This is a genomic window from Clostridium sp. UBA5988 (assembly GCF_002435615.1).
GTDB lineage: Bacteria > Bacillota > Clostridia > Clostridiales > Clostridiaceae > Clostridium_J > Clostridium_J sulfidigenes.
In genome coordinates this window covers 1-50315 of sequence record NZ_DJBA01000044.1, presented here as the reverse complement: position 1 = coordinate 50315, position 50315 = coordinate 1, and the positions used below count along the sequence as shown (strand labels likewise).

The following is a 50315-nucleotide window of genomic DNA, read 5'->3' as shown; positions in this document are numbered from 1 at the left end:
ACTTCTTCTATTGTTAAACCTGTTTTCATAGAAATAGTTTCATCATCTAAAATATCTAATAAGTTTTTAGCTATCTCTATAGCTTTATTTTTTTCGCCTTTTTCGATGCCTCTTTCCTCTACCTTAGGATCATAAAAACTTTTTACCATAACTCTAACCTCCTCATCTATATTTTCATATTTTCCATACATATCTAAAAAATAAGAATTAATATTCTCTATTATTATTGTCATTTCATTATAATCTTCTATGTTTATTTTATCATGATTATAAGCTTTATCTATATATTTTAATGTTTCTCTTATAATTTCTCTCAGCCTGCCGGCTCAGCATAAATGCTGACTATACAAAAAGAAGAATATCAACATATTCTTCTTCCATTGGGGTATGGCCCCCTAACATATTTAACTATTTAAAGTTTTCCCTAGGAAACTATATATTCTAAGTCTAATTCTCTTAGCCCAAAACTCACTGTAATTCCTCCAACTTAGAACATAATTTTTTAATAATAGGATAATAGGATTTACGAATAAGCTCCACTGCCTCTTCAGCCACTTCTTCATTATAAGTATGCGCCATTAAGCTTCTCTTTTCCAATGCATCAATCCATATATGTCCATCTTCAATCAACTGAATTTGAAAAGCAGTTTTTACCACGGGGTCTGACCCCGTGGAATATTTATACTGTAAATTTATTGATAATACCTTGTAGTTCATCTATAATATTTACTAATCCTTCACTGCCATTGGCTATTTCTTCGATACTTGCTGATTGTTCTTCTATAGCTGCTGAAGCTTCCTCAGTTCCTGCTGCATTTTCTTCTGCTATAGCAGATAGATTTTGCATTAAGTCTACAAGCTTTTCTTTATTTTCATTCATTTTTTCTGATGATTCATTAAGCTTATCTATAACATTATTAGTTATTTCTATAGAATTTGCTATCCCTTTAAACTTTTCTTCTGTTTTTTCTACACTTTCAGATTGGGAATCTACTATGTTTTTCACAAGTTCCATTCTACTTACTGCATTTTCAGATTTTAATTTTAGCTCTTCAATTACAGTTTTAATTTCTCCTGTAAAATTATTAGATTCTTCAGCAAGTTTTCTTATTTCTTCTGCTACTACGGCAAAACCTCTTCCATGCTCACCTGCTCTTGCTGCTTCAATTGCTGCATTCAAAGCAAGTAGATTTGTTTGTTCCGATATAGATTGAATCATTGTACTTGCCTTTTCAATCTTTTCTGCACTTTCGTTATTACTAATTATAATTTCATATACCTCTTCAGAAGCATTATTACTTTCTCCCGTTTTTAATACTAAATCTTTTAATATAATAAACCCTTCTTCTTTTTCCTTTTCTATATCCTTTGCCGCGTTATTTAATTCCTCTGTATATTCTTTATTCTCTTCTAGTAAACTACCCATTTCTTCTACACTTAAAGCCGCTTCTCCTGTATCTTGAGCTTGGCTACTTGCTCCACTAGCTATATTTTCTATAGTTCTTGATATCTCTTCAGAAGCTATGGCTGATTGCTCCGCTGTTGCTGTTAGTTCCTGGGAAGTTGCCACTACCTTTTCTGCACCCTCTGAAGTTTTTATAACAAAGTCTCTTACATTGTCCTCCATAACCTTAAGAGAATTTGCCATAACACCTATTTCATCTTTTCTCTTTATATATTTTATTGCTTCTCCCTTTTCATCAAGTTTGAAGTCTAAGTTTGACTGTTTTTTTATAATTCCAGTTAAAGCGGTTATTGGCTTCGTAATTGATGACCCTAAGCCATAGCTTATAACAACAGATATAAGTAACCCAATAACAATTACTATAACTACCGATTTTATGGTAGATAATACCCCTTCATTATATATATCTAAAATTGATTCTACAGATTTACCAACATAATAAATACCTATGACTTCATTATTATCACCAAAAATAGGTGCATACTTTGTCATATACTTTTCGCCTAAAATATCAGCTTCTCCAAAGTATTCATTACCCTTTGAAATCTCTTCATAGGCTTTACCACTAGCATCCAATTTTGTTCCAATAATTCGTTCCCCTTTATCATCTCTAATTGTAGTCAAAACTCTCACATAATCCTCACCAGACTTAGCAAAGACAGTGGCAAGTATATCCATACCTTCTGTCAATTTGTCAATATACTCATGGTCACCATCAATTGGCTTACCATTAGAGTCTATAAGTTTCCCATCATCATTAAGACTTAATGTACCAAACTGTTCCTTAAGATAAATTTCAAGCATATTATAACCTGAACCTATTGCATCTTCAGATTGTTTGTTAATAATATTTTTAGTAACATTAAATGACTTAAAAAGTCCCATAAACATCATAGACATTGAAATAATTATAATAATAGTAAGAATAATGGTTGTTATTTCCCATTTTAAGCTTTTCATAAGTTTAATCTCCTCTGTCACAAAATTTTAGCAATATATAATTAAAATTAATAATATTATCGATATTTATTATAATAACTTTATGGTTTTTTATAAACTTTATGACATTTAAAAAGCATTAACAGCTATTCTTAGCCATTAATACTTTTTATGTTCTTATGTTTTGAGCTTTTTAAGTTCTTCCTAGAGTAAACCCTTGATATAGCTAGGTTTGAATCTCCCAGATGACCACTGTGCCTTTACAAAAATAATTCTGGTTCTTTTCTATGTATGAAATTAATCTCTAATTCTTCTTTATGTTTTAAATATCCCATGTCATCAAAATACTTAGCCTCTACAGGACATTTTTTAATACATGCACAACATTTAATGCAAATTCCATTAACTTTAGTCACATCTTCAAAGTCAATAGATCCCATGGGACAAACTGAAGCACAAAGTTTACAATCCATGCAATTATCCTTAGTTTTTGGTTTAACCTTTCTTATATCAACAGGTTTTCCCTCTTCATCCCTAGGCATATAATAATTTCTATAAGGCTTGTCTTCTTTTTCAAATAAAACTTGTCCATCTACTCCATTAGCAATTTTACTATATATTTTATCAGCAAAACTTTTAACTATGTCCATATCCTTTTCATCAGGTCTATTCTTAGCCAAGGTTTTAGAAAAAGAATGTTCACCTATAATAGCAGCCCCTGAAATAACCTTAAAACCATCTAAATCTAATATATCCCCTAGCTCTATCAAAGCATCATCATAATTTCTATTTCCATAAACCACCACTGCAACAGCCAAAGCACCATTACCTCTAATAGAATTTAAATACTTTAAAAGCACATTAGGCACTCGCCCTGCATAAACTGGAACTCCTACAATAACAATATCATCCTTTGAAAAAGATACAGATTTCTCCCTTATCTTTGGTAAGGTAAAATCAATACTATTTATGCTTGCCTTTAGGTTCATAGCTTCCGAAAGTCCTTCTTCTATACCAGATATTACTTTCTTAGTTGTATCTGTAGCACTAAAATATAATGTGTTTAGTTTATAATGCAAAATTATCACCTCTTATTGTTTCCAATGTTTCACAAGTGCCTGTCACCTTATTATATCACCACACATAACTTTTATGTTTTTAAAATATGATAATATGTAATCGCTATTTATTATTCTCTTGTCAATTTTTATTATCTATATTTACTGACAGCTTAATGTTTTTTAATTCTTTACTTTTCAGTTTTCTCCAAGTTCCTGTCACCCTAGTGAGTAGTGAGCAACCTTGAAAAGAAAGTAAAAAAATGTGGATTTATAGCTTAAAGACTCACTACAAATTCACATTTTAATAATTCAATATTAAAAGTTTAGTGTCAAAATAATATTCGATGTCTTATATACTCTATTATAAGTTCTATTTATACGTTTTCATATAAGAATTCAAATATAAAATACTTCAATAACTTATTTGTATTATGCCACGAACATTCCTTCATTAGGTCTATCTGAATCTGAACGATCATCTTTTTCTGCAGCATAAGTTGAAGATTTTGTAGAAGTTGCTGCTCCCGAAGCATATATGTTACATACTTCATCATCATATGGTTTCCAAGACCATTTCTCATCCTTATCTAACACATCATTTGATGGACCCTCTAAAAACTTTGTTGCAAATACTTTCATACTAAAATCATCCTCTCTTTTTAAATATTATTCTTTATCCAGTTAATAATTGCTCCTGAAATATTTAATCCTGAAAGTTCTTCAATCCATAACCATTGACCCATTGAATTCACTTCAAGAAAAAACCATTCTCCATTTTTAGAAACTATAAAGTCTAAAGCACCATATTCTATTTGTAACTTTTTCATAAATATATTTACCATTTCTTTTATTTTTTCTGGTGGTTCAATTATAGAATGCGGTGTATTCGCTATATCATATCGTCTCCAATCTATATTCGCAATTTTTGATTTTTGTGATTCTATCTTACATACCAAATGTTCTTCTCCAACAACGGTATATCTAACTTCATATAGCTTGTCTATATATTCTTGTAAAACTATAGGATTTTCATCATATTGTTTAAACTCCTCCAAATCATTACAATTGATCTTATTCACATATAGTCCTTTAAATCCTTCTTCTGTTTTATAGAATTCTTGTGACATCAGCTTTAAAACTACATTATTACTATGGTTTAAGCAAAAATCTTTGAGCCAATCACGATTATTAGATACTGTAGTGTCAGGAAGATTAAACCCTATTTCATTTGCTAATTGCATCTGTAAATATTTATTTTCAGCTTTATATGATTTTCTTAATGGATTTAGCCACTTAGCTTTACTTAAGCTTAGATATAATCCTAAAAGAGTTTTATTCCACTCATTTTTCCATATCTTGAAATCATTATTTTGTTCACTTTGCTCTTCTAAAGTTAATTCTACAAATGCTCTTCTACTCCATATACATTTAACATCTGTAGACTTAAATGTTCCATTTTCATTTTGTATATACCATATATTATTATTAAATGTTATAGTAGTAGATCTTAATGAATTAACATCTAAATCTAATCTAAAAAAATCTAAGTTTATTTTCTGTAATTTCTTTATAATTAAATTAGCATGTTCATCAAACTTATCTGTTAAAATTAATACCACAACTTATCCTCCTTCACTGTATCATCCTTGAGAATAATCTCTTTATTTTATAGTTAAACCTATCATAAAGTAATTATATAATATTACCATAAATACCTCAATAGTACACATAATCAATTTATATATATTTTTATATAAATATGTTTAATTTTATATTTTCATGCATTAATAAAAATTTTTAAATCAAAGAATGATAATGTTTTATTCTGCTTATCACTACATTATTCTTACACCCTAATAAGCATTAAGCATATAACAAAAGAGCCACAGGTAATAACCCTCCGACTATGAATAGTTCTTTTATAATTAATTATTTATAAAATTGAAGTTTGTACTTTCTTGAGTTAAAACATCATTTATAGATAAATTTATAACTAAACCAATAACTTTCATGTTTCTTATTATTTTACAAGTGTCTATCACTCCAGTGATAAAAAAAGCACCTATAGCTACCATTAAACTATAGATGCTCACTGTAAAATATTCTCACTCACATTTTTTAAACTTTTACTTTCATTATCTAATTCATTTACCTGTGAAGCTAAAATGTTTAGTTTATCATTTAGCTTTTTTAATTCTTCTGAACTCAAATTAATCTCTTTAGCCTCTTCCGCCATCACCTTCATATGTAGTAACTTCTCTTCAATAATATCCAACACCTTCTGCCTATACTGTACCCACCCAAGCTCCTTCTCTAACTTTTGCTTAAGTTCTTCCTTTTCATTCATATCTATACCCTAACATCCAAGCGATTACCTAAATTAGGTTCTACTGTAATACCCTTCATCATTTCTGTCATCTGAGTAGCAGTTTCTTTGCCAGTATCCATTGCCATCTTCATTACCGAAACACTAGCTGCTTCTTGTACTCTAGATTGATTCATTACCATTGATAATGCTGCTACATCCATAGTTACTCCTCCTTTTACCTTTACATTTTTTTGCAAGTGCCTGGCACCTTAGTGTCTTGGCACCTTAGTGTCTAGATTTAAGTGTATCATCTATCATCTACTATTAAATATATTGATACCGTATCCTTGATTTCCGTTGGAATAATGCTTAGTCCAATCTTAAGCGTAGCTAATGCAAGTTTAGAAATATTAAAGTTTTTATCAGCAAGAAAATAGTAAAATCTATTCAAACAACAATCCCAATGCTTTTTTATAAATTTCTCGTAGAGGAATTTAATTGAGCGAACCTCTTGAATAGAAAGCATTGCCATGATTATCATAGTGAAGTTTTTAAAACTTCTTTCATAAAATATATCTTTATATGAAGAAAGATAACTATTTAATGTTTTAATTATTGATTTACTGTTAATACTATTCATAGAACCAAACACACCCTTTCAGATTATTTGTATTGCTATGATTAGTTTGTTCAGGGTTAAATCGTTTGGTTCGTTGTATTTTTTTGTAATTTAAATTTGATTACTTATAAAGTGGTGTTATATAAATAATTTTAATATAATTTCGCTAATATCATTTGATAAATACGGATATTGCTCTTTCATTTCATTTAATCTTGAAAAAACATATTCTTCTTTATATATATATAAATTCAAATCAAAATCTCCTACCAATGCTTTTGCTGAATTATAACCAGCTGAACACTCTTTATGGCACAAATATATATCTTTAAGATTAAATTTATCATGTACATCTATTAACCACTCTACTTTTGCATCATTAACTGCAATTTCCTTTTCACAAATTTTGCAGATCATTTTACTGTTATATTTCATTTCCATATTTTCCTCCAATTAAATAAAATTTTATATTGCTTATTTTATTACTACTTTCCTTAGTACATTAGATACTGTTGACTGACTTATATTTAAATAATCTGCTATGTCATCTTGAATTAATCCTTTTTTCCTCAAGTCTATTATTAATAAATCTCTTTGCTGCGAAGTGTTAAATTCTGGGATTTCTATAAATTCAGTACTAACTATTCCACTTAAAGATATCGTTTTTATAAATACCTTTCCATCAATTGTCTTAACTCTTAAAATCTTTTCTCCTGTAGTTGATTTTATACCCATGTTGAAGCTTATTATATTCATTTGATTTAAATATGGAGCTTGTAATGTAAAATTTTGAATTATATCCGGCAACATAAAATACCTCCTAAATATTAAATTAATATTATAATAATATCACATTAATATTACAACATCAATATTATAATTATACTTGTCAATATTTTTATCCATAACAAAAGCACTCAATAACATAATTAAGTGCCTTTTGCTATAATTAAACTTTATTCTATTCAATTCCAAACTTAATCCTTATTCTTCTCTTTAATATCCATTACATACTAAAATTTATTATATAGCAGTACACAACACTCAATATGCCTGTATATAAAAATATATTCATTAAAAACCAAAGACACATTTTAATTTTATGAGTATTCAACAAAGCTACGTAGCTTCACTATCTAGTAATGATAGATCTTTTCTTCTATTATATTCAGTATCCTTAATATTATATTGACTTTTACCAGCTACTTTTCTAACTATATTCTTTCTTATTCCTTGCTTGCTCAATCATCTTGATATTTTCCTGTGCCATCTTCATCATGTCATTCATTTGATTTTGTCCTTTAATCATTGCCATTTTCATTATTGATAAATTAGCTTGTTTGAATTATTTTCATTTTGTTTAAACTCATTGATAGGGCTGCTATGTCTATAATGTTTACCTCCCTATTATTTATGCATTGTTTTACTAGTGCCTATCGCTCTAGCGAGGTAACTTTGCTAACGAACTTGCTCCTAATTTGCAAATATTCCTTTTACCTCTTTACCTTGAGATTGAAGTATTTTTACAAATACTTCATATAAACTATTATCATTGTATAACCCTAAGGGTCTATTAAATTTATATTTACTACTTAGATTTGTATTAATCAGAGAACTATTAGATATTTCTTTTGTTTTAATATTATAGGTAATATATATATACCCATGTTGTTCATCAAAATTCCAATAAAACTTATAAAAAATTTTATTTTCGTTTTCATCTAAACTTTCAAATTCATATCTAAATAAATCCCAATTCTTTATAATTTTTTCCCCAGTTTTAGCAGAACCATTTAAATATTTTCCCATTTTCAACACTCCTATCTTTTTTAACCCTACAAATATTTCTCCTTGTGAAATTTATTTTTAAATCTGTAATCACATTGAAAATAAATTAGTAACTTCGCTCCTGTTTCCCAGACTTACAACCGCAAGAACCATCCCATTAGTTATAGGTTAACTTCATAAAAAGGAGCCAGAGTTTTCACTCTGACTCCTTACTATTACTATTATAAGTTTATCAATTAAATGAAACTCGACTCCCTATCGGTAGCTGAGTAAGTTCGAATAACTAAATCAAAGATTTAGATTCTCAATTATCTTAATAATTGAAGAACTCCTTGTGGTTGTTGGTTAGCTTGAGCAAGCATTGCTTGAGCAGCTTGGCTAAGAATGTTGTTCTTTGAGAAGTTCATCATTTCTTTAGCCATGTCTACGTCTCTAATTCTTGATTCAGCTGATTGTAAGTTTTCTGATGAAGTTCCTAAGTTAGCTATTGTGTGCTCTAATCTGTTTTGGTAAGCACCCATTTTACTTCTTTCTTCTGAAACTTTAGTTATAGCAGAGTTAATCTTTGTGATAGCTTCTGATGCTTTCTTTTGGCTACTAACATCTATACCAACGGCTGCAACTGCCTCTTTAGTAACATTTCCATTTGTTGTTGCAGCTGCTTCTGATTTAACTTCGCCAATTTTAAATGTAGATGTTTTAGCATCAACTACGTTTTTAAATGTAATATTAGCATCTATTGTCTTTCCATCTTCAATAGAACCTAATTGAACCTTTGTATCAGAGTATTTAATTGAAACTGGTCCACCAATATTTGTTCCACCTGTAGATAATTGTAATGTTCCTTTTGCCGCTGTTGCTTTAAAGGAATATTGGTCTCCAACTGTAAAATCACTACTACCTGCTGGTGCACCTGCAGTTCCCAAAGTAAATGTCATACCATCTATATCAGCTACTCCTGCTGAAAGTGCTACAGTTTTCCATGAACTTCCACCATCTTTAGAATATTTTATTTCAGTTGCTTTAGCATCAGCATCAGTACTTACTTTACTAACTTGAACAGTGTAATTCGCATCTACATCACCTGTAAATTTATCATCATTAGTAACTACTAATGTTGTTGTGTTTGCTGCATCTGTCTTAACATCTTCTGAAACAGTACCTGCGCTAGATGCTGTAATTGAAGTTGTAATAGTATAATCTCCAGTATCTAATCCTCTTCCTGCATTTTGCACTCCATCAATTTTAGCATCACCTGTTACAAATGTGTTAGCTGATTTAGCATCACCAGCTACTCCTAGTGAATATGCATCCATAGCATTAATACTAAAGCTTACATCTTGGTTTGCATTTGCTCCTATTTGAAATTTGCTACTTAATCCACCAGCCATTAAGTTTTGAGTATTGAACTCAGTTGTATTAGATATTCTTGTTATTTCTTTAGCTAATTGGTCTGTTTCAGCTTGTATTTTAGCTCTATCATCAGATGTATTAGTATCAGTTGCTGATTGAACTGCTAATTCTCTCATTCTTTGAAGAATACTATGAGTTTCATTTAAAGCACCTTCACCTGTTTGAATCATTGATATAGCATCTTGTCCGTTTCTTGAAGCTTGGTCAAGACCTCTGATTTGACCTCTCATTTTTTCTGATATAGCAAGACCTGCTGCATCATCTCCAGCTCTGTTTATTCTAAGACCTGAAGAAAGTTTTTCCATAGCCTTTCCAGCAGTAGCTGTGTTCCCACTCATCATTCTATGAGCATTCATAGCATTCATATTGTGATTAATTATCATAATAGTTCCCTCCTTGATTTTTAAAGTGGACATCCTTTTCCACTGTTTTATTTATAGTTAAGCTCTTTGAGCCTACTAGCGGTTTTAGTTGTGAATTGAGAGTGGATAGTTGAGAGTTATCTCAGTTTCTCCTACTTCAAATTCTCTTTTGTTGTTTTTACTATTGACGCAAGTATTTTATTTAGTTCTTTACAATCACTTATTAGTGATTCAGATGCTTTTGCAACTAAGTAATTAGTTGCTTTTAGAAGTTCTAGCCAATAATCAGTTTCTCATAATTCTTTTAATGCTATATTCATCTTCATTAAAAAATCTCGTTTGCTAGATGCCTGCAAAGTTTCTTTAACATTTGCACCTACACTTGTACCAGACCTTAACACTTGTTTTGAAAGTGTATATTCATTTTGTTCCTTTGATAAGTACTTATACATATTGACTACCCTAACAGCAAACTTAAAGGTTTTATCATAAACTAAACTTTCTTTCAACTTCTCAACCTCCTTTTTAAATCTATTTAAAATTTTATACTTATTTATATAGATTTATTCAGTGGAGAATTGATAGTTAATAGTTTGTTGTTAATTGTTGATTTTTCTGAACGCAGAAAAGAAAAATTTCCTTAACTCTCCAATTTCAATTTTCAACTCTCAACTTTCGCCCTATATAGAGTTTTTGCTTAAGCCTTATACTAAAATACTCGGATTGATAATATATTACTTTATAGATAATTTTATATTTTCTTGAAATATTTTTAGTTACTATACTTTTCAATCCCTATAATTATTTTATCGAAGATTTCAAACTTTACTTTATACTTCTTTATTAATAAAATTAATATTTTTAAAGTTAACACCATAAGTTTTAGCTGCGTTACGATTATTTTTCAAATTAAAAATCTCTTCTTTAATTTTATTTTTCTCACCATTAAGTAATTTAGATGCCATTTCTTCCAAGGTCACTAAATTTAACTCTTTGAAAATCTCTGTAAATTCCTTTTTATCAAAATCCATGGCTTTCAACTTACTTAATAACTCTTCTCTTTTATTTAAAAGACTCTGACCCTTTACTTCATATTCTTCATCTTCCATGATCTTAATAAAGCCTTCAGTAATTTCTTTATATTCCAATAATAACTCTCTTAACTCCATAGTCTATGCCATTCCTAATTGTGACATTAGATAGCTTTGTTGAGAGTTTAATTTATTCATCATACTTTCTATGGTTGCCCATTTTGAGTATAACTGTTGCTCTCTTCTTGAAAAGTCTTTCTCCATATCTACCATTTTTCTTTCATACTTTTCTATGGATTTTGTTAGTTCATTATTGGCTACAGTTGCAGACCCTTCTATTCCAGCTTTTTTAATTAGTGATGAAACTACAGTTACTGTTTCATTATAAAGTGTAGTTTTTAATCTTTGGGCAATTCCCATTTTGCTATTTTTTTCTTGGTCAGTCATACCTTCTACTGAAGTGGGACTACTTATGAAAAGCTTCATTACTTCTTCTGAGTTATTTTCTAGGGCTTCTGTAAGTTTTGTTTCATCTATGGTATATGTTCCATTTTTAGTACCTTGATAATCTGAAACAGGTTTAATTCCAAGCTTTTCCAGATACCCATCTACACCTTCTACAAGTCCCTTCATATCACTTTTCATGGAATTTGCTATTCTTGATACATCAGAATCTTTATATAGTTGTCCTTTTTTCACTCTTTCTTCCCAAAGCTTTATTTCACTTTCAGACATTTCCTTCTTTTGTTCATCCGTTAATGGCATAAAGTTTCTATTTCTTTTTTCTGAAGTTAGAGTATTTAGCTTTTCCATAAGCTTATTATAATCATTTATAAAATTAACGACCTTCTCTTTTACTTCCGTAACATCACTCTTGCCGTTTACATCAATGGTGCTATCTTTTGGTATTTCCCCTGTAAATTTAAAAGTTATTCCGTCTAGAGTTACAGTATTAGAAGTACCAGTGTGTTTATACTCTCCACCTTTACCGTCTTTTATTGTTATGTCTGCATCTCTACCTTCTATAGTTGTTACAGTAGAAGTTGTCCCACCAATTGTAAAAGTACTATCCTTACCTAAAACTGTAGATTCAAAGATAAATCCACTTTTATTTCCAGCTTCTGTTCCTGCAAAATCACTATATCTAACTGCTACATTCATTCCAGCTGCTTTTAATTCTTTATTCAAATTTTCAGCCCTTGCTTTTGCTGTATCACCTTTAAGAGTAAATTCTTTTCCATTTATTAAAACCTTGTCATCTATAATCATATCTGAGGTAACTGTTGCCTTAGCCGCTGTGGCTATATTTCCTGTTACAGTATAATTTCCTGGCTTTGCATCACTACCACTAGTAACAGTTAACACATTTTCATTAGATGAAGTAAATTTTGCCGTTGACCAATTCTTACTTAAAAGCAAACTATCTGTTTTAGCCACATCAAAATACTTATTGTAAAGCTCCCTAGATTCTTTAATTACATCTCTGTAGAGTTGTTGCTTTATCTCAGTTATTTCCTTTTTCTGTTGTTGTTGTTGAATTCTAATTCTGTAGGGTTGCATGGTTTCCTTAACTAATTGATCCATATCAAGCCCTGTGGCTAGTCCTGTTATTCTCATATTTATTCCTCCTTATCTTTTTCCTTTTGAAACTTCATAAGCCCCCTGCCATGTGTTTCTTACTTCTTCTATAAGTGGCATAACTTCATCAAGAATTTTTACATCCTTTTTTAAATTTGCCTGGAAAAGTTTTTCTTTTATAAAATCATATATTTTATACATATTTACAGCCCATTCACCAGCATTTTGATCTAAAGTAATCATAAGTTCTGTAAATATATCCTGAGTCTTTACAAGATTTTCATGGCTTTTTTTAATGTCTTTATCTAATATAGCTTGTCTAGCCATTTTAGCAAATTTTACTGCTCCATCTAAAAGCATTAAAAGTAATTGCTCCTTAGAAGCATAATTCACACTATTATTTTTGTACGCGTTATATGCATTAGCACCTGCATTATACATTTTATCTCCTCCAGTTTAGGCCTTTTTGTCTACAAGTATCCCCACCATTTCACACATTTTAGCAACCATATCTAATATTTTTTTTGGTGGTACTTCAAGTAATACATCCTTGGTTTTATTATCTACTATCTTTATCATTATCTGGTTTAGTTTATCATGCACCTCATACTCTGCATGGATATCTTCATCTTCCATAAATTTATTAAGTTTATCAACAGCCTTATGAATCTCTTCTAATTTATATTTTTGATTTTTATCTATAGATTCCTGTGTCGTTGCATTATTTTCTGAAACATGTTGAACTTCTCTTGCTGGAGTTACACCTTCCATGGTTCTTCCAACATTAACTCTACTAACTTCCATATTAATTCCCCCAAATTATAATATTTTATAATAAATGTTTCGGTAAATTATATTAATTATCTTCCCTGATATATATATACTAAACCTCTCAACCCCTCACTATGACAACAACTAGTTAACTATTTAACTAGTTATATAGCTATATAGTTTTATATTTATATAGCTAACTATTTATATAGTCATATAGTTAAAAATATTTAACTATTTGGGGGTTATGTACAAAATTATTTTTTTATTTTAGGTAATAGCTCCATGTTTATTTTAGAAGCATTGATGTTTTCTTCTCCTACTTCTTTATAAAGTTCACTTCTTAATATTTTAACTTCCTTAGGTGCATTGATAGATACCTTAACAGAGTTATCGTCAATTTTAACTATAGTTATCTCTACATCGTCTCCAATTTTAATTCCTTCACCTGGTTTTCTTGTTACCACTAGCATACTATCACTCCTTTATTAAGGGATGTTTAATGCTATAGTTTTCCCTATCTAGAATCATTTGATACCCTAAGTTATTTTTTGAATTTATTATAATAGGAGCCTTTAGATTTGTAGTTATCTTCTTAACATCACTATTAAGAGTAACCGTATTTAAAATCAAAACATCCTCAGGAGCTTCTATCTTAAGAGAATTTATAACAGCCTCAGTTAACTTAACCTCATAATCCACTTTAAAATCAAAGGGAACTATAGTTACAAAGCCTATATTCTCATCCTCTGTAGACTTAAGTGTCTTAAAAGGCTCTGACCCTTCTATCTCCTCAAGAACAAAAGTCTTTAAGTTCTCAAACCCCGGCAGCCCATTATTAAAGGTAATAACTTTCTTATCTATTTTCTCTGTAGTCATCATAACACCTCTTATCTTTATTAGAGTTTCTTAATATAAATTTTGCTTCAAGCACTTATCATGTCACGGAAAAGAATTTTCATAGCTTATAAAAAGTCCAGAATTGATGGCTGAAGGACTTTGGAGCTAGTTTGTAGGGATGCTACATAGATAGTTCTTGCTACAGCCATCTCCATACTCTTTTCCATGAAATCTATATCTTCATTACCAGATAGTATTTCTGTAAGGTTTTCATTCTGTGCTGTATTTAGATCCTTAGCACTTTCCATCCTATTTTGCACAGTACCAACCTTAGCACTTATACTAAGCATATTTTCTATAACTTTATCAATTTGATCCAAGTTTTCTCCTACAACCTTTGACTTACCATTTACATCACTCAAATTATTTAGAAGATCATCAAAGAACTGTTGAACATCAACACCATTACCATCTTTATCCTTAAACCATAATACGTCTACCGCATTTACATTGTAATCCACTGTAACCCCAGAGGATATCTCTACTTTTAGAGATTGATTTATAGCTAGACTAATAGCTCCATCTTTTTCTGCAATACGTATAGAATTTTGTTCAGTTGTACTATCCTGCTTTACCTCTACCGGCCTTGAAGCTCCATCCTTACCACCAAAGATATACTTTCCATCAAAGCTAGTGTTTAAAATTTGTCCAAACTCTGCTACTCTCTCATTTATCTCTTCTTTAATAGCAGTTAGTTCTGAGGTACCATAGGCAGCATTTCCAGCGGATACCATAAGTTCTCTTATTCTCTGAAGACATTTAGTACCATTGCTTAGAGCTGTGTCTGTGGTATCCATCCAGTTTATAGTATCTTTAATATTAGTGTTATATTGTTTATTAGCATTTATTTCTGAATACATCTGCATGGACCTTGCTACTTTAAAAGGGTCATCGGAAGGTTTTGAAAACTCCTTACCAGTATTTAATTGCTTCTGTATTTTATTTAAGCTATTTAAGTTAGTATTCATATCACCTAAAAAGCCACTAACCATTACACCATGAGTTATTCTCATTTTATCACCTCAACTTCTTATCTTTTTATCTAACTAGACCAATTACTACATCAAGGAGTTGATCTACCGTTGTTATTACCTTTGCATTAGCTTGGAAGGCATGTTGGAATTGTACAAGATTTATTGCTTCCTCATCTAGGGATACTCCTGAAGTTGAAAGTCTTCTTTCAAGAAGTCCCTTTAATAAAGTATTTTGATTTTTAACAATTCTTGTAGCTTCCTCAGACTGAACTCCCAGCTTATTTATAGTATTTTTAAAGAAGCCCTCTACCTTAACTCCTCCATCTATAGTTTTAAACTTTGGTACTTCTCCAGCAGTAGTTTCAAAATGTTCCTTTACAAAATCCACATATTTATAGTCATCAGCACCCTTTTTCCCACTTTGAATACTATCTATATTAAGGCCAAAGTCTCTTAGGCTAGCCAATGCTAGTGCTCTATCTCCATCCGTAGAACCTGAACCCTTACTTGCTCCAGCCTGAATTAGCATAACATTTTTTAGGATATCCGAATTCATCCCTATATTTCCTGCTGTAATACCATCATAATCAAAAGGGTTATTTCCTGAATTAACAAAGAAAGGCTGCTTATCCTTATCTTCAATCCCCTCTGTATGAATAGCATTTACTGCAAATGCTAAAGTTTTTGCTAAGGTATTAGCTTGTTCTATGTAACTTTCAGCATCTTCATGAATTGATTGAAGTCCACCTATCCTTCCTGAGGATGGATTAAATATTGAATTTTCGCCTAACTTTCCACCTACATTAGGATCAATATCATTTCCATTTTCATCCACAACATTACCATTTTCATCAGTTACAAGAACTCTTCCATTTTTTAAGTCTTCATATTGCTTCTCAGAAAGGGTAACTCCTTTTAAAGTAACCTTATTCTTATCTGAAGTGGTATCTCCATTTTTATAATATTCTATATCACAAGTTATATTTCCACCAGTAGGTCCAGTAACATTATCTATCTTATTTACATATGCAAACTTATTTATCCCATCTGAATCTTTATTTCTTATTAAACTTAAGTCTAAATTATCTTCTGGTTTACAAGTAATTCCATTAAGTATTTGATTTCTAGTATCGATACCAAATTTTGTACTTAGCTCATCTAAAAGTAAATCTCTGCTATCTAATAAGTCATTAGGATTGTTCCCTGCAATAGTAACAGTTATTATTTCTTTATTTATAGAATTTAACTGATCAAGGGTTGTATTTATCTCAAAAAGGTTACTTTGTATTTCTTTAGCTGCATTATCCTTAGTATCATTTAACTTCTTATAGGTATGATTTAGTTCATCTGCTAAAGCTTTTGCCTTTTGAGCTACTACTGTTCTAGCATCGGATTTTTCTGGATTCTTAGAAAGAGTTTGCCAGGCATCAAAAAACTCTGACATAAGCTCTGATATTCCTGTATCAGAAGGTTCATTAAAGATACCTTCAATTTCTGATAAGTAGTCTTGTCTAACACCATAATTACCAAGAAGTGAGCTTTCTTTTCTTATTTGATAGTCAAGAAACTGATTTCTTGTTCTTTCAATAGAGCTAACTGTTACACCTGTACCAATTTGACCTGCTCCCCCTGCTATGGTTTGGGGTCTTGCTGTTTGAAGTACAATATGTTGTCTTGAGAACCCTTCTGTATTGGCATTTGAAATATTATGGCTCGTTACATTAATATATTGCTGTTGAGCAAACATACCGCCCTTTGATGTATTTAATGTTGCAAATAATCCTGACATAACCTTCTCCTTATCTCTTTATTTTCCCATATCCATTATAAACTACCGGCTCTTTTTTAGGACTTATCATAGCTAACATAGAATTTGTGTAGCTAAGACTTTGTTTTATTAGTAGTTCATTAGTTTCCTTTTGAATCACTAAAGCGTTAATAGCTTTAACCATTTCATCATATATATGAGTAATTTCCTTTTCATCTACTTCTTCTACTATTTTTTTAATAGATTCTTTTCCTGTTAAGCTCCTTCTCAAACCTTCAGCTCTTGCTAAGTTTCTACTACGATCATCTATATCTTTAGTTATAGCTTCTAATTTAAACACATCCTGAAGAACCAATAGTTCATGTTGAGCTTCTAAAATATCTACAAGAGCCTTTATTGCCTTTAGCTCTTCTTCTAATATTCCTTTAAGCTGGTTTTTCATCTATTGTCCACCTTTCCCATAGGCCATCATAGCCTTAGCCAAAACCTGTGAATCCACAGTATATGTTCCTTTAGAAACTCTACTTTTTATCTTTTCTACTTCCTTATCACTGATACCAATGTTTTCTTCTTCTAATGCTAATTTATTCAAGCTCTTTCCTAAAGTTGAAAGCTGACAAGTATCCTTAACCATATCCCTATTTGATTTAGTATTTTCTGCTTTAATATTTTCTTTAGTCTTATAGCTATTTACATATAGAGCGTGAATATTTCCATTATTAATTTTCATGTTTTCACTCCCAACTATTTCTCTCTACTTTTATACTCGAATCTATTTAGTTAAAGTTTATAGGGTTTTTTAGTAAATTTTTTACAAACTTGTTATTGTCTCATTAATAGAAAAAAAAGTCTTTACTTAGAAAGACTTTTTACTCTATCTTCTCCACTAGCAATTTCAGTAATTTTAACCCCAAAGTTTTCATCTACTACAACTACTTCACCATGGGCAATTCGTTTACCGTTGATAAAAATGTCTACTGGTTCCTCTGCTAGTTTGTTTAATTCAATTAAAGAACCTCTAGTAAGAGCTAGAATATCTCTTATATTCTTCTTTGTTCTACCAAGTTCTACTGATAATTCTAATGGAACATCTAAGATTAAGTCTATATTTTTAGGCATCTCTGCACCTCTAACTTCTTCTAACTGTCCAAAGGATGCTCCCTTCACATTTACAGGCTCCTCATGCCTTTCGTAATGATTTTCTATAGTTCCTTGACCTTGAGGGCTGTAATTATTATCATTGCTATTAGCTTCCTTTGTAGTTGCTTCGCTATCCTTATATTCATTATCCTTAGAGATTTCCTTAGGTGCTGTAACAACGTTCTCTTCAAGGGGTGCCTTTGTAGATTCCGATACTGGTGCATCTTCTTCAGTTCCCATCATAATACTTACAATCTTCTTTGCTGTAGCAATTGGTAATATTTGAACAATATTACTATCTACTAGATCACCTATGGTCATTCTAAAAGAAACATTAACTATTTCTTCATCTGCAGATATATCTGTAGATATCTCCTCTGAATTTTCATCACAAACAGAAGATATAGGAGGTGATATATTTACCTCTCTACTGAACATAGTTGCCATGGAGGTTGCAGCTGAACCTATCATTTGGTTCATAGCCTCTTGAACAGCACTTATTTCCAGTTCAGAAAGTTCACTTGGTGGCTCTACAACTCCATCTCCACCCATCATTAAGTTTGCTATAACAGCTGAATCTTCAATATTTATTATAAATAGGTTTCCCCCAACTATTCCACTGACAAATTGAACATCTAATACTATATTAGGTGTTTTAAAGCTCTTTTTCAGCTTATTTAATGTACTAAGAGTTATAGTTGGAGTTGTGATATTTACAGGTTTACCAACTACAGCTGAAAGCGCTGTGGCTGCAGTTCCCATAGATATATTTCCCACTTCACCTAATAAATCCTTTTCTAAATCTGATAATTCCTCAGCTGGTTCATTAACTGATTCAACTTCCGAAGAACCACCATCTCCATTTAGAAGGGCATCTATTTCCTCTTGTGAAAGAAACGAATTATCCATCATTCTCAACTCCTCTGTCTATATATTCAATTATTTGAACTGCCTTATTTTTACCCTTTAACCCAGGCTTAGCTTTAAACAGAAGCTCATCTTCTACATAAATATCAACAGTACTATCATAGCTTCTATCTAGGGTAATAATATCCCCTGTAAATAAATTTAAAAAGTCATTTACAGAAATCTTCGTTTCTCCAAGGACAGCCTTCATTCCTACGTCTACATTTTTTATAACTTTATTTATTTTATCTTTTACCTCTTCACCTTGTTCATTATCTACGGTGCTAAACCAATTTTTTATAACTAACTTATCTAGAACCTTTTCTATACTAAGATGTGGAATACAAATATTGATAAGTAAACTTGTATCAAACATATCTACACTAAAAGTTATTAATGCCACCGGCTCATTAGGAGCTAGAATTTGGTTCAATGCCGGATTAGTTTCTATACTATCCAGAATAGTTTCTACCTGCATAACATCTTCCCAAGCTAACTTTAACTTAGAAATCATTTCTTGATTAACATGCTTAATAATGTTTTTTTCTATATCTGTGAGTTCCTTAAATTTAGGCTTTTTGTCTCCACTTCCTCCAGCTAGAACATCATATATTCTAAGGACAAATTCCTCGTTAGTCTCTAATATTATTTGACCATCAAGGGGAGGCATCCTAAACAAGTTAAGCACAGTGGTGCTTGGAATAGAATGTATAAATTCTTCATATGTAATTTGTTCTACATTCTCTATCTTCACCTTAACATTACTTCTAAGCTGAGCTGTCAAGTAGTTAGATACTATCCTTGCATAATTATCATGAATAACTTCTATAGCTCTAATAACATCCTTAGAAAATTTTTGAGGTCTTTTAAAGTCATAATCTTTTATTTTGACATTTTCTTCATCTTTTTCAATGTCACTTGGTTCTAAGTCACCAGAAGACAAGGCAGATAAAAGTGCATCTATTTCACTTTGCGATAAGGTTTCTGCCATATTCTACCTCTTTCTACCCAGTGGGTCTATTGTAGTAGTTTATCAATATCAATCATAGTTAATATTCTATTTTCAAGATTAATAAGTCCCTTTATAAAAGGCTTACTTTTATCTTCATGAACTCTTTTAATCATATCTTCTTCCACATTCATAACTTCTTCTACATGATCTACAGTTATTCCAACTTGCTCACCATCTAACTCTAAAACTATAATGTTATTATTGTCTTCATCACTTACATTCATACCTAAAAGAAGATTAATATCTAATACGGAAAGTATACTTCCCCTTAGATTTATAAGTCCCTTAATATATTTTTCCGCTTTGGGAACCTTTGTGATTTTCATTAGTCCGTTTATGCCTTGAACTTTGCTTGTCTCTACTGCGAATTCTTCGTCACCTATTGTAAAAACCACAACTTGCACTAAAATCCCCCCCATATTATCCTAATACTTTTTTTATAGCTTCAAGTACCCTGTCTGCTTGGAATGGTTTAACTATAAAATCCTTTGCTCCAGCTTTTATAGCATCCATAACCATGCTTTGTTGGCCCATTGCACTACACATAACTATCTTTGCACTTGGATCAAAAGCTTTGATTTGTTTAACTGCTTCTATTCCATCCATCTCAGGCATTGTAATATCCATGGTTACTATATCTGGGTTTTCTGCTTTATAGATCTCCACTGCCTTAATTCCGTTATTAGCTTCTCCAATAACTTCATATCCATTCTTCTCTAAAATATCCTTAACCATCATTCTCATAAAAGTCGCATCGTCTACTATTAATACTCTTGCCATTTTCTACATAACCTCCGTTAATTTAATCCTAATGATTCTAATATTCTTTCCAAAGACCCTGGCGCTGGGATAAAATAAAAATCACCTCTTAAGTCTTCATTCTCCTGAGAAAATCCTGTTTCTATATCTAATACATAGTCATTAAATTGACCAGATTCAATGAAAGTTGTGGAAAGCACTGCTGTAAGCATGTCCTTTGTTACCGCTGGTACCGATGGGAATAACCTTAAGTTAGTCATTTGACTTATGGCATTCATATAGGTTGCAAATATTATGTTACCTATTTCTCCTAGGGCTGAATAACCTAGTTCATTTAATTCTTCTCCCTCTTGCTTTCCAACTAGCATTTCTGCAATCTTCATCATTGTAGCTGTATCAAACATAAATAATATATTTCCTGGGGCTTCACCAAGAACTCTTGCAATTACTGCATAAACTACAGTTTCTTCATCTACCCTTTCAAAAATATCCTCTAAGGAAATAACATTTACCCTGGGAACTGATATTTGTATCTCTTTCCCTAAGATTTGCGCCATGGCTGTAGCTGCATTTCCAAGACCTATATTGCCTATCTCTCTCAATGCATCTATTTGTAACTCGGTAAACTCCATAGCTCTCCTCCTAAATAAGTGCTGCTACATCTAAAATTAAGGTTACTAATCCATCACCTAATATGGTAGCTCCAATGTATTCTTTTGTGGATTTTAGTATATTCCCAAAGGTTTTAATAACTATTTCCTTTTGACCTAATAATGAATCAACGACTAAGGCAACTTCATTTTCGCCAACCTTTGCAAGTATTACGTATTTTTTTCCATAATCCTTACTTTCTATATCTAATTTATCATTAATTCTTACTAATTTAAACACCTTATCATTATATACCACAATTTCTTTATTGTTTGTTCTTTTAATTTCCTCTGGATTATATTCCATAACTCTATCGATAAATCCTAAGGATATAGCCATAGTCTCTGTTCCAATCTTAACAAGTAAGGATTGAATTATTTGCAGAGTTAAAGGTAACTTTATTATAAAGGAGGTTCCTTTTCCCTCTTCACTGAATACATCCACCGTTCCTCCAAGGCTTGAAATTTTTGTTTTTACAACATCCATTCCAACTCCTCTTCCTGATATATCAGTAACTACTTCATTAGTACTAAACCCTTGAGCGAAGATAAGATTTTTTATATCATTATCACTCATACCTTCAGTATTAATACCAACTTTCTCTGCCTTAGCCTTAACCTTTTCTACATTGATACCACTACCATCATCTTCTACCTTTATAACAGCCTTGGTACCTTCTGAATATGCAACTAATTTTATCTTTCCTGCAGGAGGCTTACCTTGACTAATTCTTTTTTCTGCTGACTCAACTCCATGGTCTGCAGCATTTCTAAGTAAATGTATTAAAGGTTCACCTATCTCTTCAATTACAGTTCTATCAAGCTCTGTATCCTGGCCTTGAATTTCAAAATCAATCTCTTTATTTAGTTCCATTGATAAATCTCTTATCATTCTTGGGAATCTATTAAACACTACATCTAAAGGTAACATTCTAATCTTCATAACTAAATCTTGAAGATCAGTAGTAGTTCTTGCTACTTCTTCTAAGGTTTCATTTAATTCCACAATCTTATGATTAGCACTTATTTGCTCTAATCTAGTTCTATGGATTACTAGCTCAGATACCATATTCATAAAGTTATCTAATCTTTCTAAATCAACTCTAACAGATTGTCCAACACCTTTGTTTTTGTGTTTTACTGGTTGTTTTTTATTTTCTTCTTTGGCCTTAGGTGCTGTTTCTACAGTTTTTGCCTTAAGATTATTTTTTGATTCCTTTAGTTCTACTACTTTGTTAGAACTTTCTTTGTCTTTAGCAATTTCAGTAGTATTTGCAGCCTTAGTATTAGTAGCTAAAGCGGTGGCAGCAATTTCATTAGCTTCTTTAGCATTGCTAACACTGTTACCATTTCTAACTAAACCACTTATGTCTCTTACTTCAACTTGCCTTATTTCAGATATTCCATTTATAGAATTTCTTATTATGTCCTGAGATGCTTCTGTTACAAATACTAAATCAATATCAAAATCAAAATTTTCACTTTCTAAATCCTCAAGCTTTGGATTTGATTTTAGGATTTCTCCATTCTCCTCTAAAGTCTGAAATAAAATAAATGCTCTAGCAGATTTTAAAATAGTTTTTTCATCAAGTCCAACATGAACATGGAAGATATTGAAATTATTCTTTAAAGCTTCCTTTAAGGTATCAATATCATATTCATCAAGACCTAAGTCTACAATCTCCTCACTGCCAATTATATCTTGTACTCCTTCTTTATCTTTATTCTGAATTACCTTTGGTGAATTTTCTTCCTTTTGGATGTTTTCATTTCCCTCTGCTATCTTTACTAGCTGAGTTACAATGTTATTAATCTCTAAGTCTCCATCACCTCCATCAGTAATATCCCCTACCATGGATTCTAAAATATCTAAACAATTAAACAATACTGTTACCACTTCATGGGTTACTTTAAGTTGTCCTTCTCTAAACTTAGAAAGTACATCCTCCATCTTATGGGTAAGTTCTGCCATTTTAGTATACCCCATAGTAGCAGCCATTCCTTTAATGGTATGTGCAACTCTAAAAATCTGATTTAATATTTCCATATCTTCCGAATCATTTTCTAATATAAGCAATGATTCATTTAATAGTTGTAGATTGTCACTTGACTCTTCTAAAAACATAGATAGATATTGAGAAGTGTCCATGTTACCCCTCCTTAAATTTTCTTATAGATAAATGTTGAAAGTTTCTCAAACCCAAAATTCTTATATCCATATATACTTTCTGTAGCACCTATAAATAATAAACCTCCTGGATTTAATGATTTAGAAAACTTTTCATAAATTTTTTCTTTTACTTCATTAGTAAAATATATAACCACATTTCTACATACAATTATGTCAAAGCCACCTTCATAGCTATCTAATATAAGATCATGTTTTTTAAAGGTTACTAGATCTTTTACTTCCTGGTTAATTATAAATTTTTCCCCCTCATGTTTAAAATACTTATGAAGCTTAACTTTAGGTATGTTTTTAATATCTCCACTTACATACTCTCCTGCTTTTGCTCTTATTAAGATGTTAGTATCTATATCAGTTGCTAATATCTTATGCCTAACACTAGGAGTCATCTCCTTTAGCATCATAGATATAGAATAAGGTTCTGCCCCAATAGAGCAAGCTGCACTCCATATTTTTAGTGGTCTATTATAGGATAATTCACTTTTTATAAAATTTTCAAGTTCCTGAAATATTTGTGGGTTTCTATAGAACTCTGTTACATTTATCGTAACATAATCCAAAAACTTTTCCCTTATGACCTTATCTTTTTTTATTAATACCATATATTCATCTAAATCTTTAGCTCCAGCTCTAGACATAATAGTAAGTATTCTTCTATGTAACTGAGCTGATTTATAGCCAGACAAATCTAAATTAAACTCTCTTAATACGAAATTTTCAAACTTTGTAAAATCCATTAATTCTTCACATCCCCCAGTACTATATTAGCTATCTTTTTACTAATATCATAAAGTGGAATAACTTCGTCTATCATATTAGTGTCGTAAGCTGCTTTAGGCATTCCATATATTATACAAGTAGACTCATCTTCTGATATAGTGGCTCCACCTGCTTTTTTCACTTCTATAATTCCATCAGCCCCATCTCTTCCCATACCAGTGAGGATAATACCTAATAGATTCTCACCAAATACCTTAGCTCCTGATATAAACAGCTTGTCTACAGCTGGCCTTACTCCCCACATTGGAGGTTCTAAGTTTAAGGTTATAGTTTTGTTTCTACTTATCTCCATATGCTTACCACCAGGTGCTATATATACAACATCCTTTTCTATGGACATACCTTCCCTGGCTTCCACCACCTTAACCTTAGAAAATTTATCAAGTCTTTCAGCAAAGGCTTTTGTAAAGCCTTCTGGCATATGCTGAACCACTAATATAGGAACTCCTAATTTTTCTGGAAGGTTTGTAATGACATTAAATAATGCCTTAGGACCACCTGTAGATGCCCCCATTACAATTGCTGAGATTTTTTTATTACCTATTTCTTTACTTCTTACAGCTTTAGGCATTGAGTCTCTTTCTCTTATTTTCAATACTGTAGAAACCCTATGTATTTCTCTTTTTTTATCTTCTTTAATGTGAACATTTTTTGTGTTACTAATAGACGAGGTCTTTCTAACAAATCTGATGCCTCTTATTTTTGAAACTAAAATTTCTCTAACTACATTAATGTTTAAAGAAATTGAACCTGATGGTTTTGGTACAAAATCTATAGCTCCATTATCTAAACATTCCATAGTTTCCTCGGCACCATCTTGTGTTAAACTACTAATCATAATAACTTTAGTAGGTATCTTTAACTCCATTATTTTCTTCAAAGCTTCTATTCCATTCATCTTTGGCATTTCAATATCTAAAGTGATAACATCTGGAACCTGCTTTTTTAACTTTTCTAAAAGATCTTCTCCATTTCTTGCAATTGCTATCACTTCCATGTCATCTTCCATATTTATCATATCTGATATCATCTTTCGCATTAAAGCGGAGTCATCTACAACCATAACTGAAATCTTTTGTACCATATGTAATCACTCCAATCATTAATTTCTATATAATTTTAATACCTTCTCCTACAGTTTTTACATATAGCTCCCCTGTAACTGTATCAAAGGTTATTGTTCTTCCTTTCGTTCCTCCAATTTCTTCACTATCTATAGGTATCTTTCTAGCCTTTAATATATCCTTAACTGCTACACTATTTCTAGCACCTATATCCATATTAACCTTACTGTCTGCAAAGTTAAACATAGATGCCCCACCAGCAATCTTGGCTCTTAGATATTTCTCTTTTGCACCATTTTCTATCATTTCTTTAATCAAAATAGGTATTGCAAGATTAGCAAACTTTATTTCATTTGCTATCTTATTAAACTTTTCACTGTCTGGAAGCATAATATGGGCAAGGCCTCCAATTCCACTTTTTTTATCTATGATGGCAATACCAATACAAGAACCTAGCCCAATTGTCATAAGTCTATCTGGACAATTGGCTATTTTATAATCTGCAATGCCTACTTTTATCTCCTTGTATTCCATAGCTTACCTTTCTATCTTCTCCTTTTCATCCTTTGAAAGAAGTTCATTTAAATTTAAAAGTAAAATAATAGTATTTTTGTTCTTGTCTTTTATTATCCCCTTAACATATCTCTTAGATATATTAGAAGATATATCTGGTGTGGGTTCTAAATCCTCAACTTTCCTAGATATAACTTCATTAACAGCCTCTACTATAACTCCCATGGCACCATCTTCGTTTCTAGCAACGATTATTGAACCATCCTTTTCTTTATCTTCCAGATTATATATTCCAAATTTTTTAGCTAAACTAATAACTGGTAATATTCCATCTTGATAATTTATAACTCCCTGTAAAAAATCCTGTGAATCTGGAATTTTTGTTGGCTCTTCATAGTTTAGAATACGTTCTACCTCTCTAATATCTGCCGCAAAGCACTGGTCTCCTAATCTAAACACAAGTAATTTAAATTCCTCTGCCACTTTTACCCCTCCTAAATTTTAAACTTATCAACAATTAGTTCTCTATTTTTATCTATATATACATGAACATTTTTGCATGTTTCATCCATTATAGTTTCCATATTTCCAACTATAAACTTAGTATTTAAGTAAGCAACATCACAATAAATATGTCCTTCCTTACCTACTACTACCTCCGTCATAACCCCCGAAGGTGAACCTACTATCTTAGCCTTAATTTCACTTTCCGCCTTAACTTTTCCACCTCGAAGCTCACATTGACCGTCTCCTGTAAAATATATACCCTTTTCTGCATAAACATTGGATTTATAAACGCCTTTTCCATTTACTGCAAGGCTTCCAGAGCAAAATACTGTACAATCTTGAATATATCCTATTGTTGCATCTGAATTAATATCTTTCATAGCTTCTATGGCCTTTATTTTCTCTTCTGCCAAAGTCTTTACCTTAATCAGTTCCTCTGCATCACTTATTAACATATAGTTCTTATTAGCATATTTAATCTTTAATATTCTAAATAATTCATTGCTATTGTCATGAATCTCTGTCATGGTATTTAATACTTTATTGATCATCTTAGTTATTAAAGGATTTTTACTCCTTATAACAAGGTCTATAATATCACCATCTTTTATATTGGCCTTTAGTTCTCCACTTTTTTTAACAGCTATTACAGTCTTATACAAGCTATGAAAACTATCCACTATGGCAGATAACTCTTCTAAATATCCTTTAAACTCAGAGAACTCACTTCTAATCTTTATGGTAGATGAAATTGCACTACCAATAATTTGCATATCTCCCTCTGACCAAAGACTACACCTTACTGCATTTCCCTTTATAATTATGGCATTTCCTGATTTAACCTTCATACCCTCTTTAACATCAGCATTAATAATTACATCACCTATAAAATTAATATCTCCTGTAGTTATATCTACATCGCTAAGAACCTCATGAACATTATTAACTTGAAAAATGCATCCCTTTACTTGAGGTTTTCCCTCCATGGTGGATACTATGGTATCCTTATCCTTAAATTTACAACCTGATTTTACCATCATGTCCTTAACTTTTCTTTTTCTAGGTTGGATAGGCTGTGAAAATAAGTTTATACCTATAGTACCTTCTTTTCCTACAGTACGTTTTGCAAGAATATCATCTTTCTTCACACTTGTTATACTACCTATGGATTTAAAATCTACATTACCACTTTGGTCACTTTTGAATCCTTTATGGGCGCTGGTATCAAAATATACTTCTAATACATCATCTATAGGTTCAATAGGTTCCTTCCCTCTAGCAACTACAACATTTTCTATCTTGTCCATATTTTTTATGTCATCTAACATCTTATTATCAATTCCATAAACTATGTTCTTATCTTTAAGTTCTTTTATTATTTCATCCCTTGTATATTTAGGTGGAAACTTCTCTTCTTTTACCTTTGCATTTAAGGTAATCATAGGTGCTTCTGGTGTATCTTCTAAAGTGTAAATTACTTCCGGAATATAGTTAATTGATATACTAGCTATCATTTTATCTTCACTAATATTAATATTCAATTCCCTTATTGCCTTAGATTCATTAAAAATTATATCTATCTTACTTTCAGAGCTAACTCGAACTCTTTCTTTTACCTCTTGTTCATCTACAAATAAACTAACATCCTTGCCCTTTACAATAAAGGGACCTTCAGAATTATTTTCTTCATCAGTAATAATCAGTTTGCCATCAAGTACTTTTGCAGTTCCCCTTAATGTCTTATCTTCCACATTATCACCCCTAATACATAATACAGATCATTTCCTTCTAAAATACAAAAACAATACTATAATATATTATCGTATTGTTTTTGACATACTTTACTATTTACTTCTTTTATAATTCTTTAAGTTTCTTGTAATTAATTCTTCAAACTTATCTTTTATATCATAAATTCTTTGATAAATTTTATCATATTTTATAATACCTTCAACTTCATTTATAGGTAGCACCTTAGGAGAAGTTCCAGATATAAATAATCCATCTAAATTTTTTATATGTTCATAATGAATATTTTCTTCTCTTACCCTTAAGTCCAATTCCTCACAAGCCTTTATTATCTCGCTTCTAGTTATTCCTGGAAGTACCCCTTCTACTGGAGCTGTAATTATTTCATCACCTTTGATCATAAATATATTGGACTTGCTTCCCTCTGTAATATACCCTTTACTATTTACTAAAATAGCTTCATAACTAGAACTAGCATCTATTTTTTCATTAACTTTCCCCCTAAAGGAATTATCTATAACCTTGGCATTAGGATTATGTCTTTCTCCAAAATAAAGAATAGTCTTTACTCCATTACTATACATATCCTTAGTTGGATAAGAATGCTTTATAAAAAATATAAATAAGTTATCCTTATTTATTACAATCTTTAGATTACCATTTTCAACTCTATTTAGAGTTATTAACTTTCCTATGTACTCCTTAATCTTATCCATAGATATAAGTTCTTCTTTTTTTTCTAACTTTAAAGAATTTTCAAGTCTAGCTAAATGTTCATCTAAAAACAGAGGAGCCCCATCTATAACTCTAATAACTTCATATATGCACTTACCTTCCACCACATATATATCTTGAAATTCCTCCCTTTCATAAGCTTCATGATTTTTTATAAAGTAATCATTTATACAATTCTCCATAATTATCGCCACCTTAAAATCTCTAATTCATGATTCTTCTTATAATTTATTAAATATCCCTTACCCACTAACTTTAAAAGAGGTAAATCTGAAAGAGAATCAGAAAACATATAGGAATTCTTAAAATCCACTTCTATATTGTCTTTTTTTAGCTCCTCCATTAATCTTTTTACCTTTGCTTCACCCTTGCAATTTTCCCCTAAAATTTTAGGATTAAATTTTCCTTCATCAATATGAAACTTAGTTCCAATAACCTTATCTACTTCTTTTATACTGTAAAATTCATTAACATAAAACTCAGGAGAGGCAGAAATTAAATATATCTTATAACCCTTTTCCTTAAAGTCCTTAATAGCTTTAATTGCATCTTCATACAATATGCTCTCTATCTTTTCCTTATAAAAGCTTTTCACTAACTTCTTTAAGTCTTCCTCACTAGTTCCTGCTAAAAATCTTAAAAAATTCTCCTTAGTTCTTCCAGCATTATAAACCTTTAAACCATAAAAAATACCAGTTATTATATGTGATGGTAAATACCTAAGTAACTTTCTATCCTTCTTTAGCATGTATTTATATAATTCTATAGAAGTCTCCTTTTTAGTTAATGTATAATCAATATCAAATATAGCTAGTTTTTCCATGTGAAATTGACCTACTTTCATGTTATTTTAAGCCCGATAATCCATTCCATATCCTCCTTAATTATTATTTCCATAGGAGAATATGGACAACGTAGCATAAAAGCCGCTATATAAATAGCGGCTTTTAGAAGTTTAATTAGTTTTCACTATTTTCATTTGCAAGTAATTCTTCGTAATATGCTTTTGCTGCATCATACTCTGCATCTTCTGGTACAACAAGTTCTCCTACTTCATCATCACCAACTACTTTAAATAAGTATATTGAACCGTCATCTGGATTTTGTACTAAAGCATATTCATTTTCTTCAAATAAAAATCCATCAACTATTTCACATTGAGTTACATTTCCTTCTTCATCTTCTAACTCAACGAACATTGCTTCGTGCTCTCCGCAACCACAACCACATTCTTCGTGATCATGTTCATGGTCATGTCCTCCACAGCAGCATTCATGATTTTCTTGCTCATGTCCTCCACAGCATCCTGTTTCTTTTTTATCTTCATTATTTCCACAACAGTTATTTCCCATATTAATAGCCTCCTTAAATAATACTCCTCTTCATTGTACCCTTAATCTTCATATTTTAGAAGGGTTTTATAATATTTTAATACAAAGTTTTTATTTTCATCCAACAATTATCCTAATTTTGCATAAAGAAAAGGGCTGCCCCAAAACGGAGACAACCCTTAAATTATTTAAAACTATTGTTGAGCTGCAAGTTTTTTATAAGATTCTAATCTTTCTTTTGCATCTTGTTCAGTCTTAACAAATAATTCCTCAGCTACTTCTGGGAACATTTTTTGAAGTGATGCATATCTTACTTCGTTTAATAGGAAGTCTCTGAAAGATTCAGTTGGCTCTTTAGAATCTAAGCTAAATGGATTCTTACCTTCTTCTTTAAGAGCTGGGTTGAATCTATATAATCCCCAATATCCGCAAGCAACAGCTTTTTTAGATTCTAATTGAGTATTACCCATTCCAGTCTTAATTCCATGGTTGATACATGGAGCATAAGCTATGATTAAAGATGGACCTTTATATGCTTCTGCTTCTCTTATAGCTTTAAGAGTTTGAGCTTGGTCAGCTCCCATAGCTATTTGAGCAACATATACATAGCCATAGCTCATTGCCATCATTCCAAGGTCTTTCTTCTTAGTTCTCTTACCTGAAGCTGCAAATTTAGCAATTGCTGCAGTTGGAGTAGCTTTAGAAGATTGTCCACCAGTGTTAGAGTAAACTTCTGTATCAAATACAAATACATTTACATCTTCTCCTGATGCTAGAACGTGGTCAACACCGCCATATCCAATGTCGTATGCCCAACCGTCTCCACCAAAGATCCATTGAGATCTCTTAACGAAGAAGTCTTTGAATTTATACAACTCTTCCATTGTTTCGCAGCAAGTTTTGTTTGCTTCGATTAATGGAAGTACTTTCTTAGTAGCAGCTTTTGAAGCTTCTGCATTATCTTTATTCTCTAACCATTCATTTAAAGCAGCTTTTAACTCTTCATTACAATTTGTTGATACTGCTTTTTTAACTAAGTCAGTAAGTTTTTCTCTTTGGTGATTAGCACCTAAGAACATACCTAAACCGAACTCAGCGTTATCTTCAAATAATGAGTTAGCCCAAGCTGGTCCTTTGCCTTCTTGATTCTTAGTGTATGGAGTTGAAGGAGCACTTCCTCCCCAAATTGAAGAACATCCTGTAGCATTAGCTATCATCATTCTGTCTCCAAATAATTGAGTTATAAGCTTAGCATATGGAGTTTCTCCACAACCTGCACAAGCACCTGAGAACTCTAGAAGTGGAGTCTCAAATTGGCTACCTTTAACTGAAGCAACACCTAATGGATTTTCAGGTTTTTTCATTTTAACTGTGAAATTCCAAGGCTCTATTTGATCCTTTTGAGTATCAAGAGGTTTCATAACTAAAGCTTTTTGTTTAGCTGGACAAACTTGTGCACAGTTTCCGCAACCTGTACAATCTTGAACTGCTACAGACATTGTGAATTTTAAGCCTTTAAGTTGTCCGCCTTTAGCATCTGCAAGCTTAATAGCTGCTGGTGCATTAGCAAAATCTTCTTCTGTTCCAATAGAAGGTCTTATTGTAGCATGTGGACATACATAAGAACATTGGTTACATTGGATACAGTTTTCTGGAATCCATTGTGGTACGTTAACAGCTATTTCTCTCTTTTCATAAGCAGCTGTTCCATGGTCAAAAGTACCATCTTCTCTTCCTTCAAAAGCACTTACAGGAAGTTTGTCTCCTTCTTGTCTATTCATAACTTCAACGATGTTTTTGATGAAGTCAGGAGTATCCTTCTTACATTCATTTTTATCTTCTGCATTTTTCCAAGCTTCTGGAACGTTAACTTTAACTATAGCATTAACTCCAGCATCTATAGCATCGTTGTTCATTTTAACAACTTTTTCACCTTTTTTACCATAAGATGTTTGAACTGCATCTTTAAGGTATTTAATAGCTTCGTCTACTGGAATGATTTCAGCTAGTTTGAAGAAAGCAGCTTGACAAATCATGTTAATTCTTCCGCCAAGACCAATTTCTTGAGCAACTTTTACAGCATTTATTGTGTAGAAGTTTATGTTATGCTCAGCAATATATCTCTTCATTGATGCTGGTAAATGTTCTTCTAAATCTTTTTCATCCCAAATACAGTTTAATAGGAATGTACCACCATCTTTAATTCCAGCTAATACATCATAGCTATTTACATAAGATTGGTTATGACATCCAATGTAGTTAGCTTGGTTGATTAGGTATGGAGATTTAATCTCTTCTTTACCAAATCTTAAGTGAGACATTGTTACTCCACCAGATTTTTTAGAGTCATAAGCAAAGTATGCTTGAGCATACATATCTGTATGGTCTCCTATGATTTTTATAGCACTCTTATTAGCTCCAACTGTTCCGTCAGATCCTAATCCCCAGAATTTACACTCAACAGTTCCTTTAGGTGTAGTAGCTATAGTTCTTGTAATGTCTAGTGATGTATTTGTAACGTCATCAACTATTCCTATAGTGAATCCATTTTTAAGTTCTTCTTCTTTTAAGTGATCGAATACAGTAACTATTTGAGATGGAGTAGTATCTTTTGAACCTAATCCATATCTTCCACCAATAATAACTGGTCTTTCAGCTCTATCATAGAATGCATTTCTAACATCTTGATATAATGGCTCTCCAGCAGATCCTGGCTCTTTTGTTCTATCTAATACAGCAATCTTTTTAACTGTTGCTGGCATATGTTTAAAGAAGTGTTCTAATGAGAATGGTCTATATAAGTGAACCTTAACTAGTCCAACTTTTTCTCCCTGAGCTGTTAAGTAATCAACTGTTTCCTCAGCAACATCGCATACTGAACCCATTGCAACAATTACTCTATCTGCATCTGGTGCTCCATAGTAATTGAATAGGTGGTAATCAGTACCAATTTCTTTATTGATCATTTCCATATATTTTTCTACAACTCCTGGAATTGCATTGTAGAATGGGTTTGAAGCTTCTCTAGCTTGGAAGTATATATCAGGGTTTTGAGCTGTTCCTCTAGTTACAGGATTCTCTGGGTTTAAAGCACTTGCTCTATATGCATCTACTGCATCCCTATTTAAGAATTTTCCTAGAGTTTCATAGTCCCAAGTTTGAATTTTTTGTATTTCATGTGATGTTCTAAATCCATCGAAGAAATGTAAGAATGGAACTCTACCTTCAATAGATGCTAAGTGAGCTACTGGAGCAAGGTCCATAACTTCTTGAACGCTATTAGTAGCAAGTAAAGCAAAACCTGTTTGTCTTGTAGCCATAACGTCTTGATGATCTCCAAATATTGATAAAGCTTGTGCTGCTAATGCTCTAGCACTTACATGTAAAACACCTGGAAGTAATTCTCCAGCAATCTTGTACATGTTTGGAACCATAAGTAATAATCCTTGAGATGCTGTGAAAGTAGTTGTTAATGCACCTGCTTGTAGTGAACCGTGAACTGCTCCAGCTGCGCCTGCCTCTGATTGCATTTCCATTATCTTTAGCTTTTGTCCAAATACGTTTTCTCTGCCTTGTGCTGCCCACTCATCACAGTGTTCAGCCATTGGTGATGAAGGTGTAATTGGGTATATAGCTGCTACATCAGTATATGCATAGGCTACGTGAGCTGCGGCGGTGTTACCGTCCATAGTTTTCATTTTTCTCATTGTAAGCAACCCTCTTTCTTCTATAAATATTTTATTAGCAAACTCATAATCTTATTTTTTCTTTGTGAAAATGCTATCATGAATTCACTTATATTTAGCTATTTCTCTAAGACACATTAATGCCAAACTAAAGGTTTGGTAATGTTTAACATGACCTTACATTTAAATTATACCCTAATTTTATTAAAATTCAACCCTAAAAATTAACACACTTTGTTAAGTTTTTAATTAATTTCTAAGGGAAATTCATCCAAAAAATTCGGTATAACTACGGAATAATTTTCACTTTTTAATTTATTAGTGAAGGATTCAATATTTTTTCCTTCACCATGAACTAGAAATATTTTCTTAGGTTTTTCCTTCATACTACTTACCCAATTATATAATCCTGCCTTATCTGCATGACCTGAAAGTCCATTCATATAGTAAACTTTTCCTTTAACCTCAATATTCTCACCTTGGAGTTTAATTCTTTTATTTCCTTTTAACAATTTATTCCCAATGCTTTGGTTCCCTTGATAGGAGGTAATTAATACGCCACACTCTGGTCTAGGAAGATTATTTTTTAGATGATTAGCTATTCTCCCACCATCATAAACTCCTCCAGCTACAATAATTATAGATTTTGACTTAACCTCATAAACCTTCTCTCCATCATCACCATTTTCAACAAAATGCAGTCCTTTAAAGTTCAATGGATCATCACCTTTTTCTATAAGAGCCTTAGCTTTCTTATCAAAGTATTCTTCATACTTTCTAAATATTTTGGTAATTCCCGCTGCCAAAGGACTATCTATATATACATTACAGCCCTGCACCTGTCCACTTTCTATAAAACTATTTAGCATGTATATAATCTCCTGGGTTCTTCCTAAGGAAAAACAAGGAATTATTAAATTTCCATCACCCTCCATGATATCCTTTACAATTTCTAGGAGTTTTGCATAATTGTCTTTTTCTTCATGCATCTTATCTCCATAAGTACTTTCAAGGATTAAAAAATCTCCCTGGAGTTCTTTTTCTGGATTATTTAAAATATCTCTATTAATATTTCCTATATCTCCAGTATATATCAATTTAATCCAACTTTCACCACAATTTTTGATTAAAATTTCACATATTGCAGAACCTAATATATGACCTGCATCTCTAAAAGTAACTTTTATACCCTCTTCCAAAAGGATTTCCTCATTATATCCGTAGGTATAAAAATTTTTTAGAGCTAGTTCCACATCTTCTTCATCATATAGTGGACTTAAAGCTTTTACACCCTTACCATGTCTAGAAAGATTTTCAAAGTAAGTTTCCTCCTGTTGAATTCTAGCAGCATCCTTAAGTAAATACCCACATAATTCCTTAGTAGGCTCAGTGCAAATTACCTTCCCTTGAAATCCTAACTTAAAGAAAAGAGGTATCCTACCACTATGATCCACATGACTATGAGATAATACAATATAATCAATTTCCTTAGGATCTACATTCAATATATCATTACTATAAGACTTTAAATCATTACTTTGAAATAAACCACAATCTAAAAGTATTTTTTTATCATTAACAGTAAGTAAATGACTTGATCCTGTAACACACTTAGTAGCTCCTAAGAACTTTAATTTTATCTCCATTGAAACTTCTCCTATCTTTCCTATGTTTAATATATTTACTATTATTCACTAATACCCTAGGATTTTATGTATGGAGCCTTTACTATATAAAAATATCCCTATATAACTATTTATATAGGGAAAATTTTATATATTTAACTATAAAACTATTTAACTAGTTAACTAGTTGTTGTCATAGTGCGGGTTTCAGGGTTTTTCCTTGTATATACTATAGTAATTTATATATAAATATAGAGCATGTACTTTAATATTATTGTTAGTACATGCTCTACATTAATTTTATTTTTATTTTCTTTTGCAGCTTTCAATTAGATCTATTATTTTTCCAAGGCTGTCCCTTTGTTTGCTTTTGCTCATGTTTTTAATATACGTTTCTTTATCTCTATTAACTTCCTCAATAGCTTCTAAAAGAGTCAATGCATTTAAATTTTCTTCCTCTATAACTTTACTATATCCTGATTTATTAAAAGACTTAGCATTTAAAATTTGATCCCCTCTGCTTGCCTTAGCTGATAGTGGTATTAAAATATTAGGTTTCTTTAAAGCTAAAAGCTCAAATATAGTATTAGACCCTGCTCTAGAAACTACTATATCTGCCAATTGCATTAAATCTGATAACTGTTCTTTAATATAATCAAACTGAGCGTATCCCTCAACTACATTTAAACTCTTATCTAAATTACCTTTTCCACATAGATGTATTACATTAAAAGTTTTAAGTAGGTCCTGTAACGCTTCTCTTACACATTCATTTATAATTCTTGAACCTAAGCTACCACCAGTAACTAAAATTACAGGCTTATCATCTTTAAATTTACAAAATTCCTTAGCCTTTGTTTTACTGCCCTTAAATAGTTCACTTCTAATTGGTGAACCTGTAAGTACAGCTTTCTTTTTATTAACATGATCCATAGCCTCTTCAAAGGTAACACAAATCTTTGTTGCATAGGGCATGGATATTTTATTTGCTAGACCAGGTGTAATATCTGACTCATGTATTATAATTGGAATTTTATTAAAATAAGCTCCTAACACCACTGGAACTGATACAAATCCTCCCTTTGAAAAAACTATGGCTGGTTTTTCTTTTTTTATAATTGACTTTGCTTCAAAAACCCCTTTAATAACCTTAAAAGGATCTGTAAAGTTCTTTACATCAAAATATCTTCTTAACTTACCACTAGAAATACTATGATATTTAATTTTTTCTGCTTCTATAAGTTTTCTTTCTATTCCATGTTCAGTACCTATATACTGTATTTCATATCCTAGCTCCTTTAGCTTGGGCACAAGTGCGATATTGGGAGTTACATGTCCAGCTGTTCCTCCACCTGTCATAATGATTTTTTTGTTACTCAATTTAAAGTCCTCCTAAAATTACCTAGTAAAAGCTTTAATAGCTTTAAAATATTTAAAATAAAAATATCTAAGCCTTAGACGAGTATATGTAATCTCGCTAAAGCTAAAAATAATGTTATTACTATATAGATTTTATAGATTTTTATTATAATATGTTTTTTTATTATATTAGATATATTATGCTCCTTATTAAGTTATGCCACATATGAAGACAAATGTAAATATAAAATATGAATTTTATATTAAAAAACCATTGAATATATACATAAAAAGGTAATTGCTCATAATCTTTCATATGTTACCACCCATTCTCTTAAATAATCTTCTTATATCCGGGTACAATACTATTATCAAAACAAAGGAGGTGAAAATACATGTCAAACAATAATAATAATTCTAATCAACCAGCAGTACCTCAAGCTAAAGCAGGTTTAAACAAATTTAAAATGGAGGCTGCTCAAGAAGTAGGAGTTAATCTTAAAGAAGGATATAACGGAGACCTAACTTCTAGAGAAGCTGGATCAGTTGGTGGTCAAATGGTTAAAAAAATGGTTGAAGCTTATGAAAAAAATCTTTAATCAAACATTTGTAAGTAGCATGTGGTAAGTTTATTATTTAAGAAGTTAGCAAAATTTGTTTAAATAATAAGAGTTTCACTTTAATATGTTTGTTGACTTCTACTAATTTATTGGAGGAGGAATATAAAATGACAAGCAAAAGTAGATTATTAGTACCAGAAGCTAAAGCAGGTTTAGACAGATTTAAGATGGAAGCAGCTCAAGAAGTTGGAGTTAACCTAAAAGAAGGATACAACGGTGATTTAACTTCTAGAGAAGCTGGATCAATCGGCGGACAAATGGTTAAAAAAATGGTTGAATCTTACGAAAGAAATTTATAGGATATATTAATATCTAAATAAATTATTTAATAGTAAGTAAACCCTAAATAGGAGATGCACCTTATAGGTGCATCTCTTTATTAGTTCAAGACATCTTTAGAAAATAAATAAGCCATATTGACTGTATATTTCACTTATTATTTATTTTCAGATGCTTAATTTTATATCTTTAAGTTTTAATTGCACACTTCTTCTTCCCATATATTCATTTATATCTGGCTGAAATAGTATATTTAGAAATAGACCCTTTGGTCTTATATACCCATTTCCAACATCTCCATATTCATCACCAAAGATATTTTTTAAGATCTCAATAACTTCATCTCTTTTATTGAAATATAAACCATCTATCAGATTATTAGTACCATCCACATTAAATCTAAATTTAACATGCTGATATTCACTGCCTAAAAATCTTATATCTGCCACTAAAACTCTATTAGCCTTTAGAATTGGCGTTGGGTTCCCCTTTCCAAAGGGTTCTAATAACTTAAATTCTTGTACAACCTGTTCTGTTACATAGTTTAATTTTATGGGAGAATCTACTCTCATTTTAGAAGCAAGATCCTCCTCACTTAAATTACAGTTTTCATTTAATAATTGTCTAAACTTTGAAATATTTTTTTCTTCAATGGAAAGTCCTGCCGCCATTGGGTGTCCACCAAACTTGCTTAGTATATCCTTACATTTTAGCATTTCTTCAAACATATTATATTCTTCAATGGATCTACCTGAACCCTTTGGCATATCTTTTCCCTGGGTTAAAACAAAGGTTGGCTTCCCATACTTTTCCTTAACTCTTCCTGCTACAATTCCTGCAATACTCTCATGGATATGCTGGTTATATACTACAAGGACTCTATCATTTATCAAAGAAGACCCTTCTATGTCAGCACAAACTTGTTCCACACTTTCTGTGGTAAGATCTTGCCTTTCCTTATTAAGATTAAAAACCTTTGTAGCTATATCCATAGCCTGATCCATATCTTCACAAAGTAGTAGATCTAAGGATAGCTCAGCAGTTTCTAGCCTTCCTGTAGCATTGATACAAGGACCAATGTTAAAGCCTACATTATAACAAGTTACCTCATCCTTTATATCAATTATATGTTTTAAAGCTTTTATTCCTAAATTTCTTGTATTAGAAAGTATCTTTAGCCCTTCCTTTGCAATGATTCTATTTTCATCCATCAAATCTACCACATCACATATAGTGCCAATGGCAGCTAATTCTAGAAGATCATCGGTATTTTTATCCTTCATATTCATAGCTCCATATAAAGCTAAAGAAAACTTATAAGCCACACCGGCTCCACATAAAAGTTTAAAGGGATAATTACAATCCTCCTGCTTAGGGTTTATTAGGGCATCACTACTTGGAATTACCATCCTTCTTTCTCCATCTATCTCCTCAAAGGGAAGTTCATGGTGATCTGTGATAATAACCTTTAAGCCAAGTTCCTTAGCTCTTTTTACCTCTTCTATAGCAGAAATCCCATTATCGCAACTTATTATAAGATTAAAGCCTTCCTCTGCTATGGTCTCTATTCTAGAAATACTCATACCATAGCCTTCATTTTCCCTATGGGGTATATGATAAGCTACTATTCCACCACAGTTTTTTATAGCCTTATAAAGAATTGCAGTACTAGTAACTCCGTCTGCGTCATAATCTCCGTAGACCATAATTTTTTCCTTATTATTTATAGCCTCCACCATAATCTCTATGGCCTTATCCATATCTTTCATAAGATAAGGGTTATATAGCTTATTCAAAGAAGAATTTAAAAATTCATCTGCCTTTTCCTTAGTATCTATTCCTCTATTCATAAGCACCCTAAGAGTAATAGGAGTAACCTTTATATCCTTAAGTAGCTCCTTTAAAACCTCCATAGAGCACTGACTATCTTTCCAAACAGTATTCACCAAATCACCTTACCTTTAATTCCTTATGATTCCTAATGTTTCCTTAACAAATACCTTATTTATCACACTAAGGATTTCTTCTTCTGTGCAATTACTTAGGTTATAAAACTCATTTAAAAGTAATTCTCCACCACTGTGCATTATTTCATAGACAGCTAGGTGCATAGATAAAACTATGGATTTCTCTAGAGCTAGCATTCTCTTTAAATTTTGACTTTTTATATATTTTTTAAAGAAATCTTCAGTGAATATGCCCTTTAAAGTTTTTACTTTATCAATGTTTTCTTTAATTATCGCCCTAACTAAAGGAGTATTCTCCTTAGAGGTAGATAAAGTTATGGTATATAGTTTTATTCCCTTTTCTCCCTTAACCTTCCCTTGAATATCATATACTAATCCTCTCTTAGTCCTGATTTCATCATAGAGCAAGGAGCTAGTTCCCCCTGCAAAATATTCATTAAATAATTGAAGTAAGGTAACTTCCCTTTCACTTAGGTTGTGAATGGGAAATATATATTGAACCTTGCATCCATTAATGGAGAGATTCTCTTCAATAAACACTCCAGCCTTGGGATTCTCGTAAAGGGAAAGAGTATTCTCTTTTTGACTTTCCTTTGACGAAACTCTTTCAGAGCTCCTTTGGGTGAAGGATGGTTTTAACCCTTCCATGGCTGCTATTTCACAGGTGTTATGTGTTAATAAAGGTTTTGCATTTTTCAAGGATGCTATTTCACCTTCAATAATTTCAATAACCTCACTTAGGTCTAAAGCTGTTACTACAGAAATTACACAGTTATCTAGGGTGTAAAACTTCTCATGATACTCCCTTATCTCTTCTAAGGTTATACCCTTTATAGTTTCTTCTCTGCCTATGATTAACTCCTTTATTCTTCTTTTTTCAAAGGTTTTATAGAATAAAAAATCTTCACAGTGCTGAACTACATCATCACTCCACTCCTTAAGCTCCTCTATGATAACTGCCATTTCTTCCTTAAAACCTTCTTCTCTAAAGGCTGGATTAAATACTATATCAAAATATATAGTAAAGGCATTTTTAAAATCTTCCTTTAAGGAGCTTCCATAATAAACTACATAGGGATAATTAGTCATAGCATTATGAAATCCTAGGTACTCATTGCATATCTCATTAATTTCCTTCTCACTTTTACTATGGGTACCCTTAAACACCATGTGTTCTACAGCATGGGCAATGCCCAGATTATTAGAATTTTCCCTATTAGCTCCTGCTTCTAACCCTATGGTAAAAGAAGTTATATTTCCTGGAACTCTTTCATAAAGCAATTTAACTCCATGTTTTAAAAAAATCTTATCCATGTTACCCCCACTTTAATTATATTACTTAATTAGCTCTACCTTTTCTATAAAGTCATCATCCATAAATACAATGACATTTTTACCTCTACCAGCTCTATTCTGAATTGGTAAGGCTCCTAAATCCACTATGTTCTCTTGACCATTCTGGGTAGTTATTTTTAGGTTTTCTTCAAATAAGTCTACACATAATTCATTATTTTTATTTGAAATAGCCCCACTTCTTGCCTTTGCAAAGATAACTTTATCATCATCCTTTAAGCTAATTCCCATAACTCCAGTGGCATTTTTACCCATGACATTTATAGCTTCTAAATCAAATTTAAGGCACATACCCTTTCTTGTGAAGAGTAATCCTTCTCCTTTGTCAGCTTCAACCTCTACTTTAATTAGCTTATCCTCCGGAGTCTTAAATTTATATGCTGAGATATTAGTAAAATCACCAGTGAATTCTTCTATACTAGTTTTCTTTACTACACCCTTTTCAGTAAAGAAGTAGAAATTTTCTTTAGAGCTTCCTCCATTATCCACAGATATTATTGCAATCACTGGATCCTTAGAATTATAACCTTCAAATAGTTTTTCCAGTTCAATACCTTTTTTATCTATGTTTTGTATCATTAGGGCTGACATTTTAAATAACTCTCCACCAGCTGTAAATAGGAATAACTCACCATTAGAGTTTGATGTAGTTATAACGGGTTCTCCACTTCTTCTACTGGAGGTTTTTAAAATTCCCTTTTTATTAACGGTTATATAGAACTCTTTATAGTTAAATTCATCTACATAACTACACTGAGTTATCCTATCTCCATGGGTTAAATTAACTATAGGTTTTCCAACTATACCTCTATCCACTGGCTCAACCTTAGGCTCCTGTGCAATGAAGTTTAATCCCTTAGCAGTAGTTATTTCAATAAATCTTTCTTCTCTATCTTTATCTACTAATTCAGCACTTATGAGTTCTTCATCCTTTTTAATCTTAATACCTTGAAGTCTTGAGTTATTAGTAATAAACTTGCTAAGTTCGGTTTTCTTGATAAAACCTCTAGAGGTTACAAGGAGCACATCCTTAGTAATGGAGAAATCCTGTACTACAAAGGCGTTTACTATGTGTTCCTTATCTAAATCTAGAGTTCTAATAAATCTTTGAATTCTCTCACCCTTGTCTCTCCACTTAAACTCAATTAAATTTGCAACCTTACATTGATACATATTTCCCTGATTTGTAAAGATACATAGGGTATCTCTAGTATTACATTCAAAGAAGAATCTATTAAAGTCTCCTTCTCTATATTCTATATCCTCAGTATTTTGTGTAGTTCTAATAAAGGATTTTAAAGCAGTTCTCTTAACATATCCATCCTTAGACATGGTTACTACCACATCTTCCTCTACTATAAGTTCTTCTAACTGAATATTAGCATCACTATCATCTTCTAAAATAGTAGTTCTCCTTGGATCATCATATTTTTCCTTAACCTCTAGAAGCTCCTTTTTAATAACTTTAATAAGCTCCTTTTCACTACTTAATACCTTCTTAAGTCCCTTAATCTTAGTCTCTAATTCCTTATGTTCCTTTTGGAATATCTTAATTTCAAGGCCTGTAAGTCTATAAAGCATCAACTCTAAAATAGCCTCTGCTTGAGGGTTAGTAAATCCAAATTTGCTTATTAAATTTTCTCCTGCATCCTTTTTAGATTTAGATGCCCTTATAGTCTTAATTATTTCATCCATGATTCCAATGGCTTTAATAAAGCCTTCTACAATATGGAATCTCTTTTCTGCTATTTCTAGTTCTCTTTTTGTTCTTCTTGTAACAACTTCCTTTTGATGTTCTATATAATATTTAATTATAGTCCTAAGTCCCATGGTTCTAGGCTTTCCACCAGCTAAAGCCACCATATTAAAGGATATATTACATTGAAGCTCCGTTTTCTTAAATAGATATTTAAGGACTCTATCCGCCGTTTCCTCTGTAGTATTTTTCTTAAATTCTACAACGGCTCTGATACCATTTCTATCAGATTCATCTCTAATATCCGCAATGGCTTCCACTGCTTTGCTATGCTTTTTATCCCCTGTTAAATCTGAGATGGCTTGAAGGAGCTTAGCCTTATTTTTTCTATAAGGAAACTCTGAAATAACAAGACCAAGTCTACCATTATCCAAGGTTTCAAAATGAGTTTTAGCTCTTAAAACCACTTTTCCTTCCCCAGTTTCATAGGCAGCCACTAAAGAATCCTTTCCCATTAGTATTCCACCAGTAGGTAAATCCGGTCCCTTTATGTATTCCATAAGTTCTCTAGTGGTTATTTCCTCATTATCTGCATAGGCAATGGCTCCATCAATAACCTCTCCTAAGTTATGGGGTGGAATATTGGTAGCCAATCCTACAGCAATTCCAAAGGCTCCGTTAACTAAAAGATTTGGATATTTTGCAGGTAAAACTGTAGGTTCTTTTTCTGTATCAGAGTAGTTATCCATCATATCAACTACATCTTTATCTATATCTTTAAGCATTTCTAAGGCAATTCCAGATAGTCTAGCTTCTGTATAACGCATGGCAGCTGCACTATCTCCATCTATAGATCCCCAGTTTCCATGGCCGTCTATAAGGGGTTTTCTTGTGGTAAAATCCTGAGATAAAATTACCATGGCATCATAAACTGATGTATCTCCATGGGGATGGTACTTACCTAGAATATCTCCTACTATTCTGGCAGACTTATAATATGGCTTATCTGGGAATGCCTTAAGCATATAAGCTCCATATAAAATTCTTCTATGAACAGGCTTTAGTCCATCCCTTACGTCTGGAAGAGCTCTATCCTTTGATACTTCTACAGCATAGGGAAGATAGTTCTCTGGCATAGCCTCATCTATAGAAACATCTATAATATTATTATCTATTGGAATTGGTTCTTTTTTCTTTGCCATTGTAACACCTCCTAAAATTCACCGTGATTGTACATATAATTTCTTCTTGGCTCTACCACATCTCCCATGAACAAGGAAATCATCTTTTCAGCCTTAGTAGCATCCTCAATGGTAACCCTTTGAAGAGTTCTTGTAGCTGGATTTAATGTAGTATCCCAAAGTTGGTCTGCATTCATCTCTCCTAACCCTTTGTACCTTTGAATCAATGCACCCTTACCAATTTCCTTCTTAGCCTTATCTAGCTCTTCATCATTATAAACGTACTTACTAACCTCACCATTTTTAGTCATCTTATAAACCTTATAAAGAGGTGGTAATGCAATAAATAAATTTCCATTTTGAATAAGTTGTCTCATATATCTATAAACATAAGTCATCCAAAGGGTTCTGATATGATATCCATCCACATCGGCATCACTTAGTATAATTATCTTTCCATACTTTAATTCCTCTGGTTTAAAGTTTTCTAAAACTCCAGTTCCTATGGCAGTATTAAAGATTCTAAGCTCTTCACTAGCAAGAACATTTTCTAGTTTTTGTTTTTCCGTATTCATAATCTTACCCTTAGAAGGCATTATGGTTTGGAATCGTCTATCCCTTGCTTGTTTTGCAGAACCTCCCGCAGAATCTCCCTCCACCACTATAAACTCAGTAAATTCTCTGTCTTTCAAAGTACAGACAGCTATTTTTCCTGCCAGTGGTGCAGTACCATTTCCTATCTTTTTCTTCTCTGCTTCATTAATTTTTTTAATTTTCTCTCTTCTAGCTGCAGCTGAAATGGCATTATTAATAATTACAGTAGCTAGTTCTTTATTATCCTCTATCCATTCACCTAGCTTAGTATAGGCAAGGTCATTCATTGCAGAATAGGCCTCAACATTTCCTAGCTTAGTTTTAGTTTGACCCTCAAAGACCGGATTGGTAATTCTCACCTTTACAATGGCAGTCATACCTTCTCTAATATCGTCCCCTTCAAAGTCCTTATCCTTTTCCTTTAAAAGATTTAGCTTCTTACTACCTTCTTTAAAGGCTCTAGTCATACCAGTCTTAAATCCTGTTTCATGGGTACCAGCTTCTTTGGTGGGAATATTATTTACATAGCTAGCAATATGCTCTGCAGTAGAATCTGTGAACTGTATGCATATCTCTCCTGATACCATAAGTCCATTAATTTCTCTTTCTCCTTGAAAAATTATTGGCTCCTTGTGAAGAACAGTTTTACTTTCATTTAAATAATCTATAAAGTCTAAAAGGCCTCTCTCTGAATGATATATCTTTTCTACTACTTCATCTTTCCTTGTATCTCTTAGGATTAAGGTTATGCCTTTATTTTGAAAGGATAGCTCCTTTAATCTTTCATCAATTATTTCAAACTTATAATCTATGTTTCCGAAAACTTCACCATCTGCTAAAAAAGTTACTTTAGTACCAGTTTCATTAGACTTTCCTACAATCTTCAAAGGTGTAGCTGGGGTTCCCGGCATGTCCCTTTTAAGTTCTTTGTCATATCCATAGTGAAATTTTTGCAGATAAATATTTCCTTTTTGTTTAACTTCTACCTCTAGCCACTTAGATAGAGCATTTACAACAGCAGCTCCAACTCCATGAAGTCCTCCTGAGGTCTTATAGTTATTATTATTGAATTTACCTCCTGTGTGAAGTTCTGTATAAACCATCTCCACCCCAGATTTATTTTTAACAGGATGTATTCCTGTAGGTATTCCTCTTCCATTATCTTCTATAGTAACAGTTTTATCCTTATTTAAAGTAACTATTATCCTATCTCCAAATCCATTGGCAACTTCATCAATAGAGTTATCTAGTATTTCCCATATACAATGGTGCAGACCCTTAGTACCCGTTGAGCCAATGTACATTCCAGGCCTAACCCTTACTGGCTCTAATTTCTCAAGAGATGTGAGATCTGTAACTTCATAAGTACCTCTATTATTCTCCTTTTGCGCCATATTATCCCTCCTTAAAAGTTGAGTTACATTTGTTATTGTATAACTTTATTCCAAAGGAGTAAAGTTTTTTCTTGAAATTCCAAAACAAATGTTCTTATTTTTGCGGTATTTTTTTATTTTTTTATAATTATTTTAAAAAATTTAGAATTCTATTCCTTTAATGAACTGCAAAGTTTTGTATTTAAATTATAGTAAAATTAAAATTTCATATGAAAAAGCCTATAATTACTGTTCTACTAGGTTTTCGTAAAATATTTATTAATCTTATATGGAATGTATAGCCTGCGCTTTAATATTATTGTTAGGGAATAATATTAGTACATGCTATACGTTCATTTAGATTAGTTTATTTTACGAAAGTCCCATAAACATTAATTATAAGCTTTACTTAATATACATATTTTATTCTTCACATTTTAAATTATCTATAAAGCTTTTTAATTCTTCTACTCCTTCATCTATGGAGTTTATCATAAGCTTTTTGTCATATTCATACTTATCAGAGCTGTGAGTATATAGTGGGTCATAGTACTTTACCATAAGGTCTTTAACCACTTCCTCATACTGATCATTATTAACCATATCACAATATATTTCTATGTTTTTTTCACTGATGTGCTTCTTTAATCTTCTTAGTGCATCACAAATTTCTTCATTACAGCTATTGTTTTTAGTGTACTCATCAATTATTATCTTACTTCTAAAATCTATTGGAGCATCTACAAATATGTGAAGTCCCTTTTTCATATCAGAATGTATATATTCAGGAATTAAAACCCTTCCTATCCTTCTACTTTCTGCTTCAATGAATACATATTTACCCTTAACAGCCTTTAATTCCTCGTAGATATTAGATTCAAACTGCTTTTGACTAGTACCATCACCAAGGCCTACAGCACCTAATATGGAGCCTCTATGATTAGCACAGCCTTCTAAATCCAATACATCATATCCATCAGCTCTAAGTTTTTTTAAAATCTCAGTTTTTCCAACTCCTGTATTACCATGAAGTACTATATAGGTAACTTTTTCATTAACCTTAGGTAACTCCTGATTTATGAAGGCTCTATAGCCTTTATAACCATCCTTGATTCTGCTAACTCTCATGCCAAGAGCACCTAAAAGATCTGTAATAGATGCGCTTCTCATGCCACCTCTAGCACAAAATAATACTACATTTTTATGTTGTTTTTCAAGGTCATGAATTTTATCATATATATAAGGTAGTTTTTTAGATACTGTCTCTACCCCTAATTTCTTTGCTTCCTCAGTACTTTTTCTAGTATATATGGTTCCAATAATTGCTCTTTCTTCATCATTGAAAAGAGGAATACTTACTGCACCGTTAATAGTAGCCTCATTAAATTCTCCTGTACTTCTCACATCAACAAGGACATAGTCTCCAGTTAGATCTTTATATTCTATGGTTTTTGACATAATCATTCCTCCAAATTAAGTAACATCTTTCCATAAGAAGTCATTTGTTTTACAATGGCAAAACTTCCTATAATTTTCTCGTAAACAACACTTGCAAACCATAGTAAATTCAAATAACTACAACTCTATCTATTCTATATTGTAATGATTAATATGTCAAACTAGCGATAATCCTACTAATCTAATTATCCCCTTTAACCCAGCTATTTAAACACGCCTTAATATCTTCTGTAACCATATCCCTATTTATTTCATTTAATATTTCATGTCTTCCACCTTCATATAGTTTATAACTTAAATTTTTAATACCTAAACTTTTAAAAGTATCAACTAGAGATAATATTCCCTTGCCATAGTTTCCTACTGGGTCCTTATCACCACTAAACATGGTTATAGATAAGTTTTTTGGTATGCCGGCAAGATTGTCCTTTTTATGTATAGCCTTCATTCCCTTTAAAAAATCATAGAAAAAGGATACTGGAAACACTCCTCCACAATAGGGGTCTAGAATATATTTTTCTACTTCCTCCTCGTCCCTACTTAACCAATCATATTTAGTTTTTTGATTCTCTACTAGCTTATTATAATTTCCAAAGCCCAAATCATCCATTAATCTTCCACTAGCTCTTCTACCTCTAAGATTCATTATAACTTTTGATAAAAATATTCCCATATTCATTGAAGCATTAGGTTTACCACCGGTTCCAGATAAAATTACACCCTTAACGGTGTCTCCATATATCTCCATATACCTTTGAGCTATGAAAGACCCCATACTGTGACTAAAAATATAAACATCTAGTGATGGGTTTTCTTCTTTTATAAAATTATTTATTTCACGTTGATCATGAACCATGTCATGGAATCCATCATTATCGCTAATATATCCTAAATCACTTAGGCTTTCTGCAGATTTTCCATGACCTCTATGGTCATCAGCATAAACTATAAAACCATCCTTAACTAATTCCTTTGCAAATCTATCATATCTGCTACCATATTCAGCCATACCATGGATAAGTTGTATAACTCCTTTAGGTTTAACACCTTCATCTAGCTCCCATTTGTATAAATAAATCTCTTTTCCATCTCGCATTTTTAACTTCATTTCTTTATATGTCATAATATACCCCACCCAAAATATTTTATTTAAATAATTTTCAAATAATTCCCTTATAATAAATTATATATAAATTTTTTTCGGCTGACAACAGTTCACTAAAAAAATCGGTATGATAATTGCTAAGCAACACATACCGATACACAAAGGATAAAAAAATCAATTTATTTATTTTTATTTACTTACACATCATTAAATTAAGGATAACTCTATCTGCATCAGCCATTCCAACTACCCCTAAATCTGCCATGTTCTTTATAGTTCTCTCCACATCCTCATGAACAATTCCATCATGAGATGAAACTTCTACCCCTTCCAATGCAAGGGCTGCGCATAGTACTGATGTACCTACTGCTGTAGAAATTTTTAGAGCACATCCTGGCTTTGCTCCATCACAGACCATACCAGAAACGTCTGCCACCATATTTTTTATAGCTTTATTTATAGCACATAGTTCTCCTCCTAGCATATAAACAATGGCACAACTAGCTCCAATTGAAGCTGCAACTCCACATCCACATAGAGCTGAAAGTCGTCCTATAAAGCTTTTTACGTGAATAGTTATAAGATCACTAAGGGCTACAGCTCTAACTAAAATTTCATCACTAACTTCTAGTTTTTCTGCCGCTGCAATTACAGGTAAAGTAGCGGTCAAGCCTTGGTTTCCACTACCTGCTGTACTCATTACTGGCAGTGTACATCCATCCATTCTTGCATCAACACCTGCAGCAGTTAATCCCATAGCATAGGTTTGAAGTGAATCTGCAAACATCTTACTGTTCTTTCCATCTAATAGAATTTTTCCTGCTTTAAGTCCATATTCTTCTTTTCTTCCGGCCTCTGAAACTCTACGATTCATCTCTATACCTTCCATTAAGAACTCTATATCCTCATAGGGTACGGTTTTTATGAATTCATATATACCTTTAACAGATAGCTGTTCCTCGTTTCCATTATTCTCTGTAGCTACAGTTTTAACCTCTTCGATTTCAAACAATATCTCTTCATTTCTAGTAATTAATACTATATTGTTATGTTTATTTTTTATTATTACAGAAGAGCTGTCATGGCCCTTATGTCCAATAACCTCTACATAAAGTTTTTCCGGTGCTTTAGTAAGGTCTATTGTAACCTTACCTTCTGCTAAATATTCCTTTGATTTTTCAATATCTGATTTAGTAACATCCTTTAAAACCTCTAATCCAGCCTCTGCATTGCCACCAATAGCTCCAAGAGCTGCTGCAATATTTAAACCAACCATTCCTGTACCAGGTATCCCTACTCCCATACCATTTTTTAGAATATTACAGCTAACAAGAACCGTAACCCTATCTGGAACTCCTCCTAAAGCTTGACTACATTTCGCCGTTGCAAGGGCTAGAGCTATGGGCTCTGTACATCCTAAGGCTGGTATAACTTCTCTTTTAAGAATATTTATGTATGTATTTTTCATTATTAACATCCTTCCTTAATAGACTGTTTTTAATTTAACAGTTCTTTAATTTAAATAGTACATTAATATTTAGGCTCTGTTGAAATTAAGTAATGGTTTACATTTCATGATGAACTTATTCATTAGGTTTTAAAGTTATTTAACATACTAATTATATCAAAAAGAGGGCTTTATTTCAATATTATTAGGCTCTGTAGTTGATTAAAGTGATAAATTTAGGAGAGAATTTATATGAACATT

Annotated in this window: 49 protein-coding genes and 1 pseudogene; 2 read left to right on the top strand and 48 right to left on the bottom strand. The window is 31.8% G+C overall.

What is annotated here, in order from left to right; translation table 11 throughout:
- Positions 1-468: 468 nt before the first annotated feature.
- The 41 genes and pseudogenes from B3J31_RS11155 to B3J31_RS10955 form a co-directional block, all read right to left on the bottom strand.
- Entirely contained in the window at positions 469-657 is a 189-nt protein-coding gene (locus B3J31_RS11155) for a nucleotidyltransferase substrate binding protein (RefSeq protein ID WP_414632091.1), read from the bottom strand.
- 22 nt (positions 658-679) lie between these two features.
- Entirely contained in the window at positions 680-2425 is a 1746-nt protein-coding gene (locus tag B3J31_RS11150) for a methyl-accepting chemotaxis protein (RefSeq protein WP_346868444.1), read from the bottom strand.
- 239 nt (positions 2426-2664) lie between these two features.
- The gene (locus B3J31_RS11145) at positions 2665-3483 is read right to left on the bottom strand and encodes an EFR1 family ferrodoxin (RefSeq protein ID WP_414632092.1); all 819 of its coding nucleotides are present in this window, start codon (positions 3481-3483) and stop codon (positions 2665-2667) included.
- Between the two features lie 411 nt (positions 3484-3894).
- Positions 3895-4104, bottom strand: a complete 210-nt coding sequence (locus tag B3J31_RS11140; protein ID WP_346868445.1) for a hypothetical protein — start codon at positions 4102-4104, stop codon at positions 3895-3897.
- Between the two features lie 20 nt (positions 4105-4124).
- Entirely contained in the window at positions 4125-5084 is a 960-nt protein-coding gene (locus B3J31_RS11135; RefSeq protein WP_346868446.1) for an MvdC/MvdD family ATP grasp protein, read from the bottom strand.
- 470 nt (positions 5085-5554) lie between these two features.
- Positions 5555-5812 (bottom strand): hypothetical protein, encoded by a 258-nt coding sequence (locus B3J31_RS11130; RefSeq protein WP_346868447.1) that lies wholly within the window; start codon positions 5810-5812, stop codon positions 5555-5557.
- A 2-nt stretch (positions 5813-5814) separates the two neighbouring features.
- Complete coding sequence (locus B3J31_RS11125; RefSeq protein ID WP_346868448.1) at positions 5815-5994, bottom strand: YjfB family protein; 180 nt, start codon at positions 5992-5994, stop codon at positions 5815-5817.
- A gap of 86 nt (positions 5995-6080) precedes the next feature.
- Positions 6081-6413 carry a hypothetical protein gene (locus B3J31_RS11120; protein WP_346873985.1) on the bottom strand — a complete coding sequence of 111 codons (333 nt, stop codon included), beginning with the start codon at positions 6411-6413 and terminating at the stop codon, positions 6081-6083.
- Between the two features lie 117 nt (positions 6414-6530).
- Complete coding sequence (locus B3J31_RS11115) at positions 6531-6833, bottom strand: hypothetical protein (protein ID WP_346867278.1); 303 nt, start codon at positions 6831-6833, stop codon at positions 6531-6533.
- A 33-nt stretch (positions 6834-6866) separates the two neighbouring features.
- Positions 6867-7202 carry a helix-turn-helix domain-containing protein gene (locus tag B3J31_RS11110; protein ID WP_346867277.1) on the bottom strand — a complete coding sequence of 112 codons (336 nt, stop codon included), beginning with the start codon at positions 7200-7202 and terminating at the stop codon, positions 6867-6869.
- Between the two features lie 309 nt (positions 7203-7511).
- Positions 7512-7637, bottom strand: coding sequence for a hypothetical protein (locus B3J31_RS11105; RefSeq protein ID WP_346867276.1), 126 nt, complete (start codon positions 7635-7637; stop codon positions 7512-7514).
- Positions 7638-7865: 228 nt separating this feature from the next.
- Entirely contained in the window at positions 7866-8201 is a 336-nt protein-coding gene (locus B3J31_RS11100; protein ID WP_346867275.1) for a hypothetical protein, read from the bottom strand.
- Positions 8202-8488: 287 nt separating this feature from the next.
- A complete protein-coding gene (locus tag B3J31_RS11095; protein WP_346867274.1) occupies positions 8489-9976 on the bottom strand; it encodes a flagellin in 1488 nt (495 codons plus the stop codon).
- 131 nt (positions 9977-10107) lie between these two features.
- Positions 10108-10464, bottom strand: a pseudogene (locus B3J31_RS11090) (four helix bundle protein).
- Positions 10465-10785: 321 nt separating this feature from the next.
- Positions 10786-11103 carry a hypothetical protein gene (locus B3J31_RS11085; RefSeq protein WP_346867273.1) on the bottom strand — a complete coding sequence of 106 codons (318 nt, stop codon included), beginning with the start codon at positions 11101-11103 and terminating at the stop codon, positions 10786-10788.
- A 24-nt stretch (positions 11104-11127) separates the two neighbouring features.
- Positions 11128-12603 carry a flagellar filament capping protein FliD gene (gene fliD, locus B3J31_RS11080; RefSeq protein ID WP_346867272.1) on the bottom strand — a complete coding sequence of 492 codons (1476 nt, stop codon included), beginning with the start codon at positions 12601-12603 and terminating at the stop codon, positions 11128-11130.
- A 12-nt stretch (positions 12604-12615) separates the two neighbouring features.
- Positions 12616-13005 carry a flagellar export chaperone FliS gene (fliS, locus tag B3J31_RS11075; protein WP_150845057.1) on the bottom strand — a complete coding sequence of 130 codons (390 nt, stop codon included), beginning with the start codon at positions 13003-13005 and terminating at the stop codon, positions 12616-12618.
- A 15-nt stretch (positions 13006-13020) separates the two neighbouring features.
- On the bottom strand, positions 13021-13368 hold the full coding sequence (locus tag B3J31_RS11070) for a flagellar protein FlaG (RefSeq protein WP_346867271.1): 348 nt from the start codon (positions 13366-13368) through the stop codon (positions 13021-13023).
- A gap of 224 nt (positions 13369-13592) precedes the next feature.
- Positions 13593-13808: a carbon storage regulator CsrA gene (gene csrA / locus B3J31_RS11065; protein WP_147519768.1), complete on the bottom strand. Its 216-nt coding sequence runs from the start codon at positions 13806-13808 to the stop codon at positions 13593-13595.
- Between the two features lie 4 nt (positions 13809-13812).
- Positions 13813-14214, bottom strand: a complete 402-nt coding sequence (gene fliW / locus B3J31_RS11060) for a flagellar assembly protein FliW (protein ID WP_346867726.1) — start codon at positions 14212-14214, stop codon at positions 13813-13815.
- 86 nt (positions 14215-14300) lie between these two features.
- The gene (gene flgL, locus B3J31_RS11055; RefSeq protein ID WP_346867725.1) at positions 14301-15248 is read right to left on the bottom strand and encodes a flagellar hook-associated protein FlgL; all 948 of its coding nucleotides are present in this window, start codon (positions 15246-15248) and stop codon (positions 14301-14303) included.
- 25 nt (positions 15249-15273) lie between these two features.
- The gene (gene flgK, locus B3J31_RS11050) at positions 15274-16998 is read right to left on the bottom strand and encodes a flagellar hook-associated protein FlgK (RefSeq protein WP_346867724.1); all 1725 of its coding nucleotides are present in this window, start codon (positions 16996-16998) and stop codon (positions 15274-15276) included.
- A gap of 10 nt (positions 16999-17008) precedes the next feature.
- On the bottom strand, positions 17009-17419 hold the full coding sequence (locus B3J31_RS11045; RefSeq protein ID WP_150845051.1) for a flagellar export chaperone FlgN: 411 nt from the start codon (positions 17417-17419) through the stop codon (positions 17009-17011).
- Positions 17420-17707 (bottom strand): flagellar biosynthesis anti-sigma factor FlgM, encoded by a 288-nt coding sequence (locus B3J31_RS11040; RefSeq protein ID WP_346867723.1) that lies wholly within the window; start codon positions 17705-17707, stop codon positions 17420-17422.
- A gap of 122 nt (positions 17708-17829) precedes the next feature.
- Entirely contained in the window at positions 17830-19026 is a 1197-nt protein-coding gene (gene fliY / locus B3J31_RS11035) for a flagellar motor switch phosphatase FliY (RefSeq protein WP_346867722.1), read from the bottom strand.
- On the bottom strand, positions 19019-20014 hold the full coding sequence (gene fliM, locus B3J31_RS11030) for a flagellar motor switch protein FliM (RefSeq protein WP_035129204.1): 996 nt from the start codon (positions 20012-20014) through the stop codon (positions 19019-19021). Before fliM ends, fliY begins: the two co-directional genes overlap by 8 nt.
- A 26-nt stretch (positions 20015-20040) precedes the next feature.
- Positions 20041-20439: a chemotaxis protein CheW gene (locus B3J31_RS11025; RefSeq protein ID WP_346867721.1), complete on the bottom strand. Its 399-nt coding sequence runs from the start codon at positions 20437-20439 to the stop codon at positions 20041-20043.
- Between the two features lie 16 nt (positions 20440-20455).
- A complete protein-coding gene (locus B3J31_RS11020) occupies positions 20456-20815 on the bottom strand; it encodes a response regulator (RefSeq protein WP_035129202.1) in 360 nt (119 codons plus the stop codon).
- A 17-nt stretch (positions 20816-20832) separates the two neighbouring features.
- On the bottom strand, positions 20833-21426 hold the full coding sequence (locus tag B3J31_RS11015; protein WP_150845046.1) for a chemotaxis protein CheC: 594 nt from the start codon (positions 21424-21426) through the stop codon (positions 20833-20835).
- A 10-nt stretch (positions 21427-21436) separates the two neighbouring features.
- Positions 21437-23593, bottom strand: coding sequence for a chemotaxis protein CheA (locus B3J31_RS11010; protein ID WP_346867720.1), 2157 nt, complete (start codon positions 23591-23593; stop codon positions 21437-21439).
- Positions 23594-23604: 11 nt separating this feature from the next.
- Positions 23605-24369: a CheR family methyltransferase gene (locus B3J31_RS11005; RefSeq protein WP_150845044.1), complete on the bottom strand. Its 765-nt coding sequence runs from the start codon at positions 24367-24369 to the stop codon at positions 23605-23607.
- Complete coding sequence (locus tag B3J31_RS11000; protein ID WP_346867719.1) at positions 24369-25496, bottom strand: chemotaxis response regulator protein-glutamate methylesterase; 1128 nt, start codon at positions 25494-25496, stop codon at positions 24369-24371. Before B3J31_RS11000 ends, B3J31_RS11005 begins: the two co-directional genes overlap by 1 nt.
- A gap of 25 nt (positions 25497-25521) precedes the next feature.
- Positions 25522-26010: a chemotaxis protein CheD gene (locus B3J31_RS10995; RefSeq protein ID WP_346867718.1), complete on the bottom strand. Its 489-nt coding sequence runs from the start codon at positions 26008-26010 to the stop codon at positions 25522-25524.
- A 3-nt stretch (positions 26011-26013) separates the two neighbouring features.
- Positions 26014-26472, bottom strand: a complete 459-nt coding sequence (locus B3J31_RS10990) for a chemotaxis protein CheW (protein WP_346867717.1) — start codon at positions 26470-26472, stop codon at positions 26014-26016.
- Between the two features lie 11 nt (positions 26473-26483).
- The gene (locus B3J31_RS10985; RefSeq protein WP_346867716.1) at positions 26484-28247 is read right to left on the bottom strand and encodes a FapA family protein; all 1764 of its coding nucleotides are present in this window, start codon (positions 28245-28247) and stop codon (positions 26484-26486) included.
- Between the two features lie 93 nt (positions 28248-28340).
- Complete coding sequence (locus B3J31_RS10980) at positions 28341-29162, bottom strand: aminotransferase class IV (RefSeq protein WP_346867715.1); 822 nt, start codon at positions 29160-29162, stop codon at positions 28341-28343.
- 2 nt (positions 29163-29164) lie between these two features.
- Positions 29165-29803: an HAD-IB family hydrolase gene (locus tag B3J31_RS10975; RefSeq protein WP_346867714.1), complete on the bottom strand. Its 639-nt coding sequence runs from the start codon at positions 29801-29803 to the stop codon at positions 29165-29167.
- 136 nt (positions 29804-29939) lie between these two features.
- Positions 29940-30332 carry a DUF1292 domain-containing protein gene (locus tag B3J31_RS10970; protein WP_150845038.1) on the bottom strand — a complete coding sequence of 131 codons (393 nt, stop codon included), beginning with the start codon at positions 30330-30332 and terminating at the stop codon, positions 29940-29942.
- Positions 30333-30505: 173 nt separating this feature from the next.
- The gene (gene nifJ, locus B3J31_RS10965; protein ID WP_346873984.1) at positions 30506-34018 is read right to left on the bottom strand and encodes a pyruvate:ferredoxin (flavodoxin) oxidoreductase; all 3513 of its coding nucleotides are present in this window, start codon (positions 34016-34018) and stop codon (positions 30506-30508) included.
- A gap of 224 nt (positions 34019-34242) precedes the next feature.
- Positions 34243-35643 carry an MBL fold metallo-hydrolase gene (locus B3J31_RS10960; protein WP_346867713.1) on the bottom strand — a complete coding sequence of 467 codons (1401 nt, stop codon included), beginning with the start codon at positions 35641-35643 and terminating at the stop codon, positions 34243-34245.
- A gap of 285 nt (positions 35644-35928) precedes the next feature.
- On the bottom strand, positions 35929-37002 hold the full coding sequence (locus B3J31_RS10955; RefSeq protein ID WP_346867712.1) for an undecaprenyldiphospho-muramoylpentapeptide beta-N-acetylglucosaminyltransferase: 1074 nt from the start codon (positions 37000-37002) through the stop codon (positions 35929-35931).
- A gap of 374 nt (positions 37003-37376) precedes the next feature.
- Here B3J31_RS10955 and B3J31_RS10950 point away from each other — a divergent pair, with 374 nt between their 5' ends.
- Positions 37377-37580, top strand: a complete 204-nt coding sequence (locus tag B3J31_RS10950; RefSeq protein WP_150845036.1) for a small, acid-soluble spore protein, alpha/beta type — start codon at positions 37377-37379, stop codon at positions 37578-37580.
- Positions 37581-37708: 128 nt separating this feature from the next.
- A complete protein-coding gene (locus B3J31_RS10945) occupies positions 37709-37900 on the top strand; it encodes a small, acid-soluble spore protein, alpha/beta type (protein ID WP_150845035.1) in 192 nt (63 codons plus the stop codon).
- Between the two features lie 147 nt (positions 37901-38047).
- On the opposite strand, the gene recJ is transcribed toward B3J31_RS10945, so the two are convergent.
- The 7 genes from recJ to B3J31_RS10910 all read right to left on the bottom strand — a co-directional run bounded on the left by recJ (position 38048) and on the right by B3J31_RS10910 (position 50075).
- Entirely contained in the window at positions 38048-39826 is a 1779-nt protein-coding gene (gene recJ / locus B3J31_RS10940; protein WP_346867711.1) for a single-stranded-DNA-specific exonuclease RecJ, read from the bottom strand.
- Between the two features lie 15 nt (positions 39827-39841).
- The gene (locus B3J31_RS10935) at positions 39842-41161 is read right to left on the bottom strand and encodes an insulinase family protein (RefSeq protein WP_150844285.1); all 1320 of its coding nucleotides are present in this window, start codon (positions 41159-41161) and stop codon (positions 39842-39844) included.
- Positions 41162-41182: 21 nt separating this feature from the next.
- Complete coding sequence (locus tag B3J31_RS10930) at positions 41183-44098, bottom strand: DNA topoisomerase IV subunit A (protein WP_346867710.1); 2916 nt, start codon at positions 44096-44098, stop codon at positions 41183-41185.
- An 11-nt stretch (positions 44099-44109) separates the two neighbouring features.
- Positions 44110-46065, bottom strand: a complete 1956-nt coding sequence (locus B3J31_RS10925) for a DNA topoisomerase IV subunit B (protein WP_346867709.1) — start codon at positions 46063-46065, stop codon at positions 44110-44112.
- A 402-nt stretch (positions 46066-46467) separates the two neighbouring features.
- On the bottom strand, positions 46468-47502 hold the full coding sequence (gene mnmH, locus B3J31_RS10920; RefSeq protein WP_346867708.1) for a tRNA 2-selenouridine(34) synthase MnmH: 1035 nt from the start codon (positions 47500-47502) through the stop codon (positions 46468-46470).
- 181 nt (positions 47503-47683) lie between these two features.
- Entirely contained in the window at positions 47684-48625 is a 942-nt protein-coding gene (locus tag B3J31_RS10915; RefSeq protein ID WP_346867707.1) for an alpha/beta hydrolase, read from the bottom strand.
- A 175-nt stretch (positions 48626-48800) separates the two neighbouring features.
- On the bottom strand, positions 48801-50075 hold the full coding sequence (locus tag B3J31_RS10910; protein WP_346867706.1) for a serine dehydratase subunit alpha family protein: 1275 nt from the start codon (positions 50073-50075) through the stop codon (positions 48801-48803).
- Between the last annotated feature and the right edge of the window lie 240 nt (positions 50076-50315).

What these genes read in the sequence shown, in the direction of transcription:
- B3J31_RS10970 (WP_150845038.1), bottom strand. Translation starts at nt 30,332, where the DNA reads ATGGGAAATAACTGTTGTGGAAATAATGAAGATAAAAAAGAAACAGGA.
- B3J31_RS11140 (WP_346868445.1), bottom strand. Translation starts at nt 4,104, where the DNA reads ATGAAAGTATTTGCAACAAAGTTTTTAGAGGGTCCATCAAATGATGTG.
- B3J31_RS10915 (WP_346867707.1), bottom strand. Translation starts at nt 48,625, where the DNA reads ATGACATATAAAGAAATGAAGTTAAAAATGCGAGATGGAAAAGAGATT.
- B3J31_RS10950 (WP_150845036.1), top strand. Translation starts at nt 37,377, where the DNA reads ATGTCAAACAATAATAATAATTCTAATCAACCAGCAGTACCTCAAGCT.
- B3J31_RS11015 (WP_150845046.1), bottom strand. Translation starts at nt 21,426, where the DNA reads ATGGAGTTTACCGAGTTACAAATAGATGCATTGAGAGAGATAGGCAAT.
- B3J31_RS10960 (WP_346867713.1), bottom strand. Translation starts at nt 35,643, where the DNA reads ATGGAGATAAAATTAAAGTTCTTAGGAGCTACTAAGTGTGTTACAGGA.
- B3J31_RS11005 (WP_150845044.1), bottom strand. Translation starts at nt 24,369, where the DNA reads ATGGATTTTACAAAGTTTGAAAATTTCGTATTAAGAGAGTTTAATTTA.
- flgL (WP_346867725.1), bottom strand. Translation starts at nt 15,248, where the DNA reads ATGAGAATAACTCATGGTGTAATGGTTAGTGGCTTTTTAGGTGATATG.
- B3J31_RS10975 (WP_346867714.1), bottom strand. Translation starts at nt 29,803, where the DNA reads ATGGAAAAACTAGCTATATTTGATATTGATTATACATTAACTAAAAAG.
- B3J31_RS10925 (WP_346867709.1), bottom strand. Translation starts at nt 46,065, where the DNA reads ATGGCGCAAAAGGAGAATAATAGAGGTACTTATGAAGTTACAGATCTC.
- fliY (WP_346867722.1), bottom strand. Translation starts at nt 19,026, where the DNA reads ATGGATAATTCGTTTCTTTCACAAGAGGAAATAGATGCCCTTCTAAAT.
- B3J31_RS11020 (WP_035129202.1), bottom strand. Translation starts at nt 20,815, where the DNA reads ATGGCAAGAGTATTAATAGTAGACGATGCGACTTTTATGAGAATGATG.
- nifJ (WP_346873984.1), bottom strand. Translation starts at nt 34,018, where the DNA reads ATGAGAAAAATGAAAACTATGGACGGTAACACCGCCGCAGCTCACGTA.
- B3J31_RS11100 (WP_346867275.1), bottom strand. Translation starts at nt 8,201, where the DNA reads ATGGGAAAATATTTAAATGGTTCTGCTAAAACTGGGGAAAAAATTATA.
- B3J31_RS10980 (WP_346867715.1), bottom strand. Translation starts at nt 29,162, where the DNA reads ATGGAGAATTGTATAAATGATTACTTTATAAAAAATCATGAAGCTTAT.
- flgK (WP_346867724.1), bottom strand. Translation starts at nt 16,998, where the DNA reads ATGTCAGGATTATTTGCAACATTAAATACATCAAAGGGCGGTATGTTT.
- fliS (WP_150845057.1), bottom strand. Translation starts at nt 13,005, where the DNA reads ATGTATAATGCAGGTGCTAATGCATATAACGCGTACAAAAATAATAGT.
- B3J31_RS11040 (WP_346867723.1), bottom strand. Translation starts at nt 17,707, where the DNA reads ATGAAAATTAATAATGGAAATATTCACGCTCTATATGTAAATAGCTAT.
- B3J31_RS10930 (WP_346867710.1), bottom strand. Translation starts at nt 44,098, where the DNA reads ATGGCAAAGAAAAAAGAACCAATTCCAATAGATAATAATATTATAGAT.
- B3J31_RS10995 (WP_346867718.1), bottom strand. Translation starts at nt 26,010, where the DNA reads ATGGAATACAAGGAGATAAAAGTAGGCATTGCAGATTATAAAATAGCC.
- fliW (WP_346867726.1), bottom strand. Translation starts at nt 14,214, where the DNA reads ATGACTACAGAGAAAATAGATAAGAAAGTTATTACCTTTAATAATGGG.
- B3J31_RS11010 (WP_346867720.1), bottom strand. Translation starts at nt 23,593, where the DNA reads ATGGACACTTCTCAATATCTATCTATGTTTTTAGAAGAGTCAAGTGAC.
- B3J31_RS10945 (WP_150845035.1), top strand. Translation starts at nt 37,709, where the DNA reads ATGACAAGCAAAAGTAGATTATTAGTACCAGAAGCTAAAGCAGGTTTA.
- B3J31_RS10910 (WP_346867706.1), bottom strand. Translation starts at nt 50,075, where the DNA reads ATGAAAAATACATACATAAATATTCTTAAAAGAGAAGTTATACCAGCC.
- csrA (WP_147519768.1), bottom strand. Translation starts at nt 13,808, where the DNA reads ATGCTAGTGGTAACAAGAAAACCAGGTGAAGGAATTAAAATTGGAGAC.
- B3J31_RS11125 (WP_346868448.1), bottom strand. Translation starts at nt 5,994, where the DNA reads ATGGATGTAGCAGCATTATCAATGGTAATGAATCAATCTAGAGTACAA.
- B3J31_RS11070 (WP_346867271.1), bottom strand. Translation starts at nt 13,368, where the DNA reads ATGGAAGTTAGTAGAGTTAATGTTGGAAGAACCATGGAAGGTGTAACT.
- B3J31_RS11110 (WP_346867277.1), bottom strand. Translation starts at nt 7,202, where the DNA reads ATGTTGCCGGATATAATTCAAAATTTTACATTACAAGCTCCATATTTA.
- fliD (WP_346867272.1), bottom strand. Translation starts at nt 12,603, where the DNA reads ATGAGAATAACAGGACTAGCCACAGGGCTTGATATGGATCAATTAGTT.
- B3J31_RS11130 (WP_346868447.1), bottom strand. Translation starts at nt 5,812, where the DNA reads ATGAATGAAAAGGAAGAACTTAAGCAAAAGTTAGAGAAGGAGCTTGGG.
- B3J31_RS11150 (WP_346868444.1), bottom strand. Translation starts at nt 2,425, where the DNA reads ATGAAAAGCTTAAAATGGGAAATAACAACCATTATTCTTACTATTATT.
- B3J31_RS11095 (WP_346867274.1), bottom strand. Translation starts at nt 9,976, where the DNA reads ATGATAATTAATCACAATATGAATGCTATGAATGCTCATAGAATGATG.
- B3J31_RS11045 (WP_150845051.1), bottom strand. Translation starts at nt 17,419, where the DNA reads ATGAAAAACCAGCTTAAAGGAATATTAGAAGAAGAGCTAAAGGCAATA.
- B3J31_RS10935 (WP_150844285.1), bottom strand. Translation starts at nt 41,161, where the DNA reads ATGGATAAGATTTTTTTAAAACATGGAGTTAAATTGCTTTATGAAAGA.
- B3J31_RS11000 (WP_346867719.1), bottom strand. Translation starts at nt 25,496, where the DNA reads ATGGTACAAAAGATTTCAGTTATGGTTGTAGATGACTCCGCTTTAATG.
- B3J31_RS11120 (WP_346873985.1), bottom strand. Translation starts at nt 6,413, where the DNA reads ATGAATAGTATTAACAGTAAATCAATAATTAAAACATTAAATAGTTAT.
- fliM (WP_035129204.1), bottom strand. Translation starts at nt 20,014, where the DNA reads ATGGCAGAAACCTTATCGCAAAGTGAAATAGATGCACTTTTATCTGCC.
- B3J31_RS11115 (WP_346867278.1), bottom strand. Translation starts at nt 6,833, where the DNA reads ATGGAAATGAAATATAACAGTAAAATGATCTGCAAAATTTGTGAAAAG.
- mnmH (WP_346867708.1), bottom strand. Translation starts at nt 47,502, where the DNA reads ATGTCAAAAACCATAGAATATAAAGATCTAACTGGAGACTATGTCCTT.